A 56622-nucleotide genomic window follows, 5' to 3' on the forward strand; every position below is an offset into this window, starting at 1 on the left:
GTTCTTGTTCCTGGTTCTTGTCGTTCGTTTTTGCAATTCGTTCTTGTTGTTGATTCTCGCAGTTGGTTCTTGCGGCTCGCTTTTTACCATTCGTTCTTGCCTTTTACTCTTGCCATTCGTTCTTGCCGTTTACTCTTAGCGGTCGCTCTTGCCTTCTTCCGGCCCTTCGTTTCTCCCCAGATGCTCATGACGGTACGCCTTTTCATGTGATAACATGAAGCTATACGGGAATCTCTCCCGCTCAAACAACCGAAAGCGAAGTGAACGACTGTGGAACGTGAACAGGGACTCCAGGAACTGGAACGCACCCGTCTTATCGCCATCCTCCGGGGCGTCAAACCGGGACAAATTATCCGTACGGCTGAAGCGATGCTCGAAGGCGGTGTTACCGTCCTCGAAGTCACGCTCAATACGCCGGGAGCGTTGGACATGATCCGGGAGCTGAGAAGCAGGCTCGGCGGCCGCATGTTTATCGGCGCGGGCACTGTGCTGGACTTGGAGGACGCCAGACAGGCCATCGAAGCCGGCGCCTCTTTCCTCGTCACTCCGAACACCGACGAGGCCGTGATCGCGCATTCGGTGTCGCAGGGCATCCCGATTTTTCCGGGCGCAATGACGCCGACCGAGATCGTCCGGGCCTGGAAAGCCGGCGCGCAGGCCGTCAAAGTATTCCCGAGCACCGGACTGGGCCTCACCTACATACGCGAATTGATGGGACCGCTTGACCGTGTGCCTATGATCGCCGTCGGCGGCGTCACGGCCGGCAATATCGGCGAATATTTGCAGGCGGGCTGCTATGCCGCCGGTGCAGGCAGTTCCTTGTGCAAGCTTGCCGATATCGATGCGGGCCGCTTCGATGTGATCACGGCGAACGCACGGCGGTTTACCGGCGCCGTATCCGAGTGGAGGGAAGCCGCATGGACTTCCTGACGTTCCTCGGCACGGGCGACTCGATGGGCGTTCCCCGCGCATACTGCGACTGCGGCGTCTGTACGGAAGCCCGCACGACCGGCGTCAACCGCAGGCTGCGCTCTTCCGCCCTGCTGAACGGCGGCACGGCCGAGGGCAGTCTGCTTCTCGACTGCGGGCCGAACTGGGGCCTGCAAATGGAGCGGGCTGGCCTCAGAGACCTGCGCCATGTGCTTATCACCCATGCGCATTACGACCATATCGGCGGCCTTCCCGAGTACGCCGATCTCTGCCGCTGGCTGGGCATCCGCGGCAAGGTATATGCCGCCGCAGAGGTCGTCGACCGGATCCGCGCCATCTTCCCCTGGATCGACCGCAATCTCGATTATATCGCGGTCGATGAAGGCTTTTCCTTCGATGGCTGGGATATTCGCCTGTGGAAGGTGACGCACGGGGCAAACGGATTTTCCTTCGCCCTGCGGTTCGACCGCAAGGAGAGCTTCAGCTTCGTGTACTGCCCCGATTCCATCGGCCTGAACGAGCAGGAGAAAGCTCCTATGCGAGGTGTCGATCTCCTTGTACTCGGCACGAGCTTCTACAAGGAAGAAGGAGCCGGCCGATCTGTCTATGATGTGACGGAGGCGCTTGAGCTGCTGCGGGAAGTGAGGCCTTCCCGCACTGTTTTAACGCATCTGTCGCACGGAATCGACCTGCTGAAGGACTATGCGCTCCCCGCAGGCACCAGGTTCGCTCAAGCCGGGCTGAGCCTTGCCCTGTCCCGCGATGCCGGCTGACGGGCAGGCTCCCGCGCTCCGTGCGGACAAGAAGCGCGTTGGCGCTCAAGCCGCCGGTTATACAGCCGCTCCGCTTATGCGGGTGCGGCTTTGTATTCTTCGCGGCCTCCGGTGGAGCTCCGCCGCTGTCATCATCCCGGTATATGCTCCACGGCAGGCACCCGGCTAGGAGATGGAATGCCTTACGCATGACACTCCGCCTGGGTCTTTCATCAGCTCTTTCACCAGCTCTATACCGGCAAAAAGAAGAAGCCCGCCCGGACGTCCGCAAGGACAGGGCTGGCTTCTTCTTTTCATTTTAAAGCGGCCGGTTCTGCAGAACAGAAGCTACACGCTCTCCGCCCGGCGGATTTGATACACGCACTTGGTTCCGCCTTTGGCCAAACATTCGGTGCGTTCGACCGGCGTTCCGAGCAGTTCCTGGAACAAGGCAAGTTCACATTGACAGGCCTGCTGGTATTGGTCCGCAACCTGGGAGATGGGGCAGTTATGCTCATTCAGAATATAATCCCCGTTCTCCCCCTGCTCCAGACTTACCATATAGCCGTTGTCGTTCTGAATCCGGGCCAATTCGGCGACCTTCTCCGGGAAAGACTTGCCTTCCATCCGGGAGCCGTAACGCTCCGAAAGCTTGTCTTTGCGCCTTTGGAACAGCCGCGTCAGTTTCCCTTCGCCTTCCTCCGCAACCAGCTCTTCCAGAAGATCCAGAGTCAGCGCGTTGTATTTCTTGGGAAATAAATCATCCGCTTCTTTCGTGAGCGAATACATATGCAAAGGCCTGCCCATTGCCTGGCGTGCCAGCTTTGATTCGATAAAACCATCTCGATCCAGCGTGTTTAAATGGCGTCTGACGGCCATCTCCGTAATCCCAAGCTCCTTGGCAAGTTCCCCTACACTGAGAGGGCCCCGGGTCCTGAGCAGAGATAACACGATTTTGCGGGTCGACAGCTCTGCGTCGCGATACATGAGAATCACCTGCCTGATGCCTAGATAGTCTCATTGTATCGTAACCTTCGGCATAAGTAAATTATGAAACACAAAAGTATAAAAACACCGGGACACGCCTTTCCCCGAGTGTCAGATCATTTCTTTCTCGATAAAAGCTTCTACCGAACGGGTGAAATCCGGGAGAATAACGGGCAGCTCTTTCAGCAGAGGATGAACCCCTTCTCTGGAAAACGTATCGTACTCCTGTACGAGAGGTCTGCGAAGCTTCACCAGCGACAGCAAAGCCGCTGTCGTTTCTTCCGAAAACACTTTTTCCGTGCCCAAAATCTCAATAATGTCCTCATAGCTGCTCGCGTCCCGCATCAGAAAACCGTCAATGAGCAGGCTTCCCACATCCGTGACCGTTTCGATCGCCAGATGAAGAACGCGCTCCTGGGCCAGATACGTGATCAGGCGCTTGTCGCCGTTTGAGAATGACTGTTCCAGCTCGGTGCAGCCTGTGAGCAGTTCGGGTACGAAAGCGAGTTTTTGCTTGATTTGGTCCACATTAACATAATACATGGCGGTTATTTCCGCCTCCTTTTCTTGCTCCATTTCGACCAGGCCAGCATAATGACGAACATAACCACAACGATTATGACCAGAAGTACGCTCTGCATCAAATATTCCATGCTGAGCTTGGACTCCCCGCTATTTCCGGCGGCCGCTGCAATGTACATTAGATCCATCTGTGTTCCAGTACCTTTCTTGTCGGCTTGCGCCGCTTTCTACTCTCAACTAAGTGTAGCCAACCCCCGGCGCCGCCGTCAAGCGGAGCCGGGGGCTTCAGGGCGGCAGCTTGGCCAGCTCCTCGCCGGAGATTACTTGAACCGGGCAAGGATGGCCCAGCGGCGCTGTTTCCGCCTGCTGTATTTGGGCAGAGATTTGTATACCTCGACGGATTCCCGGAAAGCTTCCTTCGCTTTGTCGGTCCGGCCGAGTTTGCCGTAAAGCAGTCCGAGCCGGTAGTAAGCCTCCACCGAAGAAGACTGCTCGTCTCTGAAACGCTCCAGCATGTCCACGGCCTGCCGGGGTTCGGTTTCCGCGAGCGCTTCGCCCATTTGCAGGTAAGGATCGCCGTATTTGACGCGGGGGTTGAGCTCCAGCGCTTTTTTCATGTAAGCAAGGCCTTCCTGCAGCTGATCCATTTTCAGCAGACACAGGCCGATTTCGTAGGAGACATCCGCCGATTCGGACATGACCGGCTCCACTTCGCGTAAATAGACGAGCGCCTCGCGGTATTTCCGTTTGTCGATCAGCAGTCGCGCCAGTTCAAGCTTCGAAGAAGCGTGATGGGGATTCGCGCGGAGCTCCTGCCTCAGCTGCGAGATGCGCCGGTTTCTTTTCAAGGGCCGCAGCAAACTCGGAGAAAGACCGATAAAACGGCGGTCGATGACATACAAAAGAACGAGCAGAATGATCAATGCGAGCAGAGGACTCCGGGTTATGTAGAGCAAGAGCGAGAACAGAAAAAATTTCCCTAGCAAACCTATCTCTCCTTCCGACCTTTTCTTTCGCACTTTATCGTACCATAATTTTCAAAAAACCTCATGAAATTGTTTGTGTGACATTGTTGTGACAGCCGTGTGCATGGCCGGGACATTTTTCCTGGAGGAGGTGTGTGCATGGGGCCTCTTTTTAGTATAATTAGACTCAGCATTCTCACGCAGAAAGGATTTCGGTCTGACTATGAATGAACAACAAGCGCGTAAATGGAGTGTTATGCGGCGCAAGGGTCCCGGCATGTACGTTATGCTCAACTTCGCACTCCCGGTAGGACTCCTGCTGACGGCTCTGGTTTCGCTTCTGGAATACTCGCTGGCGGGCGAGCTGATCGGAATCTGGCTGCCGATCCGGCTGATCGTGTTCTGTTTTATCGGGTTCTTTATCGGAATGTTTCGCTGGCAGACGGTGGACAAGAAGTATCAGCAGGTTGCGCCCAAGTACGGATTGCCCGTTCAATTGGAAAAAAAGTCAAAGTAAACTTCGGCTGGGGCATGCTTTATCCCGCGCGGTGCCGAAATAAAAAGATCGCTTCTTCGTCATCCGGACGGAAAAGCGATCTTTTTTTACAGGGCGGGAATCTGCGGAAAGGCCGGGACCGGGCAGCGTGCGGCATGCCGTATTTGGGCCGCCCCAGACGCACGACGCCAGACCTTATACCGGATGCGCACGTTTGTGCCGCTGCACAGCTCCTGCGGGCTGAAAATGCTCCAGTGGGATCGTGACCGGAATTAGGCTAATGAAGTGGGCTTGTCCACCCTCCGGCCTTAAGTCACCTTAAACGACCCAATCCCGAGGTCAGCACGGCCCGTTTCTTGTCGAGGAGAATCTCGTGACGGTTATGAGAAGCCTTCCTCAAGCTCGCGCTTGACGTCCCCGTGCTCCAGCAGACTTGCTTCCAGCTGGTCTTTTTGCAGCCCGTAAAGATTGGTCGAGCTGTAAAACAGCTCGGCGGTAATGTCCTCGTACGCGTCATGCAGATTGTTGTTGTACCAGTCCAGAGCCAGATCGGCGTCGTTGCGGTAAACCGGACCCAGCTTGAAGGACGCTTCTCCGGCGCTGCCTGAAGACGAAGCCTCGTGAGGCTTTTCGAACTTGGCCAGCAGCGGCTTGTCAAAGCCCTCTACCGCAAATTCGACATCGGCCACTTTGGTGTCTTTGTGGTTTGTAATCCGGGTTACTCTGGCGTGTTTAATGTTCGTCATTCGCTCTCTCTCCTGTCTTTGGCATCCTATCCTTTAGCAGGTAGTATGCCCGGAGGAGCGTATTTTATCGGCCTCGGACGTTCCCGGACCGGATCAGCCGGATGGCCGCGAAAACAGCCATGACCAGCAGCACGCCCGCGCTGTCCATTCCCACGTCAATGGCGTGTCCCGTACGCCCCGGTACGAAGCTCTGATGCCACTCGTCGGATGCCGCATACACCACGGACAGAAAACCGCCGGCCAGCCATGCGGTCCAAAATGGCCTTCTCATCGCCAGCAACGTGCGGATCCAGAGAAAAGCGAGCAGCGCGAATTCCGATACGTGGCCCGCTTTACGAATGATGAATTCGGCGAAATCGTACGGCTTTTTGTACGTGACCAGCCCGCCGTCGTAAGTAAATTCCACCTGGGGAATCCACTGCCGGAGCACATCTTCCTGAACCAGATCACGAAAAAAAGGCCGCATATCCTGTTCCTGGTACGTCTCGGCGGATTTTGCGAAAATAAAAATCATCCAGACCAGCGTCGCGGCCAGCCACCAGCCATACGTGCGTAAACGCGGCTTCATGTCTTTGTGCCAGCCTCCTTACACGAACTGCCTGATATTCTCCCCACTGCGATCAGCCGGACTATCAGGTGTCCCCGTATTCTTCCTCGTAAGTTTTTTTGCGTTTTTTGGCTCCTTCGCCCGATGTCTTTCTTTGGATACTCACCAGAGCAAAAAAGTCGATAATGATGACATTGAAATAGCCCAGCAGAAAAAACGCGTTATGAAACAGCACGCTGTAAGCGTCATCCGTTATACGGGCCCACCAGAGGCAGACCAAAACCGTCATCACCGTATTGAAAAGAGTCGAAGTTCCAAAGGAAAGCCATAGTTTACGGGTGCGCCTCATCATGAAGATCCCCATAATCAGCGTGATTCCGAATATCAGGATCGTAAACACCCAGTAGAGCGTATTATTCGACAATAGGACCACTCCTGCCAAAAATTACGTTCCAGCGGAACGCATACTGACCTAAGGGTAGCATGAAAACGCGGCGGTTTACAATAAAGACGGATCGGTGAATACGTCAAAAAAAGTACTTTTTCAGGGTCCTGAAACTTTCATGCGGCTTATCTTGCTTTGAGCCCGGGATCTATGTATAATACAAATCACGGGTATAATACGGGGCCTTAGCTCAGCTGGGAGAGCGCATCGCTGGCAGCGATGAGGTCAGGGGTTCGATCCCCCTAGGCTCCATATAAGACAAAAAGCACTCTACGGAGTGCTTTTTGTCTTATATGGAGCCAGCGGGGTCGAACCCCGGGGGTTCAGTCCGCGCGCACGGAACGAGTGAATAGGCTTCGAAGCTTTGCTTCCGTGAAGGAGCACGGCGTCCGAATCTTCCACTAGAATGCTGCGCCGAGTTAGCTTCGTCAGCCCTTTAAATCAGAATTCGGACATCCCCCTAGGCTCCATATAAGACAAAAGCACTCTTCGGAGTGCTTCTTTTGTTGTTGGAGCCAGCGGGGCCGAACCCCGGGGGTTCAGTCCGCGCGCACGGAACGAGTGAATTGGCTTCGAAGCTTTCCTTCCGAGGAGGAGCACGGCGTCCGAATCTACCGCTAAAATGCTGCGCCGGGTTAGCTTCGTCAGCCGTTTAATCAAAGATTCGGACATCCCCCTAGGCTCCATAAGTAAAACGCCACTACATCTGTAGTAGCGTTTTTTATGTCCAGCGGGGCCGAACCCGCGCGGAAGAATCTCTAGAGATCGTTGCTCTATTTCCCCCTTTTCAACGAATCCACCTCGGCCTCAGATAGACCGCTGGCTTTAGCGATGACTGAAACCTGAAGCCCCAAGTCAAGCATGTTTTTAGCGATTTCGATGGCCTTCTTTTGCTCGCCTTGAGCCATACCCTTTTCCGTCGCCCATTCGATCATGGATGCTTCATCGTGCAAATACTTTTGCCGTTCTTCATATAATCGGCGGGCTTCCCGGTCCTGGCTCAGAAACTCCAGCGTATCCATGGCTTTTTTCAAAGTCGGTTCATTCATTTTCAGCACCTCCCAATTGGATTTATCCACACCCTTCAAGAACAACAGCCAGTTGATCAGACCGCCTTCAACCGGAGCAGACTTATCATCCAGCTTGGACAGCTCCATAAAATGGACCTCGATATCGTCACACAACTCCAGCCCCGTGTGATCTTCCCTCATATGAAAAACATTATGATACCGATCATTGGAAATAAACGAGTAGTTTAAAATATTAATTGTGACGCACTTCTTCAATTCCTTGTAGGTTTGACCTTCCTGAAGCTGACCGGAGTAACGCTTACTCCAGTAATATAGCGTCCTTTTTTCGATATCATATTTATTAAAAAGCTGCATCTCGATGTTAATTAGTTGACCTTCGGCCGTTTTCGCCCAAATGTCAAAGATGGATTGTTTATCAAGCGGAGCATCTTTTTCCGTATACGGGTTAAGCAGAACAATTTCGGTCAACGGCGGCTCGCCGGACTCCGCAAATGTACGATTCAAAAAAGTCAGCAGGACATCTTTATTTTCTTCACTGCCAAAAATCCGTTTAAAAACAAAATCGTTTCGGGGATCCAATAAATCCGGCATACGGACATTCAACTCCGTTTCTTTCTATTATACCATGCTTGGGTTGCTTTTTTGCATGATTCCGGCAGTTTTCCCACTATTAGCGTGCTTCCATAAAAAATAAAAAAGCACTCTGCCGAGTGCTTTTTTCAGCTGCGGAGCGTTCGAGAACTGCGATCAGCGACCGGAATCGCCCCTCTCCTTTTCCCCGGCGTTCCCCGCCGTCTCCCTCACATTCAACAACCCCTCCGCGTAGTCCGGATCTTCCAAAAGAGGCCGCCCGATCGCGATGACATCCGCCAATCCGTCCTCAAGAATGCGGTCGGCAAGACTCCGGGTATAAATCTTCCCGACGGCAATGACCGGAATCTTGAAATGTTGCCTGATCGCGGCCGCATGAGGCAGCTGATAAGCGGTGTATACGTCGCTGGGCTGCACCGGAATAATCCCGCCCGAAGACACGTGGATCGCGTCCAGCCCCGACTCCAGCGGCTTTAGCATGCGGGCCCATTCTTCCGGGATCAGCCCTCCTTCGCTGTAGTCGGTGGCCGAAATCCGAACGATGACGGGATAGTCTCTGCCCACCTCTTCCCTGACCGCACTGAGGACTTCCTGCAAAAACCTTGCCCTTTTCTCGGAACTTCCTCCGTAGGCATCAGTCCGCTTATTGGACAGAGGCGATAAGAATTGATGAATTAAAAACCCGTGCGCCGCATGAAGCTCTATTCCGTCAAAACCCGCTTCTACACTTCGCCTTGCCGCCATACGGTACTCCTGGATGATGTTATGGATACCCTCTGCCGATAGTTCTTGCGGCATGCCGTATTGATCGTCGAATGCAATGGCACTGGGCGCAACCAAAGTAGTCGTAACTTCCGGCGAAGATTTTCTTCCCCCGTGCGACAGTTGGATAAAGACCGGAGTGTCGTGCGCATGGACGGCATCCGTCACTTTCCGCAGCGTCTCCATGTGCCGGTCCGTATAGATGCCGATATCGTTTGCCCACAGTCTTCCGTTCGGAGAAACGGCCGTGGATTCCAAAATGACGAGACCCACATGCTTCGCCCTCCGCCCGTAATGGTTCCTATGATGTTCAGTGGCAAAGGCTTCGGAAGTTCCTTTATACTGCTGCAGCGGCGCCATGATCAGCCGGTTTCGTAACGTGATCCCGCCGATAGTTACCGGGTCATTTAAGGTTTTTGTCATCTCTCATTCTCCTTCGCGATTGATTAATGACATTTTATATTGGAATGTCTTCACATCACATAGTATTATTAAGAGATATCGCTTCTATGAACTAAGTTATGAAGTTTTATGATCTATTTAACCTTTAAAAATGAGGTGCTCTCCATAATGGACCAAATTGACTCGAAAATTTTATCTTTAATGCATGAAAACGCCCGGATTCCAATTTCCGAGATGAGCCGGATGATCGCCATGTCGCAGCCGGCCGTAACCGAAAGACTGCGTAAATTGGAAGAACAGGGAGTTATTACAGGCTACCGCGCGAAGCTTTCGCCCCCAAAACTCGGCAAGCAGACAACGGCGTTCATTTTGTTCAAAACGACCGATTGCAAAGGCTTCGCCGCTTTCAGCGAAAAATCCCTTGAGATCGTCGATCTATACCGGATCAGCGGCGAGTACAACTTTTTAATGAAAGTGTTAAGCGAAACAACGGAATCGTTGACCGGTTTTCTCGATGAATGCAGCGCCTACGGATTTTCAACGACCTTAATTGTGCTTTCGACCGCTTTTGAAGATAAAAGCCTGATAGGAATCGACCTGTAAGTTAGCGTAAGCGTAAAATCGCTGTGCTTCTTACAGTGCCGAATGGTTCGAGCAGTTGAAAAAGCAAACCGCCGACATCGTTCAAGCCGGATCATCCAGTACACCGCTCTTTGGCGTTTTGTTTGTGTTCAACGGTCGATCCCGGTGATTCGGTTTTGCAGATAAAATTTTTTTATAGCTGATTTCGGCATTGCAACGATACCCGTGTGACTTTATAATGGTCGGGTAAGAGGAGGTCGGTACAAATGGCAAATCACTTTGCCAGTACAAGATACGGCTCATGCGAAGCCTGATTATGGGGCGATACTTTGCATGGGCGGACATTTCACGATAACATAGTCGCCCGAAACAGCTTATATCGTTTCTAATAATGGGCTTTGCACTTATTTTTTTAGCGTAAATAAAAAATAAGGGGCTGAAAGCCATGATACAACCATTTATTAGAAACCATCAATATAATGTCATTAAAAAGCAGAGTCTTCTGCTGCAGAAAACCCACGAGACCGTTTCCGATCCGAAAGTCGTGGCATCCGTAAAAGCCAGCGCTCCGTTCAAACTGCTTGAAGCATTCCCGGACGCGGACGGCGTTCAAAAACAACTGCTGGAAAAGATTTCGGGACTGCGCACCGCAGAAGAATTCAAGCATTATCCGGAGTCGCTGCAACCCTACTTGGCACCGTTTCCGGCACTGACGGCAAAACAGATCGCCAAGCTTTTTCCGAAAAACAAGAAGCTGAAGATTCCCGACTTGTCCGAAATCGATTACCGCTATGTCACTTATTTGGGCTGGACCGATATCGCGACGAACAAACTGTTTCTCGTCTACCCGCTGAACGGGAAACTGGTCGGAATCGAAGGAAGATATACACCGGCGAACAAAGGCGTATGCTTTCTGTGCAACAAGCACGAGGAAGTCGCGCTGTTTACGGCGGTAACAAAATCAAGGCCCGCCAAAGCCTCTTCCGATTACTACAAGGCAATCGGGAACTACCTGTGTGTAGACAGTACCGTCTGCAATCAGAACATCACGAATGTCACCGCCCTCGACAAATTTGTCCGGGAAGTGGTTGGCGAGTCGTAAACGGGTGCCCGTATCCATGTAAAAAGGCGCCGCGGATCAGACATTCCGCAGCTTAATATGTAAGCGCAAAGCTAAGAGCCTGCCGTTACCGGCAGGCTCTTATTGGTTTTCGGAGAAGCCTCCGCCGTACTGACAGGGCGGGATCACACCTGTAAACTATCTGCGCTCCAGATTTTCCACATAATCCTTGGCCTCTTTCAATCCGATCCCTTGTTCGGCTCTCACCAGTTTGATCGCTTTGATTTTATCGCCTCGTGCGAGCAAGTGCTGCACTCTTTCGTCAAGAAGCGAGTTTTGTGCCGAAGCGGGCTGAAGGGGCCGGGGGTCCGCTGCCGGCTTTAACCGGTTCACCACCGTACCTTCCGCCCGCCCCTTCAGCCACTCCAGATCGGATTGGATATCGTTAATCCGGCTTTGAAGGCTGAACACTTTAATGAGCAGAAGCAGAGCGAGAATCAGAGCCCCGACCGCTACCATTTCAATCGTTTCCATGGAATCGCTCCTTTCACCCGGGGCCTGTTTGGCTAACCTGCCCACGTATAGGGAATTATACCATATCCCTTCAAGCACTTTGTCACAGCGGTAAACGGCCTCCTCTTAACCGGTCCGTTCCTTGTTGATGCGGCTTGAATGCTATACAATGGAAACAAAAAAAGACCCAAAGGGGAATCCGACGATGGCCCAAGTGGACATGCCTTCCATCCTGCTGCTCGGTTTGGCCCTTCTCGGGCTGCTCAGCAGCAATTCGACCGTTACGATCGCCATGCTCGTTCTCTTGCTCCTGCGGGTGATGAATGTTCATCAGGCCTTTCCCTTTTTGGAAAAGTACGGGTTAACGATCGGTGTCGTCATTCTCACTATCGGTGTCATGACGCCCATTGCCAGCGGCAAAATGCCCGTCCAGACTATTCTCCAGTCCTTTATGCACTGGAAATCGCTTCTCGCCGTCCTCATCGGAATCACCGTCGCTTACCTGGGCGGCCGGGGCGCCCTCCTTATGACGAACCAGCCGAATGTAGTGGCCGGGCTGCTTATCGGTACCGTGCTGGGCGTCGCCCTGTTCCGCGGCGTTCCCGTCGGACCGCTGATTGCGGCCGGGCTGCTCTCTCTTCTTATCGGCAAGGGCTGAAACGAACCTATACGCGTTCCCTTCATTACGGCCGGTACCAAACACACAAAAAAAACTGCCCTTATAAAGAGGCAGTTTTTTTGTTTATATGAGAACACCGCAAGGGGGAAGCTTATACTCGCGATGGGGTTTTCGCAAACTGGGCGGCTGCTTCGGCCGCTCTCGTTTTGGCACCCTGCACAAGCTCTTGCGCTTTGTCCGGGTAAGCCGCGATACCTTCCACGTAGACATGTTCGTAATCCGTAATTCCGATGAACGCCATAATTCCCCGCAGGTATTTGTCGGTAAATTCAAAGTCCGCGGCCGGGCCTTCGGAATAAATGCCTCCGCGCGCCTGAATGTGAACGACTTTTTTGCCGTTCATCAAGCCTTCTGGACCGTTCGCCGTATAGCGGAACGTTTTACCCGCGATCGCAATGTTGTCGATGTACGCTTTCAGCATGGGCGGGTAACTCAAGTTCCACATCGGAGTGACGAATACGTAGCCGTCAGCGGACAAAAACTGCTCCAATACTTCATTCATCCGGTTGATCCCAGCCGCTTCCGTGTCGTTCAGCGCTTCCCCCGCACGCAGTTTATCCCAGCCGTTCAGGATATCGGCGTCGATTAAGGGGATATGGTCTTCGTACACATCGACGCGCTCCACTGTGAGTTCGGGATTTTCCCGGACAGCCGCCTCCAGAAAATGCTCCCCGACCTGTAGACCGTAAGAACGGTCGACCCCTCTTGGATTGGCAGTGATATATAATAATTTGTTCATTTTGATTTCCTCCTAGTCTGATTTCGAAAAATTTGTTTTCGCTAACTTGTATTCCTTAACTTACTTTATGTAAGTATATTAGCATTATTACTTTCTTTTGTAAAGCAGCTATATTAAAATATTTAACTGTAAGTTTCTGCCCATAAAAAAACCCGCCGGTATCCGGCGGATCTTACGCTCCGATAAAGTTTTACTCCGGCATGACCCAAATAATTTGTGCCGTCCGGATAAAAAATTTCTTACCGTCCTCCTGGACCACGACATGATCCGGTTTTACGTCTGCCAGAACGCCCCGGTTGCTGCCGCGGACCGTTTCCACCACCACGCTCCGGCCCACAATCGTTTTCAGCGTCTGATACACATAGGGATCGATGCTGAAAAAAGGCTGCGGTACCGCTACCGGAGCGCCTCCGGAAGGGACACCCGCTTCAAGGGCGCCGAAGCCGCCCTGCCCAGACGCTCCTCCGGCCGATCCGACGAAGTTTCCTTGAGGAATAGGCGCCGTTCCCCCGCTGCCCGTTTGAAATCCCGGAGAATATCCCGCCTGACCGGACCAGCCGCCGTCTGCTGAACCGAAGCTCTCCGGGTAAGCTCCCTGCGGCGCAAAAGTGCCGGGCAGCCCACCCTGCGGCTGACCCTGATTGCCCTGGGGCTGATTGATCCCGCCGAAGAAGGGGGATCCCTGTTGAAGCGGATAGTCCGGCAGCTGCGCCTGTCCCTGCGTTATCTTCGTGTAATCCGGTACCCCCGGATTTCCCAAGCCCCATGGGACTCCCTGACCGTTTCCTTGCGTAATCGACATGTCGTCGCCTCCTTTGCCTTTTCACCCTGAAACATATGGCCGCTGAGCCGCCGATATGCCTGTTGACCTGCTGCTAATTGGCGAAAACTGGAGGCATATGCCTGTCTTCCGTCCATTTTCCCCGGCCAAACAGCAAAAAAGCTTTCCTCTTATGGAAGAAGAAAGCCATGCGGACATGTCCGAATCTCTAGCCGTCCGGTTTCAATGCATTCAGGTTCGTTTTGCCTAAAATTTGCTCCAGTTCCTTCAGGAACATGTTGATATCTTTAAACTGTCTGTACACCGACGCAAAGCGGATATAGGCCACTTCGTCGACCGGGTAAAGCTGCTCCATCACCAGTTCTCCGATTCTCATGCTGTCCACTTCGGCGTGGGCCATGTTGCGGACCTGCATTTCAACCTCGGAGACGATCTGTTCCAGCCGGTCCACGGAAACCGGGCGTTTCTCGCAGGCTCTGATTAACCCGCGCAAAATCTTGTCGCGGTTAAATTCTTCGCGGCTGCCGTCTTTTTTGATTACGATGAGAGGCGTTTCCTCCACCATCTCGAACGTCGTAAACCGCCGCTGGCACTTCTCGCATTCTCTGCGCCGGCGGATCGACTTGTTATCGTTCGCCGACCGCGAGTCCAGCACTTTCGTTCCGTTGTGCTCGCAAAACGGGCATTTCATCGGGATTTCCTCCTCTCGTCCGTTTTTTATTTTTCTCCCAGATGTTGCTTGTTATCAAGCTTACAAAAACGCACATAATAGTTCTACCAACGACAAGGAGGTGAACAGAAATGGGTGCAGGACAATCTCGCAACAGTAACGTACTGGTTGTTCCACAAGCTAACCAAGCTTTGGATCAGCTGAAATACGAAGTTGCCCAAGAGCTTGGTATTGCGATTCCTCAAGACGGTTACTACGGTAACATGGCTACTCGCGACACGGGTGCAATCGGGGGTCACATTACTCGCAGACTGGTGCAAATCGCCGAACAACAACTGGCCGGTCAAGGCCAATCCCGCTAACTCCTAGCGGAACCCAAGTAAGGCTTGAAGTATCGGATTCGGCGGCTACACCCGCCGGGTCCGGTGCTTCTTTATTTGGTTCCCGCGCTTTGATTCCATTCCTCGCCGTAAAGCTTTTTAAATTTTTGCTGATAATACAGCACCCTTTGTACATAGTGCCGGGTTTCGCCGAACGGGATCTTGTTGATGGTCTCTTCCGTTCCATCCCATATTCCGTTGTTTTTCCACTTGCTTACATTGCCCTGACCCGCGTTATAAGCGGCGATGGAATAGAGCCAGTTTCCCTTGTACTGCTTGTTCAGCCACGCCAGATACCAGGAGCCGAGCTGGATATTGTGCTTCGGATCGCGGAAATCGGCCGATTTCGTATTGGACGTTTCCCGTATCCATTCCGCCGTATCGGGCATGAGCTGCATAACGCCCACGGCTCCTTTTTTGGACTCCCGGTCGTGGTTGAAGTTCGTCTCCACCTTGATAATTGCGGCAATCAGAAAAGGATCTACCTGATACTGGGAAGCATTCTGCCGGATTTCTTCACGATAGTGAATGGGATATATCATCTGCCCGATAAAGAGTCCGTTGCTGAACAGAAAAAATACAAATCCGAGCAGCAGCAGGGCGAATACCCGCTTTTTCCGCAGAAGCTTCATTACAGCCCCCTTTGAAGCCAGAAACGTTCGACAAGCCGCTCCGTCTGCTCCAAGGTCCCCGAATTGTCGATACAAATATCCGCAAGCTCTTTTTTGCGTTCAACGGGCCACTGGGCCGCCAGCCGGGATTCCCCCTGCTCGGAGGTCAGCCCGTCCCGCTCCATCAGTCTCCTCAGCTGAACTTCTCTCGGCACATAAACGACCATAACGGACGAGAACATGCTTTGCAGTCCCGATTCATAGAGCAAGGGCACGTCCACCACGACAAGCTTATCCGGAAATTCATGCTCCGAGGCGGCCATTCTTTCTTTCATAAGCGCGCGGATCGACGGATGCAAAAGATCCTCGAGCGCCTTCCGCGCTTCTTCGTTCCCGAAAACCGTCTCGCCCAGTTTTTTACGGTGAAGCGAGCCGTCGGGCAGCAGCATATCTTGTCCGAAACGCGCGGCGACCTGTGCCAGAACTGGGCTCCCCGGCTCTACCACTTCGCGCGCAATCTGGTCCGCGTCTATAAGAATCGCGCCGCGGCGGACAAGCATGGCCGAGACCGTGCTTTTGCCGCAGGCGATACCTCCCGTGAGTCCTATATTCATTTCACTCGACTCCCACGTCAATCACATTTTTTAAGGATAACAGCTACAACAGCTTGGATATGCCCATCAGGATCAGGACCACTCCCGGCAGCACCGATACTTTACGTATCCAGCCGAGCCCTGAATACTTGTAGCCGATTTTCAGGCCGAAGTAAATAAAAAGTCCGCTCGTTACCACAATTACCGCCGAAGTCAGCAGCGGGGTGTATCCGATCAAAGCGGCACCGATTCCCGCGCCGAAAGCGTCAAGGGACAGCGCGATGCCGAGCAGCGTCGCTTCCGAAGAAGAGATGTTGCCGGACCGGTCCACGTCGGCTGCCGAGGGCGTACGCAAAATCTGGATCACGAGTCCGAGACGCTTGATCTCGATCGAGAACATGCGCGGCTCGCGTTCCGGCTTTTGCTGCCCAGATTGGCGGACTCCAACCGGATTCGATGGAAAAACGGCCTCCAGCCGGGCCTTTCCGGCCGGTACCGCCGCCGTTCCGTTCACCGCCTGTGTACGCTCCTTTCCTTCACCGTCTCCGTCATTGCCCTGCTTCTGCGCCAGAAACTGAACCAGCGCCCAGATTCCGATGCCGATCAGAATGACGGCACCGAGCATCCCGGCATAATGCGGAGACAAGTACCTCGACAGCCATACGCCAAAACTCATCGAAATGCAGATAATGATTCCCGAGCAAAGGGAAATGATCGCGAGGGACGGGAGCGGGATGCGGATTTTACGCAAGCCGTACATCATCCCCACCCCGAAACCGTCCAGACTGACGGCCAGAGCCAGAATCAACAGAGAAAAAAATGGAAGCACGCCTCATTCCTCCTACCTGCGTTCTCTACTCACTTATCATATGGAGGGGTAGGAGGAGTTGTGCTAAAGCCGCTTCTTCGGCGCGCTGCGCGTTCTTTTGAGGGGCTGGCATTTCAGGCAGAAATGCGTGCCCCGCCCGCCGACGACCGTTTTCTCGATGAGGCTGCCACAGTTTACGCAGGGCTTGCCGTTACGGCCGTAAATGTTCAGGGAATGCTGGAAATTTCCCGATTCGCCTTGACCGTTTACATACGATTTGATGGAAGAGCCCCCGGCCTCGACCGAGCTTTTGAGGGTATGGACAATCGCTTCGTGAAGTTTCTGAAGCTCGGTGCGGGTGAGCGAAGCCGCCTCTCTCTCGGGATGAATCCCCGCCAGAAAAAGCGCCTCGTCTACATAAATATTACCGAGTCCGACGATGTATGCTTGATTGAGCAGCAGCGGTTTGATCTTCGTGCTCCGCTTGCCGATGGCCTGACGGAACGCATCGAACGTAAAGGACTCGTCCAGCGGCTCGATCCCCAGCTTATGGAGAGGCTTGCTGTTCAGATCTTCCTCTCCCGCGAAAAGATGCATCGTGCCGAACTGCCGCACATCGCGGTATCTGAGCTCGGTCCCGTCCGTAAAACGGAAAATCACATGCGTGTGAGGCTCCACCTCGTCTGAAGCTTCATAAAGGCCGTAGCGGCCTTCCATACGCAGGTGGGACACTAACACGCCGTCATCAAGCAGGAAGCGCAGAAACTTGCCTCTGCGGCTCATACCCTGAATCGTCTGGCCTTCGAGGAGGTCGGCGAACATTTGGGGCTCTTCGGGTTTTTGAATAATCCGTTTCAGGCGGACTTCCACTTCTTGAATCGTCTTGCCGACGACCAGTCGGCTGAGAGTCCGCCGGACGGTTTCCACCTCCGGCAATTCCGGCATGGCGCTTCACCTCGGTTCATGCTGTGTTTTCACAATCTCACTCTTCTTATTTCGCTTCGTACCAGTTGTACCCGTAATCCACCTCGGCGAGCAGAGGCACGTCCAGCGCAAGCGCGCCTTCCATGACTTCCGGCACGATGCGGCGCATCGTTTCAAGTTCTTCGGGCGGAACTTCGAAAATCAGTTCGTCATGCACTTGAAGAAGCATCCGGCTTTTCAAGCCTTCCGCTTTAAGACGCTCGTCCATTTGCACCATGGCAAGCTTGATAATATCGGCCGCCGTTCCTTGAATCGGCGTATTCATCGCCGTTCTTTCCGCGAAAGAACGGAGGTTAAAGTTGGAAGCGGTAATTTCCGGCAAATACCGGCGCCGCTGAAGCAGTGTCGTAACGTACCCCTGTTCGCGGGCCTGCTGCACAATATCGTCCATATACTTGCGGACACCCTGGAAAACGGCGAAATACTGCTCGATAAACTGGCTCGCTTCCTTACGGGTGATGGCCAGGTTCTGGGAAAGCCCGTAATCGCTAATTCCGTATACGATGCCGAAGTTGACGGCCTTCGCCGAGCGGCGCATATTCGCGTCCACTTCGGATTCGGAGACACCGAATACATCCATGGCCGTTTTCGTGTGAATATCCATATTATTCGTAAAAGCTTCCTTGAGGTTCTCGTCTCCCGAAATGTGCGCGAGCACCCGCAGCTCGATCTGCGAATAGTCCGCCGCCAGAATGGACCAGCCCGGCTCCGAAGGTACGAAAATCTTACGGATTTTGCGGCCTTCCTCCAGCCGGATCGGAATATTCTGCAGGTTCGGATACTGGCTGCTGAGCCGGCCCGTGGCCGCGATCGTCTGCCTGTAGTACGTATGAACCTTGCCGGTTTCCTTGCGCACCTCTTTCAGCAGCCCTTCCACATACGTGGACTGGAGCTTGGCAAGCTGCCGGTAATGGAGAATGCCCTGCACGATTTCATGGTAAGGGGCCAGCTTTTCCAGCACCTCGGCATCCGTGGAGTACCCCGTCTTCGTTTTCTTCTGAACCGGAAGCTGCAATTTCTCAAACAGCACTTCCCCCAGCTGCTTCGGGGAGTTGATATTGAATTCCATCCCGGCGTGGCGGTAAATCTCCGTCATCGTCCGGTCGATCTGCACGGCGAGCTCGTCGCCGAGCTGCTTCAGCCCGGCCGTATCGACCTTGATGCCGCGCAGCTCCATATCCGCGAGCACGCCCGAGAGCGGAAGCTCCAGCTCGTAGTAGAGCTGCTTCATATCCGCCTGCTCCAGCTTCTCGCGAAGCGAGACGTCCAGGCGGGAGATGCGGTCGGCCTTGCGGACGAGATGCTCCGCGATAGCCTCCGGCTCCGGCAGGCGGAATTTCGCGCCTTTGCCGAAGACCGCTTCGTCCGGCGCTACATGAAGCGCGCCGTACTTGTCCGCGATGCCGCTCAGCGTAAGCGACGACTCCGTCGGATCGAGCAGATACGCCGCGAGCATCACGTCGAACGTCACGCCGGCCAGCGTGATGCCGTTCCAGGCGAGCACGAGCTCGGCGCGGTGGCGGTCCCACGTGCTCTTCGGAGCACGCTCGTCCGCCAGCCAGGCGCGCAGCGCTTCTGCTCCGGGAGCGGTCAGCACGGCCGCGGGCACGTAGTAGCCCGCTTCCGGCGTGTGGAACGCCGCCCCGACCAGCTCGGCCGTGTGGGCATTGTCCCCCACGGCCTCCACGTGAAGCGCGCTTACGTCTTTCAGCGCGCTTGTCAGGTCCGTGATGTTGTCCGCGTCTATGAGGCGGACAACCAGTTCTTCCGCGGGGCCGGTCTCCTCCCCTTGGGAAGAGTCCCCTCCTTCGGCGCCGGAGAAGTCCAGCCTCTCAAGCAGCGACTTGAACTCCAGCTTGCGGAACATGGCCGCGAGCTCGGGCGTTTCGAAGCCGGAGAAGGCGAGGCCGCTCCAGTCCGTATCCATGGGCACTTCGCGGTAAATGGTGGCGATTTCTTTGCTCATCCGGGCGGAATCCGCATGGTCGCGGATCTTCTCCTTCATCTTGCCCTTCATCTCGTCCGCATGCTCCAGCACGGATTCGACGGAACCGTACTCGTGCAGCAGCTTCAGAGCCGTTTTCTCCCCTACGCCGGGGATACCCGGAATATTGTCCGAAGAGTCGCCCATCAGACCCTTCAGGTCGATGATCTGGGCCGGAACGAGCCCGTACTTCGCTTTGATCTCCGCCGGATCGTAACGGTCCACTTCACTGATGCCTTTGCGGGTGACGGCAACCGTTACGCGGTCCGATACGAGCTGCAGCATATCCTTGTCGCCGGTAACGACCAGCACGTCCTTGCCTTCCTGCTCCGCCGATTTGGTCAGCGTGCCGATAATATCGTCCGCTTCATAGCCTTCCAGCTCGAACTGGCGGATGCCGAAAGCGTTCATCAGTTCTTTAATAAGAGGAAACTGCTCGGAAAGCTCCGGCGGCGTTTTGGCCCGTCCGCCCTTGTATTCCGTGTAATCTTTATGTCGGAACGTCACTTTGCCCGCGTCGAAAGCCACGAGAAAATGCGTCGGTTTTTCTTCTTCAATGAGTCTGAGGAGCATCGTTGTGAATCCGTAAACGGCGTTCGTATGAAGACCGGCGGAATTGCTCAGCAGAGGCAGCGCGTAAAAGGCGCGGCTCGCGATACTGTTTCCATCAATAACGATCAATTTTTCCATCTTACACCCCGAATTTTGGACATATACGTTCATGATAGCACAGGCTGGACGAATATGAAAAAGTTTCAGCCCGGTAATTTTTGAGCCTATCCTTCCGGGCTTGCGGTGATGTTCTCCGCTCTCCCCACATAGACTGATAGTACGATGCAAAGCCGGCGCGTCCGGTGTTTTCAGCTGGATTTCGTCCGGCGAGGGAAGGAGGACCGAAATGAGTCCCTTTTTTTTTCCGGCTCCCAAGAAAATGATTTTTTTTGATATGAACAATACATTGGTCGACCGCAGGCAGTGCTTCGATTCGGCATTCACGGAGGTACTGGGAGACTACACCGGAAGATGGGAACAGGAAGACGGGGCGGCTTCCCCTGAAAATGCGCTTCAGATTTATAAGCAGGAGTGGCAAAAACTGCGGAAGCTGCGCCCCCGGGGCCACCATCCCAGCGAAGAAATGCGGATATCCTGCCTCGAAAAGGCGCTGGACGCTTTTCCCATATCAGTGAACGAAACGTTTGCCAAAGGCTTTTTCGAGCGGATTGAAGAAACCGAAGGAAACTACGTCCGGCTTTTTCCCGGCGTCGAAGAAACGCTGTCGTCTCTGGGCGAGCGCTACAAGCTCGCGGTCATCAGCAACGGCAGCCGCAAAAGGCTGGAGAGGGACATCGGGCGGCTCCGGCTGTCCTCCTTTTTCCCCGAAGGACTCCTCTTCAGCTCCACGAAAGACGGGCCGCGCAAGCCGCACCCGGGTTTGTACCGGACCGCCTTGAAAGAAACCGGCATAGCTCCCGGCCAGGGCGTCATGGTCGGCAACTCCTGGAAAAACGACATTATCGGCTCTACCCGCTGCGGTCTGGATGCCGTCTGGATTTATCCGCCCCACGTGAAAAAGATTTCCCAGCGGAAAGTCGGCCGCCAGAAGGTCATTATCGTACGTTCCGTCAAGCAGCTGGTGCATGTGCTTTAGCCCCGGCTTATTATGCCCCGCCCCCGACTGCTGACCGGAAAATTTCATAAAAACGCGCAAAGCCGCCCCAAAGGGCGGTTTTTTAATTTGTCTCGCAAGTACGCGCGGAGTTTGCTTATATGTCCGGTTCCGGACAAGGTGGTTTGCTCTTGCTCTTGCTCTTGTTCTTGCTCTTGTTCTTGCTCTTGTTCTTGCTCTTGTTCTTGCTCTTGTTCTTGTTCTTGCTCTTGCTCTTGTTCTTGCTCTTGCTCTTGCTCTTGCTCTTGTTCTTGCTCTTGCTCTTGCTCTCGCTCCAGCCTATCCCTCCCCATGCTTACAAAGAAACAGCCTGCCGGACAAAGTCCCGGCAGGCTGTTTCGATTTTTGCATCTTTGTATCACAGGGCTGACTGCGTCCGTCTCCCCGCGCCGTTCGCCGCCTCGCACATCTGCACGCCAAGCACGGTGCTTCATTGCGCGCGGGCCCGGCAACGGACGGCTTAGCAGCCGTTCTACACGTTCAGGTCTTTTCTTTTGCCCGTGACCATGTAGATCACGCTTTCGCCGATGTTCGTCACATGGTCGGCCACCCGCTCCAAATAATGGGCCACCATGATCAGATGCGTCAGCTGGCGGTTGCGTGTGAAATCCGCATTCATCATTCCGATGACATCGGTCATGATCCGGCTGAAAATTTTGTCTACCTGATCGTCTTTCTCCGCCAGCGAAGCGGCCATATGAACGTTGCGGTTCATATAAGCGACAAGGCTTTCGCGAAGCATCTCTTTAGAGATTTCGGCCATCTGGGGAATATCGATCAATTCCTTGGCGAGCGTCTCCCCCGACAGGCGGATCGTAATCTTCGCGATGTCCACGGCATGGTCGGCGATCCGCTCCAGATCCGTCGCTATGCTGAGCGCCGTGCCGATAATCCGCAGATCGCCCGCCATAGGCTGCTGCAGCGCGATGAGCTTCAGGCACATTTCCTCGATGCGCAGCGTCAGCTCATCCACCGCGTCGTCGTCCTCGACCGTGCGGCGGGCGAGATCCGTATCCAGGCGGGTCAACGCTTCGACAGCCTGATGAATGGAATTTTCAACCATGGAGCCTAAATCGAGCAGTTCGTTCTGCAAATCGTCAATCGAATGTTGAAAATTAAGGCGATTATTCATTGAAGCCCCCTTAGAGTTAACCGAAACGGCCGGTGATGTAATCTTCGGTGCGCTGATCGTTCGGATTAGTGAAAATCTTGTCGGTCTGATCGGTCTCAACGAGAATCCCGTTGAGGAAGAAAGACGTGCGGTCGGAGATACGCGCGGCCTGCTGCATGTTGTGCGTCACGATAATGATCGTGTAACGCTCCTTCAGCGTCTGCGTGAGCTCCTCCACCTTCAAGGTGGAAATCGGATCGAGTGCCGAGGTCGGTTCGTCCATCAGCAGCACTTCGGGCTCGACCGCCAGCAGACGGGCGATGCACAGACGCTGCTGCTGACCGCCGGACAAGCCCAGAGCCGACTTGTTCAGGCGGTCCTTCACTTCGTCCCAGAGGGCGGACTGTCTCAGGCTGCGTTCCACGATTTCGTCGAGAACGGCACGCTTTTTCTGACCGTGAATGCGCGGTCCGTAAGCAATGTTGTCATAGATGCTCATCGGGAACGGGTTCGGGCGCTGGAAAACCATGCCCACACGCTTGCGCAGAGACACGATGTCGCTCTCCGACGAGTAGATATCTTGTCCGTCCACCTTAATGGACCCGTTAATTCTTACGCTGTCGATCAGATCGTTCATCCGGTTGAGCGTGCGCAGAAAAGTGGATTTCCCGCAGCCGGAAGGTCCGATCAGAGCGGACACGGTATTGGGTGCAATGTCCAGATCAATGCTGTGCAGGGCCTGGTTGTCCCCGTAAAAAAGGTCCAGCCCGTTTACTTTTATTTTTGTATCGGTCGCAATAGTCATGGCAGGAGCTGTCAAGGTTATTTCCCTCCCGTAAGTCTTTTTTGGATGATTCGGCTAGGTATGCCGATAAGCAGGTTGAAAATCAGTACGACTACAAGAAGGAGCGCCGCGCTGCCTTCCGCGATTTTTTTCGCATCCGGCACGATGGCTTCCGCCTGGATGTACCACAAATGCGTGGAGAGCGTTTCGCCCATCGTCAGCGGATTGAAATCCGGGAAATGTCGGGATACGGAAAGGCCCGACGTATAAATCAGGATGGCCGATTCACCGAGCGCGCGCCCGGCTACGAGCGTAATGCCCGTGATCAGGCTCGGCAGCGCGGAAGGAATCAGCACTTTCCGGATCGCCTGCCATTTGGTCGAACCGAGTGCCAGACTCGCTTCCCAGTACGATTCGGGAACGGTCCGGATCGATTCCTCCGTAACCCGGACAAGAACCGGCAGATTCAGCAGCGCCAAAGCAAGGGAACCGCTCAGAATCGAAATTTTAAAATTCATCAAGTCCACGAACAACAGAAATCCGAACAAACCGAATACGATGGAAGGCACGGAAGACAGCGTTTCGACGGACATGCGGACAATTTCGGTAAAACGTGATTTCTTGGCGTACACCGCCAGGTAAATCCCCGCTCCAAGGCCCACCGGCAGGGAGAACAGCAGAGAGAGAAACAAAATATAGAACGAGTTGAATAGCTGCGGTCCGACGCCGCCGCCTGCCACGATATCTTCCGGCTTGCCCGTGACGAAATCCCAGGTAAGATGCGGCAGTCCCGCACCGAGAATCCGGATCAGGAACCAGGCCAGGATCAGCAGGATAAAGATGCCGGCTGCCCAGAAGAACAGCGTGGCGATCCGGTCAGTCGTTTTACTGTTCATTTCACTTCACTCCTTCTTGATACGACACGGATGATCAGAATCAGCAGCAGCGAAGTGATCAGCAGAACAAAGGCCATCAAATACAACGCGTTGTTCCAGGTCGATCCGTAGTTCGTGTTCCCCATGTCCTTCACGATTGCCGTCGTCAGAACCGTGGTCGAGTCAATCAGCGACTTGGGCATCTGCGGCGAATTTCCGATGACCATGAATACCGCCATCGTCTCACCGATGGCCCGTCCGATTCCCAGCACCACGCCGGTCAGAATCCCCGGCCGGGCCGCGGGAAGCAGCACGCGCCAAATCGTCTGCCAGCGGGTGGCTCCGAGCGCCAGCGACGCTTCTTCCAGCCGCGGAGGCAGTGCGCGGATCGCGTCCTCCGAGATGGACAGGATGGTCGGCAGAATCATAATCGCGAGGATGATTCCCGCCGGTAAAATCCCGTATCCTGTCCCGTTCACCACTTTTCCGATAAAAGGCACGATGACCGTAAGGCCGATCAGGCCGTATACGACCGACGGAATGCCCACGAACAGGTCCGTTGCCGGCCGCATGATCTCTCTCACCCATTTCGGCGCGATCTTAGCCATGAAGACGGCTCCCGCGACGGCGAGTGGGACCGCAAGTACAATGGCGAGCATCGTTAACAGAAAAGTACTGAACAGGAACGGAAACGCTCCGAATTTGTCCGCGCTAGGCGTCCAGTCTGTCGAAAAAAAGAATTCAATCGGGCTGACGCCCGAGAAGGTGCGCATGCCTTGTACACCGACAAACAAAATAATCGAAAATATGACAATCGAGACGAGTGCCGCACTGCCGACGAACAGCAGCTTCATCACGCTGTCCTGCCGTTTTTGCAGTTTCATCCAGCGTGTGGGTCCTTTCTGGCTTTGACGGTTTTGCCGGCTCTGCTCCTTCGTCTTCGTTGTTTGCTGAGCGTAAGTGTTCACAAACGGGAAGCCCCCTTCAATCGGAATGCGTGCATGATCGGTAAGCACAAAGTACTAAATGATTCTTCTTAATCATAGGCCCTGTTTGTAAATACAAAATTAATCAATTGTAAAGCCCGTGTAAATTTTGCGGCAAATAAAAAAGATGCCCCGAAGTCGATAAGCTTCAGGACATCCCATGAGGTTATACGTCTTATTTTTTCAGAAGGTCAGCCGGAAGGAACTTCAGTTCCTCCACTTTTTTCGTTTGGAACTCAGGGCTCATGATGTAGTCAAGGAAAGCTTTGGTCGCGCCGGTAGGCTCGCCTTTCGTGTACATGCGCTCGGTTCCGAACAGCTTGTAGCTGCCGTCTTTGATCGTTTCTTTGGCGAAAGCGACGTTGTCGAATTTCAGAGCTTTAACGGTGTTGTCCAGGTACGGCGTATCGATGTAACCGATGGAGCCGGACTGGCTGCCTACGGCCGTTTTAACGGCGCCCGTGCTTTCTTGAACGACGCCTTCTTTTGTAAAGTCTTTGCCGTCCAGCACGATTTGCTGAACAAGCTTACGGGAACCGGAGGAATCCGGACGGTGAACGACATTGATCGGAGCGTCCTTGCCGCCTACTTCTTTCCAGTTTTTGATTTTGCCCATGAAAATATCGGCTGCCTGCTGTTTCGTCAAGCCTTCGATATTGACATCAGGATTTACGATAAGCGCGAACGGAGCGATTGCAACCACGTGTTCTTTCAGGTTCTTGTCTTTGTATTCGTCGCCTGCGGCCACGTCGGAGTTCCCGATATTCGAAATGCCGTCCGCTACGTCCTTAAGTCCTTTGCCGGAACCGCCGGCTGTCGGGTTGATCGTAACCTTCGGATTCTTTTCCATGAACAGCTTCGCCGCTTCTTTAACGAGCGGGAGAAGAGCGCTGGAACCGGAAGCCGTAACCGTTCCGGAAATTTCTTGAGCCGCCGTTGTTTCGGCAGGCTTGTTCGATGTTGCGGGACTACCTGCGTTTGTGTCTGTCTTTCCGCAGCCAGCCAAAACCCCCAGAGTAAGTACTGCAGCTAGCGAGATGGATAACCCTTTTTTCGACATGAACTTCAACATGTTGTACATGTCCTCCTTTGACGTTTCTTTCTTTGTTTTATGTTTCCTAGGACATCGTAACAAGCGAATGTAAACTGCAAGTCGTCCAAACGTAAATTTCATGTAAAACTTTTTACGGGCTGCCATTCGCCCCTCAAGTTCCTTCGAAATGAGCCTATTTAACTCCCGTTTTACAAAACCCGTCACGTTCTCTAATACTGAAGACTTATAGTTAAAGCGACTATAGACCTATATAAAGGTTGATTCCCAAACCAAGAGACCTATCGGAGGGTGAACATGAGGAACTTCTTCTATTTAAGTACAATGAAACGCAAATTGATCGCCAGCTTCGGGGTTCTGATGCTGCTGTTTGTGGCGATGGCCTTTTTCCTCGTTCATCAAATCAGTAAAATCAACACGCAGATCGCGCTGCAAAACGAACGGGTCGCCATGAAAACGACCGCGCTGGAGCTGAAAGAAACGGTTCAGGAGCTCAGCATTATCGCTTCCGGACTGGAGCTTTCCAAAGATCCTTCCTATATAGAAAGGTACGAGCAGACGAGAACCGTTTACAACCGTCTTCTTGAGGTGATTAAGGGAACCGTACGGAACGAAGAGGAAAAAGCGTGGCGCGGTGGACTTATCGTCGCTTCCGCGGATTATATCAACAATTTCGACGCGGCCGCCAAGCTCGTTCAGGAAAAGAAAGTCAGCCCCAAAGAGATGGAGCTGAGCATGCTTCATTATTACGGCGAAGGGCAGACGCTGCGCGAAACGATCTTTAAGCTGGTCGACAAGTTTTACGTCGCCTTCTCGGCCGATGCGCAGGCGGCCGTCGACGACTCCCAGAAAGTCATCGCCCAGACCGTGACCGTCGCCGTCGCCGCGGCCGTCCTCGTTCTTCTCGCTTCCGCGGCCGTCGCCGTCCTGCTTATCCGCTCCTTCCTCATTCCGGTGCGCAAGCTCCAGGAAGCGGTCGCGCGCATGGCGTCCGGCGACCTGCGGCATGAAATCGGAAGCCGCGCGGGGGACGAGCTGGGCGAGCTCAGCCGCAGCTTCGACCGGATGACCGCCCAGGTCCGCGGGATGCTCGAACACACGAGCGGCATCGCGACGGCGCTGGCCGGGCAGTCGGTCACCTTCCGCCGGGTGTCCACCGACACGGCGGCGGCCAACGCGGACATCGTCCAAGCGATGTCCGCCATCGCGCACGGCGCTTCCGAGCAGGCTGCGGATTCCGAGCATGCGTCCACCTCCGTCGCCGGGCTCGAAAGCGAGACGCGCGAGATCGCCGAATACGCGGCGGTGATGAGCCAGGCGAGCCGGGAAGCCGCGGAGGTCACCGTGCGGGGCTCCCGCTCCGTGCACTCGCTGGAGGAAGCCAGCGGCGCCACGCGGCGGGTTCTCGGGCAGGTGCAGGAAGCGATGGCGACGCTGGCGGGCGATTCCCGCCGCATCGGCACCATCCTGGACGCGATTACCGAGATCGCGTCCAGGACGCACCTGCTGGCGCTCAACGCCGCCATCGAGGCGGCTGCAGCCGGCTCCAGCGGGCGCGGCTTCGCCGTCATCGCCGCGGAAGTGCGCCAGCTCGCGCAGCAGTCGAGCGACGAAGCCCGCCGCGCCGCGGGTACGATCGCATCCGTGGAGAGCCGGATGCGCGAGATGCAGGCCCGCGTCACGGATGCGAAGCGCCACGCGGACGCCCAGGAGCTGACCGTCCGCGAATCGCTCGGCTCGTTCGGGGCGATCGAACGCGCGATGGAAGTCGTGACGAATCAGATTCAATTCGTCAACGGCCGCATCGAGCGTTCCCTGCACAGCAGCGCGCAGCTTGTCGGCACGATCCGCCATATGGCAGAAATTGCCGAGCAGACGTCCGCGGGCGTGCAGGAGGTGACCTCGGCTTCGACCGAGAACGACGCCTCCATCCGGAGCATCGCCGTGCAGGCCGACGAGATGAACGGACTCGCGGAAAGCCTGTACCGCGAGATCAACAAGTTCAAGATCGGCGAAGCTTCGTAAACGCCGGAAAAATAACCCCGAGAGCACCCCGTCATGGCGGTGCTTTTTTACATGCGGGGGCAAGTTTACGGGGTTCTCCGTTTCTGTTCGGGACCTTAGTATGCCGCCTGTGAATCACGCCGGTTGCTAATTGACCTTCGTTCAGGCCGAAGGCCCGTTTCTTGTAAAAAAAGGGCGGATAATAGAGAAAATTCTCCCTCATCGTCTAATGTTACCCCTTTTGCTTCCCTTCATTTTCCTTGATACTGAAACTAGTTAACCGATTACATCGCGAGAAGAAGAAGCTTGCCTTTCGATTTTTTTGCCCGGTCTGCCGCCTATGTCAAAGTCAGTCCAGGCCGGTCGTTCAACCTTACACTCTTCTTCTCCATTTCGACGGTTATCTCATAAGGAGGTGCATACAGCCAGGAACCGAACCCGTGCGGAACATTCCGGATGTTGTTCAAGTTCTGCGGACCTTTGTTAATGTAAGCGTTATCATATTTTCCTATCCGAAAAGGAGGCTTTACTTAATGAACCAGAAATCCCGGCAATCTGCCAAAGCCCGGCGCCCCAAATCACCGGCCCGGATCGCGCTCGGCATCCTGCTGATCGTTACCCTCATCGTGTCTTTATTCCCGTTCCTGGGTTTAGGCGCGCAGAAAGCGTCGGCGGCGGAGTCTTATAAAGTCGTGGGCTATTACCCTTCATGGGCCGCTTACGGCCGCAATTACAACGTAGCCGACGTTGATGCTTCCAAAGTTACGCACATCAACTACGCTTTCGCCGACATTTGCTGGGACGGCAAACACGGCAATCCGGACCCGACCGGTCCGAACCCGCAAACGTGGGCCTGCCAAGACGCTGCGGGAGCCAACATTAACGTTCCGAACGGCACGATCGTGCTCGGCGATCCTTGGATCGATACCCAGAAGAGCTTTCCAGGGGACACTTGGGATGAGCCTGTCCGCGGTAACCTGAAACAGCTGATCAAGCTGAAACAAGCCAACCCGAACCTCAAGACGATCATTTCCGTTGGCGGCTGGTCCTGGTCCAACCGTTTCTCCGATGTAGCCGCGAGCGCCGCAACGCGTGAAGTGTTCGCGAACTCCGCGGTTGACTTTATCCGCAAATATCAGTTTGACGGCGTCGACCTTGACTGGGAGTATCCGGTTGGCGGCGGTCTTGCGGGCAACTCCGCACGTCCGGAAGATAAGCAGAATTACACGCTGCTGCTTCAGAAAATCCGTGAGAAGCTGGATGCGGCCGGCACGACCGACAACAAGAAGTATCTCCTCACAATCGCTTCCGGCGCAGGTCCGACTTACGCGGCCAACACCGAGCTCGGCAACATGGCCAAGTATCTGGACTGGATCAACATCATGACGTACGACTTTAACGGCGGCTGGCAGACGATCAGCGCTCATAACGCCCCTCTTTATGCCGATCCGGCCGCAATCGCCGCAGGCGTACCGAACGCCGACACGTTCAACGTGGAGAAAGGCGTACAAGGGCATATCAACGCAGGCGTACCGGCCAGCAAAATCGTCCTCGGCCTCGCCTTCTACGGACGCGGCTGGAGCGGCTGCAAGAACACGGCTAACGGCGAATACCAGCAGTGTGCAGGTCTGGCGACTACCGGAACGTGGGAGAAAGGCTCTTTCGATTTCTACGATCTGGAAGCCAACTATATCAACAAAAACGGCTACACCCGCTACTGGAATAACACGGCGAAAGTTCCGTTCCTGTACAACGCTACGAACGGCACGTTTATCTCTTACGACGATGCCGAATCCATCGGGTATAAAACAAGCTTCATCAAGTCCAAAGGTCTTGGCGGCGGCATGCTGTGGGAATTCAGCGGCGACCGCAACAAGACGCTTCTGAAGAAAGTCACGACGGATCTGTCGGGTTCCGCACCGGTCGGCGACACGATTGCGCCTTCCGTACCGGCCAACCTGAAATCGACGGCTAAGACGTCCACAAGCGTTACGCTTTCCTGGAACGCTTCGACCGACAATGTCGGCGTAACGGGCTACACGGTCACATACGGCACCAAGACAGTAGATGTAACAACGACGAACGCAACGATCACGGGTCTGACGCCAAGCACGGCTTACTCCTTCACGGTTAAAGCGAAAGACGCGGCGGGCAACGTATCCGCGGCCAGCACAGCCGTTTCCGTAACTACCGACGCAAGCTCCGGCGGCGGAACCGATACGACGGCACCGACGGCTCCGGCCAATCTGGCCGTAACCGCCAAAACGTCGACCAGCGTAACACTGGGCTGGACGGCTTCCACCGACAACGTGGGCGTAACCGGCTACACCGTAACTTACGGCAGCACGAGCGTGAACGTTACCGGCACGACCGCAACGATCAGCGGCCTGACGGCCGGCACCGCTTATACGTTCAGCGTAAAAGCGAAAGACGCGGCGGGCAACCTTTCCGCAGCGGCAACCGTTTCGGCTACGACGGACAGCGGCTCCGGCGGCTCCGTTTGCCCGGCGGCTTGGGACACAAGCAAGTCGTACACCGGCGGACAACGCGTCTCTTATAACGGCAAAATTTATGAAGCAAAATGGTGGACGCAGGGCGAACGCCCGGATTCTTCCAACCAATACGGCGTATGGAAATATATCAGCGATTGCGGGGCGGGAGCGGGTTCTCCCGCTTCTGTTTCTTCCAGCGGCGCGGCGCTTGCCTCTAATCTGATCGCAGGTGCGGGCGCAGCTATTCCCGCCGTTGCTCCGGGAAGCTCTGCCGCAAGCCCGGCTTCGGCATCCGCTCTGTCTCCGAGCACGAAAGTGCTCGTCGGCTACTGGCACAACTTCGACAACGGTTCCGGCTTCATCCGTCTGCGCGACATTTCCCCCAAATTTGACGTGATCAACGTTTCCTTTGCCGAGCCTGTAGGCGGATCGACGACGGGAACGATCGGATTCACTCCTTTCAACTACACAGATGCCGACTTTAAAGCCGATGTCGCTTATCTGCAAAGCCAAGGCAAGAAAGTCATTATTTCCATCGGCGGCGCGAACGGTCAGGTTCAATTGACAACGGCCGGCGCGCGCAGCAACTTTGTAAGCTCCATGAAGTCCATTATTTCCAAGTACGGCTTTGACGGTCTGGATATCGATTTTGAAGGCCACTCCCTTTATCTGAACCCGGGAGATGCCGATTTTAAAAATCCGACTACTCCGGTTATTACGAACCTGATTTCGGCTATCCGCGAGCTTCATGATTCCTTCGGCGACAAATTCATGCTGACCATGGCTCCGGAAACGTTTTTCGTTCAGCTCGGCTACTCCTTCTACGGAGGCACATGCAGCGGCTGCGATACGCGTGCGGGAGCTTACCTGCCCGTCATTTACGGCGTTCGCGACATTTTGGACTGGCTGCAGGTTCAGCTCTACAATTCCGGACCTATCACGGGACTGGACGATCAGTACCACACAATGGGCGTAGCCGACTTCCACGTCGCTATGACCGATATGCTGCTTACGGGCTTCCCGATCGCCAAAAACCCGAACTCCGTCTTCCCGGCTCTGCGTCCGGATCAAGTCGTGGTCGGACTTCCGGCTAACGGCAACGCGGGCGGCGGCTTCACAAGTGTCTCCGAAGTGCATAAAGCGCTGGACTATCTGATGAAAGGCAAAGCTTTCGGCTCCTATACCCTCCGCGGTTCCGTTCAACCGGGACTGAGAGGCCTGATGACCTGGTCCATCAACTGGGATAAGTTCAACAACTTCGAGTTCTCCAACAGCCACCGCGCTTATCTGGACAGCTTCGGTACGGGAACGCCCGGCGATACGCAGGCGCCTTCCGTTCCGGGTAATCTCCGTTCTTCCAACGTAACGGCTACCGGCGTCACGCTCACGTGGAACGCATCCACGGATAATACCGGCGTAACCGGCTATGAGGTTTATCAAGGCACGGCCAAAATCGCCGATACGACCAGCACGACTTACAACGTCGGCAATCTTACGGCAAACACGGCCTACACGTTTACCGTAAAAGCGAAAGACGCGGCCGGCAACGTATCCGCGGCAAGCACCCCTCTGGCCGTTACTACGGCTAACGGCGGCGGCTCCGGCGACACGACCGCCCCTACCGCGCCGACGGCACTGAAAGTAACGGCAAAATCCGCGAACAGCGTCAGCCTCGGCTGGACCGCTTCCACGGATAATGTAGGCGTAACGGGTTATACCGTTTCGTACGGCACCAGCACCGTGAACGTTACAGGTACGACAGTCGTCATCACGGGACTGACCGCGAACACGGCGTATACGTTCACCGTGAAAGCCAAAGACGCGGCCGGCAATGTGTCCGCAGCCGCTTCCATCCAGGCCACCACGGATCCCACAGCTCCGGGAGGTCCTGCCGCATGGGCGCCCGGCGTCAGCTACAAGGCTAATGACGAAGTCACATACAGCGGCTCGACTTATATTTGCCGGCAGCCGCATACCTCTCTGCAGGGTTGGGAACCTTCCAACGTACCGGCTCTCTGGACTAAAAAGTAATACCGCGGAAGGCGTACCGTCTTCCTGACCGGAACGGCAAAACAGCAGCTCCGCCCCGTATTGACGGGCGGGCTGCTGTTTTTTATTTTTTCTTCATCGTATCCAATAAAATTTGCTTCTCTTTCGCCAGGGATTGTTCGATCTTATCCCTTGCGTCCGCGATAATCTGTTTGGTGTCCAATCTTTTCTCAATGCCGCTTGCGATCTCGCTTTCCCAAATTTCCTGGGCCTTGGCGTCCAGCGGCGTGGAAGGAAATTCCCTTACCCGGGTCATCAAATCCTCATGAAGCGCATAAGTTTTCTGCCCGCCGAGGAACGAATTCGTAGCCGCCAGTTCCTTCGCATTTCCGCGGGCGGGCAAATAGGCCGGAACCGCTCCGCTGAGGCCTTCCTTGCTGTATTCGGTAACGGCGAATTCAATGAATTTCCAGCCCATCTCTTTGTTGGCGCCTTTCGATGGGAGAAGAAAATTGGTGCTGTTCTGCCAGCCGTACAAGCCGAAAGGAAGTCTTGTTTCACGCCATTTCCCGGCCGTCTCGGGCGCCCACGCCTGAATTTGTTCGACTCCCCATGTCCCGAAATACATCATGGCGATCGTTCCGTCCTGAACCGCCTTCCGGCCCATATCGCCCCATACGTCCAGATGGGCCTCCAAACCGAAATCGTTAACTTTTTTAGCGATGTCGACGGCTTTGTGAAACGCTTCATTGTAGCGCATAAAATTCAGCTTGCGGTCGAAAATGCCTTCCGAACGCTCAAAGAGCTGAACCGTCTCGTTCACCCACTGCGTCAAATAAATGTTATGCTCGCGCAGCTTTTTGGCCATATGCAGCCAGTTTGCGGGGTCTTCCATATACTTGGCAAGCTCCTCGGGCTCCGAAGGAAACCCGTACTGCTTCATAATGTCCTCCCGGTAATAGGTGACGGTAGGCGCCGTGGACAGCGGAAGGCCAATCAGCTCGCTTCCGTCCGCCGACATGCCGCTTTCCCAAAGGGACGGGCTGAAATCATTCCGGTATTTCCCCGCCTGATAAGGAGGCTTAAGCAGATCCTCCAGCCCTTCGATCGCCGAAAAATTACCGAAATCGGTGCTGTCGACCATCATAACGTCCGGCGGCTTCCCATCGGCCAGCGCTTGCAGATAAGCTCCCACATATTCGGAGTAAGGAATGATCTTTATGTCAATGCTCAATTCCGGATAGCTTTCTTTAAACTTGTCCGCCATGGGCTCGATTCCGCCGTAATGGGTCCATACCGTCAACCGGTTCGGAACGGCCGCTTTTCCCGTGGAAGGAGCCGGCTTTTCGGCGGGAGCAGATGAAGCGGGATTGAGCGGTTCGGACCGGAAGCAGCCCGTGGTGGTTACTATGAACAAGAGCAGCAGCATGAAAATTTTAGTAAGTTTGACCACAACTCGTTTCCTCCCGTCGTATAGCTAATCTGAATGCACCCCGGCAAAAAGTCCGGCATAATTTCCTTTTTGAAGAAGACTGGAAAACTCCCCGGCCGGCAAAGGTCTGCTGAAATAGTAGCCCTGGAGCTCGTCGCACCGGCACTGGGCAAAGTAGGCCGTTTCCTCGGCCGTTTCGACCCCCTCCGCCACAACGGTCATATTCATGCTGTGAGCCAGCTCGATGATAGCCTTGGCTACGGCGGCCTTTTTGGGTTCCCCGCCGATATCCCGGATAAAAGAACGGTCCAGCTTTACATGTGAAATCGGCAGCCGCTGAAGCTGGTTAAGGGAAGAATATCCGGTTCCGAAATCGTCGATCGAGAGCTGAATGCCGCGCTCCCGGATCCGGTTAATGATTCCGATGACCTGTTCGACATTCTCGATAAATACTCCTTCCGTTATTTCCAGCGTCAGATAAGATTCTTCCAGTCCCGATTGTTCCAGTGCGTTTTGAATCATATCCAGCAGGTTCGTCTGGGAAAAATGCAGAGCCGAAATGTTCACGGCAACCGGCACTTTGGGAAGCCCCTCATCCTGCCACGCCTTGTTTTGACGGCAGGCTTCCTTCAAAACCCATTCGTCGATTTTGTAAATAATCCCCGATCTTTCGGCCAGGGGGATAAATTTATCTGGCGAAATGCGGCCCAGCTCCGGATGCTCCCAGCGCACAAGTGCCTCGATTCCGCTGATCGCGCCGGTAGCCGTATCGACTTTCGGCTGATAGTGCAGCACGAGCTGATTATTCGCAAGCGCTTCCTGAATGCCGTTGTCGATCATCATTTCTTCGGAAAAACGGATTTTCAGTTCTTCTTCATAGAATTGATGACTGTTGCTGCAGCCCATGGATTTGGCGAAATACATCGCCATATCCGCGTTTTTGACGATGGTCTCCATCGTGCCGCCGTCTCGCGGAAACATGCTGATGCCGATGCTGACCGAACTGTACAGGGACGATTCCATCAGCCTGACGGGTTCGTCGAGCGCCTCGAACATGCTGCGCGCCACGGCCGTCGCTTTCGCGTCATCGGCATCTTCAATGACCATGACGAACTCGTCTCCGCCGATCCGGAACAGCTTGCACGATTCGGTAACGCTGCGCGCGAACCGGTCGCCGATCTCTTTGAGCAGCAGATCGCCGATGTCGTGGCCCAGCGTATCGTTAATCTGCTTGAACCGGTTTAAATCGGCGAACATGACCGCCACCTGCTTGGGCGTATGTGCCGCCTCCGAAAGCATGCTTTGCAGGTAGGTTGTGAAATACAACCGGTTGGGAAGCCCCGTGAGGATATCGTAAAAAGCAAGCTGGTGCAGCTTTTCCTCCGAAAGACGAAGCTTGTCCGTCTGCTCCTGCAGGCGCTGGTTCATGTTCTGCGATTGATGAAACATACTCAGCAGGTTAAGGGACATCTGCCGGAAGTTATAGGTGAGCGAGGTAATCTCCGAAATGCGGCTGCTCGGCCATTCGATTTCCTTCATCTGCTTCAATTTTTCCGGCAGGTCCGTTGTGGAGGTCGCCAGTTTGGAAAGCCCCTGAATCAACACACGGCTTAAGTACAAGGCGGTGGCGGCTGCGGCTGCCGCAAATAAGAGCAGATACCAGAGCTGCGACAAGTACTGGGAAAACACGCCGACCTGATAATGGCGGATCGGAATGTCGATGTATACGTGCAGGGGCAGTCTGGCGACCGCATTATCGTAGATATAACTGCCCTCCCGCCACTGATGGGCGGGCAGAGCGGTTTGTTCGCGCCCCGGAAGGACCTGATAAAAGTTATCGTCCAGTCCCACAACATTATTGCCGCTCCTCCAGTCATAAACCTGGTTCAGCATGTAGCTCTGCCGATCGGCCGCCAAAACTTTGTTGGACCGGTCCGTAATGACGATCCTGAACAACTGCTCCGAGGTGTATTTATTCACCAGTTCCTGCAGATACCCCACTTGTATCAGTCCCTTGAGCCTGATGCCCAGAATATCCTCGGCCCCCCACTGGTTCAGCTCCTGGTTAATGCTGTTCGCCGTGTTTATCGCAAGCTGCCTGGAGTTCTGGATCGACAGCTTCTCGGAATACCAGCTGTTCATCACGATATAAAGGAGCGACGGGAGGGCGACGGCCATAATCGACAGGTGGAACAGAACTTTGCTGTAAGAGTAGGTCCTTTCCCGCTCTTTGACAAGGCCGAACCAATGAAAAAGAGGCAGGTATTTCAGCAAAATATCTGCGACAAGCGCGTTGAACAACCCGTTTGACAGCGTTATCAGGAGCATCAGGATCAGCTCGTCCGATACGAATTTGTAGAAGCCGTAATAAATGACGATCATCAGCGGGAGCCCGATCAGGAGCCAGTAAACCGTGTCCCAGGTAAGCAGCTTTCCCGGTTTTTTCCGGTTAAGGAAGCCGACCGCCGCAAGTTCGAGAAGGCCGATCCATTCAAATGTAGGATGGTGTAGTAAGAAAAAGGAGAACAGCTGGGTAACGACGCCGGCCAGGAGGCCCAGACGGACGCCGAACAACGATATGGCGAACAGGAGAAAAATGCTGGAAAACGAGAAGGCGATTCCGTAGATAAGATGAAGCCTGCTTGCTTCAAAAAGCAGCGCTAAAGCGATACAGAGCAGATATCCCAGCGTTAACCGGGCTTTGTTTTGTAAAAGGGACTGAATAGTTTTCACACGCTGTCCTCCATTTCTGCCGAAAAGTACGAATGTGAGCACTGCCCCTTGTCCGAACTTACTTCATGGATTACGGCAAAAATAAAAGACCGCTTACAAAACAGCAGCCTCCACTTCCACTCATCCAACTTCGGTAACCCGGCTGTCTAGCTGCGCTTTAGACCCGTGGCTTTGCGTCCTATGCTTTCGCGATAGTTTGCCTTTATCGAGTTATTTAACTAAAGATTCGTTAGTTAATAATTTCGACGCACTAGGTCCTTCTCCTCTTTTTAACAACAAAAAAATAGGGCAAAAGTCGCATATTTTTTTAAAAATATTTACTATCGACGGATTATACGGTAAATTAACCCTTTTCATGCTGTTATCTGTTTTTACTCTCACTGGTGGGGACGCTGCATTTTCTCCCCAAAGACGCGGCTCTGCCGGATTCCGCCCTGTATCGCCGCCGACAGCGTATGTTTTGCTCATCTTGCTGCTCCTCTCTGCTTGGACACGGAAAGCGCTGGCGGAGATTGTTATTTTGGTATCGCTTACATTTTGTTGGTAAAAACGGTCCTATTCTGAGCGACTGGGCCCTTCCTTTTATTATATAAGGTATTTCCAAAGATTACCCCATTTTTTTCCCGCTGTTTCAAGAAATTAAACTCCACATTCATAGCGAAAAAAACAAGGAAGTATTCTCCTTTCCGATACAAGACTAATTCCTCTCCGGTTCGTACAATTGACGCGGTTTTGGGTTACGGTTTGGGTAGCGGGTACGACCCTAAGTGACCGTATTGTGCATAGTTTCGGCCGTCTCTGAAAATAATGGAAACAGCCTAACAAAGCAGGAGGGACTCAACATGAATGACGAAATCAACAACGGCACGGCCGTCACGGGAGTCGGCGGACCCGCCGATAGAAGGCTCGCCGAAGGCGAGCAGGAAATGACGCTGACCAACCGGCAGGGTCATCCGATTACCGATAATCAGAATATCCGCACGGTCGGAAACCGCGGTCCTTCTACATTAGAAAATTACCATTTTCTCGAAAAGATTTCCCATTTCGACCGCGAGAAAATTCCCGAGCGCGTTGTACATGCCCGCGGCGCCGGCGCGCACGGTTACTTTGAGGCGTACGGCAAGGTCGGCGAAGAACCCGTCGCGAAGTATACCCGCGCCAAGCTTTTTCAGGAAGCCGGTAAGCAAACGCCGGTATTTGTCCGTTTTTCGACCGTCGTTCACGGCGTTCATTCACCCGAAACGCTGCGGGATCCGCGCGGCTTTGCCGTCAAATTTTATACGGAAGACGGAAACTGGGACCTCGTCGGCAACAACCTGAAAATCTTTTTTATCCGTGACCCGCTCAAATTCCCGGACATGGTTCACGCTTTCCGTCCGGACCCGGTTTCCGGTATTCAAAATATGGAGAGAATGTTCGACTTCCTCTCCAACTCCCCGGAAGCGACACATATGGTTACGTTCCTGTTCTCGCCTTGGGGCATTCCCGCCAATTACAGGGAAATGCAGGGCTCCGGCGTCAATACGTACAAATGGGTCAATGCGGACGGCGAAGGTGTGCTGATCAAATACCACTGGGAACCGATCAATAACGGCATCCGCAACCTTACCCAGACTGAAGCGAATGAAATCCAGGGTAAAAACTACAGCCACGCGACCCAGGATCTGTACGAAGCGATCGAACGCGGCGACTATCCCGAATGGGAACTCAGCGTTCAAATTTTGAGCGATGACGAGCATCCCGAGCTGGATTTCGATCCGCTTGATCCGACCAAGCTGTGGGATCACGAGAAGTTCCCGTTCCTCCCGGTCGGTAAAATGGTCTTGAACAAAAACCCCGAGAACTACTTCGCGGAAGTTGAACAAGCCGCCTTCGGTACGGGCGTCCTCGTGGACGGGCTGGATTTCTCCGACGACAAGCTCCTCCAGGGCCGCACCTTCTCCTACTCGGATACGCAGCGCCACCGGGTCGGAACCAACTACCTGCAGCTGCAGGTCAACGCTCCGAAGAAGCATGTCGCAACGAACCAGCGTGACGGTCAGATGACATACTTCGTCGACCGGGCGCCCGGACAAAACCCTCATGTCAACTACGAGCCTTCTTCGCTCGGCGGACTGCAGGAAGCGCCGCCCCGCGGCCGGGAACACGAACCGGCTTACAATGCCAAGCTGGTCCGGGAGAAAATCGACCGGCCGAACGATTTCGGACAGGCCGGAGACACGTACCGGAAGTTCGAGCAGTGGGAAAAAGACGAGCTGATCTCTAATCTCGTCAACAATCTCAAGATCTGTAAACCTGTCATACGCGACAAAATGGTGGAATATTTCACCCAGGCGGATGCGGAATACGGACGCCGCGTAGCGGAGGAGCTGAGCAAGGCTGCTGCTTCGTCCGAGCACATGGGAACTGTCGAAAACCGGGAAGGCGCGGAGAAAGCGGAACAAGCCGGCCGCAAAACGGACGGCTATTAAGATGGACAGACGCGCGTGCTAAATAAAACGGAGAACAGGAAGACTGTTCTCCGTTTTGCGTTTTAGCGCTTGGTGGTTTGGTGTTTTACGCACGGCAAAATATCCTATCACTTTCCACTTCCATTTAGGAAACATACAGGTTTACTAAGTCGGGAATATCTTCTATAATAGATGCATGAATCCTCAAGTTACTCCTCAACAACGGTAGGAAAGGGTGCTCCCTTTTCTACCGTTGTTGATTGAGCGCAGCCTTTTCTTCTAAAACTTCAGATTAGACAGGTGGTATTTGCCATGAACGATACGAAGCAGCCTTATCGCATTTTGCTTTACTATAAATTCGTCCCGATCCCAAATCCCGAGGAATTCGCCGCCGAGCACCGGGAATACTGCAAAAATCTCGGCCTGAAAGGCCGCATTCTGATTGCCGCCGAAGGCATCAACGGGACCGTATCCGGTACGGTCGAGCAGACGGAACAGTATATGGCGGATATGCACGCCAACCCTCTTTTTGCCGATATGGTGTTCAAAACCGATCCGGCCGATGAGCATGCTTTCAGAAAAATGTTCGTCCGCTACAAAAAAGAGCTGGTCACCTTCCGTTACGAGGAAGAGCTGGACCCTAACGTGATCAGCGGAAAAAGATTGTCTCCGGCCGAGTTCCACGAGCAGCTCCAAAACGAAGACGTCATCGTCCTCGACGGCCGCAGCAACTATGAGTACGACTTGGGCCACTTCCGCAACGCGATCCGTCCGGATGTGGAAGCGTTCCGCGAGTTCCCGGAATGGATCCGGGAAAACATGGCCGACCTTAAGGACAAGCAGATCCTTACGTACTGTACGGGCGGAATCCGCTGCGAAAAGCTGACCGGCTTCCTGATCAAGGAAGGCTTCAAGGATGTCGCGCAGCTCGAAGGCGGCATCGTCACGTACGGGCAGGACCCAGAAGTGAAAGGAAGACTTTTCGACGGCAAATGCTACGTCTTCGACGAGCGTATTTCGGTGCCGATCAACCACACCGAAGAAGATATTATCGTCGGCAAATGCCACCACTGCGGCAAGCCTGCCGACACGTTCATCAACTGTGCGAACGACTTCTGCCATCTCCAGCACATCTGCTGCCCGGAATGCGAAGAAGAGCACAGCGGCTGCTGCTCGGACAAATGCGAGGAACTCGTTCTTTCCGCGCGTTAAGCGGCTTCCAGGAAGGCGTATGACAGGCCTGCCTGAAGCGGACCGAAGCGCCGCCAAGAATCCCCGGACCGTCTCCGATAAGGAGATCGGCCCGGGGATTTTCTTTTTTTGGGGAAAGAGCTGCGGAGTTCCGTTATAATGGAAGCAGAACCTACGAGGAGGAGACTTTATGCGCATTGGTATTATCGGGCTCGGCGACATCGCCCGCAAAGCTTATTTACCGGTGATTACCGCAAGAAACGACGTGGAGCTTGTTTTCTGTACGCGGAATACCGCCACCTTGCAGCAGCTTGCTTCCACTTACCGGATAAGCGAAACCGTTACGGAGGTTAGCGAGCTGATCAGCAGGGGCGTACGCGCAGCATTCGTCCATTCGTCCACGGAATCTCATGCGGAAATAACGAAGCAGCTTCTGCTAAGCGGCGTTCACGTCTATGTGGACAAGCCTATTGCCTATACATACGAGGAGTCCCTGGAACTTGCGGAACTTGCCGAAGAAAAGGGCCTTATTCTGATGGTCGGCTTCAACCGGCGCTTCGCCCCCCTCTACGTCTCCGTTAAAGAAAAATCGTCACCGAACCTGATTCTGATGCAAAAAAACCGTCCCCACTCTCCCGATTTTGCGCGCCGGTTTATCCTCGACGATTTTATTCATGTCGTCGATACGCTCCGCTACCTGGTGCCGGGAGAAGTCCGGGAAGTTAACGTCACTTCCCATCAGCAGGACGGCAAGCTGTATCATGTAATGCTCCAGCTCAGCGGCGACGGCTATACGGCCGTCGGCATCATGAACCGGGACAGCGGCGCCAGCGAAGAAACCGTGGAAGTGATCGGCGGCGGCCGCAAATGGTCGGTGAAGGATCTTAATACCGCTGTAGAGCTGGCGGACGGCGGCGAGCGGCATTACAAATTCAACGATTGGGACCCCGTCCTGCACCGCCGTGGTTTCCATGCCGTCATCGATCATTTTATCCGGACGGTAAAAGAGGGCGGAGAGCCCGTACAGTCAACGCGGGATGCGCTCGAAACCCACCGCCTGTGCGAGGAGATCGTCAAAGAGCTCGAAAAGAACGGAGTATCCGCCTGGGGATAAGAGATGCCCGATTCACGGCGGATCAACGGAAGACGGCTTTTAACCGAACGCTATTCCCTGCCCGCCGCTTGAAAAGCCCGCCTATTTCGTTTGAACGGGTCCGTTTTCGCTTAAACTAAGAAAGAGTGCCTCCCTTTCCGTGAGGCGGCGCTCTTTCTTTTTTGCTTGCCGTTCTTCACTTCGTATGGCAGTTGGCCTATCCATTTCAGACCGGAGGTACTTCATGAACATCATCACAACAACACAGTGGGACGAATTGCTTTGGCGGGAAGCGGAACCCCTGTACAACGAAGCTTTCCCCGATCACGGAAGGAAGCCCATTCCGATCATCCGTCAAATGTTCGAAAGAAAGCTCTGCTTCCTTCATCTCGGCATTGCCGGAGATACGGCCGACGTTATGGCGATTACCGGGGAACTCCCGTCGGTCCGGGCGCTTCTGATCGACTACATCGCGGTCCGTCAGGATAGCCGGGGGCAGGGCACCGGACGGCATTTTATTGAAGAGCTTAAAAATTGGACCCGCGGTGAGCGCGGTCTCAGCGGCATGCTGATCGAAGCGGAGGCGGGCGACGGGCCCGATCACCGGAGCCGGCGGCGTTTCTGGGAAGCCTGCGGGTTTCATTTGACGGACTACGTTCACGAATACAGCTGGGTGCCGGAGCGCTATCAGGCGATGTATGTGAATTTAAGTCCCGAGGGGGAGCTCCCCGACGACGGCCGGCTTCTTTTTGAGTCGATCACCGATTTTCATAAAAGGTCTTATCAGCGTAAATAACGGGGCTCCGGCGGTTCGTCTCCGCTACTCCTCCGGGATTCTCGTCCTACTTCTGCCGCATGGACAAATGAACTCCCGTGCGCTATTTTTAAAGAAGCAGGCGACTTTTGGAAAAAAGGAGTACGTATGGACCAACAACGGAAACCGAAAATGTTTATCGGTTCTTCCAGAGAAGCGATTCCTATCGCGGAAGGTGTATTGGAAAACCTCTCCCCCGTTGCGCAGGTAAACCCCTGGTTTGCCGGTGCCTTCAACCCCGGGCGGTACACCATGGAAGATTTGGATAAACAGGTGCAAAGCAACGATTTCGCTCTTTTTATCCTATCGACGGACGACGTCGTTCAAATCCGAGGCAAGCAGTATGCTTCGGCCCGGGACAATACGATTTTCGAGATGGGGCTTTTTATGAGCCGCCTGGGCAGGGAGCGCGTCTTTTTCCTTATGCCGGATCGTATTCCTGAAAGCGTTAACGAAACGGCCGTAGGCGGGCTGCGGACCCCTTCGGATTTGTTCGGGGTCAATGCCCTGACGTTCGAAATCCGTACCGAACCCGATGAGTGGGTTCAAGCAACAGCCGCGGCCTGCAGCACCGTCAAAAGAAAAATGCGCGAATTGGGCTGTCTCTCGGAGCAGCTGACAGTCTCCCAGCTCGCACGCATTCTGCGTCTTTTTCGTACCCTGTTAAAAGGGGTTCCTTTCAAACCGGAGGAAGAAGATTTCCTCCAGACGCTCAGCGAAGGAATCCGGATCTCCTACACGTGTCCGCCCCAGTTTACGGTTAAGGGCGTCACGATTCACATGGCGGAGCAGGACGAGTGGATCAAGCAGGTCGCCGGCACCTCCAACATCGGCATGATAAACCGGACATATCCCCTGACGGCCAATGAAAATCTGGGTCCCGGAGACAGGCGCATCCTTGTGGTGGACGCTCATTTGAACAACAGAGTCACGATGAATCTGCACTCCTCTTCCATTGAAAATGAATATTTGATATGTTATCCTTTAGCTAAGAAGGTTGTGCTGACCGTGCATATGATCGGTCAGGATACATTGAGCTCGGAGCAGTTGAACAAGATAACCGTCCTGAACGGTCAGCTGATCAGTTCGGTAAACGATTTATTGGGAGGGGAATAAGATGAAACCGGTCAGAAACAGATCGAACAGCGGATTAAAGCGGCGTCGTTCCGCCAAATCTGCTGGTAAAGTCTTGGCCCAGCGGAACTCATCGGGTCATATTTATTCCATCGGTCCTTCCGTGGACGGGAAAGAGCAGTCTTTCCAGCTCGTTCTGGAGAAAGAAGCCGTGTACGAAACTCCCGTCTATCTTCAAGGCTGACGCCATAACCGAATGAAAAAACCGCACCTTTCACTGCGAAAGGTGCGGTTTTTTTGCCGTTCGGGCGTACGTGTATTCGTGCACTCGTGCACCCATGTATTCGTCCGTCCCGGTATCCATATTCGTGTATTCGTGCACCCGTGTATTCGTCCATCCAGGTATCCAGGTATCGGGTGTATCCGTGGTATTCGTGCACCCAGTGTCCCAATATCCCGGTATCCCCTTTATCCGATTTAACCGAATTCGGCAATGACCGCCGGGCGTTATGGAAGTGTGAAAGCACCGGGGGACGGTGAACAAAAGGATAAGCATACCGATACATCCATATCCGATATCCGTATCGGAATCTGGTTTAACGGAAACATAGAATCCGGCCGGCTTTCCGTTTTCTCCTCCGTCATCCGCCGCTAACCCGAATGAACCTTCCGGATCCGTTTCAGCTGGTGAATATGCCCCCACTCGTGAACCGCGCTGAACTGCAGCCACTGGCAAGCATTCAGCTCCACCCCTAGAGGATGGCGGGACACCAGACTGTTCGTCTCTCTGGCGGCCAATAGCGGCAAGAGCGCTTTCAGCCTGCCGCGGACCTCCGCAAGCCGCTCCAGCCCGTCCTCATACGCCACTTTTCCGGTAGGAAATGCGGACGGCGGAGAAGTTTTAGGCGTGCCGAGAAGCCCTTTTTGCTCGAACAGCGCCATGACGTCCACCCGCTTCCGGTCCTCAGGCTCGGAAGGACGTACAGCTTCTCCGCTCAGCAGCCGTCCGATTTCGGCGATGACCTGTTCCTCCACGATGCTCAGGTGCTCGATGATCTGGGCCGGGTTCCAGCCGCCTTCATACTCGCTCAGGTGCCGTTCTTCCGGCCCGAAAGCGTCCAGCGCCGCCAGAAGCTCCCGTCTTTTTTTGTCCAGAAAGGGTTCCAGTTCGGAAAAAATCATGCGTCCCGCCTCCTTGTTTACAAGCGTGCTTCTCTCCCCATCATAGCGCGTTCCCGCGTTTTCTTCATCCGCCTTATGAAGGACTTTCATTAATTTACGAAAAAATGCACCTCCAATCGCAGCGGCCGGTATAAACAAGGGGTGCTTTTCCGGTATCCACTACAAGGAGGTGCTTTACAAGCGGCTGTCCGCTACCTTTTCCGATTACATATGAGAAGTGGAATGCGCCAAGCGGGCTATCCGCGTTTTACGTGTTTCAGCCGGAGGCGCCTGAACGTAAAATCATCCGGGGACCGTTAGTCGGCAAACCGCCGGACAGCGGCCTACCTCCGAAGCTACTCTTTCATATTTTGAAGCAGCTGAACCCGGTAAGCTTCGCTTTCCAGCCCCTGAATCTCTTTGTATTCCTCTTCCGTCAGCCTTCTGGGCTCCCCGACCGATTTGGCGATCATATAAATTTTCGCGCTCTCTTCCATCACTTCGGTCCGGTAGTAAGCTTCCCGGAGATTTTTGCCCGTGGTCACCAGACCGTGATTTTTGAGCAGCATAGAGCTGTAACGGTCCGCTTTCTCCGCCACAAGATGAGCGAGTTTGTCCGTCGTCGGCACCACATAAGGGATAAACGCGACATCTCCTACAAGAGCCGCCTGATCAGGAAAAAGCATGGGCAGCTCGTCGTCCACGAGCGTCAAGGCAATGCAGTAGGCGGGGTGCGTATGCACGATAGCCTGGAGCTGAGGGTTCACCCGGTAGCAGAACAGATGCATCAGCACTTCGGATGAAGGCCGGAAAGCGGTATCCCCGATTTCACCGGTAGGAACGTGGACCGGCACCCATTGATGCGGCTCGATATCTTCCAGCGCAAATCCGCTGGGCGACAAGTACATATAATCCCCGTTCCGTGCGCTGATGTTGCCTCCGGGGCCGACCACGAGACCTTTCGCTACACTCTTGACGGCGTACTTCGTTAATTCTTCTCTGATTTTCCGTTCAGTCATTTCCGGTCACGCTCCTCTTGGGATGATGGGCATTAATCTTCCTGTAGTGCGCGTAAGCTTCCTGCCACCGGCCGGTGTCTTCGGGAGAATACACATCCGGCGGGAACGAGGCCAGCACGATCTGCCGCATTTCGTCTCGGGTATGCAGCTCGCCGCGGGCCTTCGCCTGCATGAGCAGGCTGCCGACGGCGGTCGCCTCGACCGGCCCCGCGATGACGCAACGGCCCGTGATGTTCGCCGTCAGCTGGCAGAGCAGCCGGTTCCGGATGCCGCCGCCGACCATATGGACAGCGTCCAGCCTGCGGCCCAGCAGCTCCTCGATTTCGCGCAGAGTCTGGCAGAATTTCATCGCCAGACTCTCCACGATGCAGCGGATCATCTGCGCCTTCGTCTGCGGGACGGGCTGGCCGGTCTGCGCACAGCGGCTGCGGATGCGCTCCGGCATGTTCCCCGGCGCCAGGAAGACGGGGTCTTCCGGATCGACGTAGGCCGCCGCGGCTTCTTCTCCCGCCGCCATCGCCTGCATGTCCGCGAAGGTGAGCGCTTCGCCTTCCAGCTCCCAGAACCGGCGGCATTCCTGGAGAAGCCACAGGCCCATGATGTTCTTCTGCAGCCGGATGCGTCCGTCCGCTCCGCCTTCATTCGTGAAGGCGAGCTTCCGGCTCCGTTCGGTGATAACGGGCCGCTCCGTCTCCACCCCCATCAGCGACCAGGTGCCGCAGCTGATAAACGCATAGCTGCCGCCGGCCTGCGCGGGGACGGACACTACGGCCGAAGCCGTGTCATGGGAAGCTGCCGCCACGACCGGGAAGCTGCGCATCTGCAGCTCCTCGGCCAATGCGGCGCGCAAACTGCCTGCGGCGGTTCCCGGCATCACGACGGGAGGGAACATCGCCCGCGGATGCGGAAGCAGGGCAAGCACTTCTTCATCCCAGCCGCGTTGCTGCGGGTCGAGCAGGCCGGACGTGCTGGCGATGGTGTATTCCGCCGAAATTTCTCCGCACAAATAATAGCGGAACAAATCGGGCATGAACAGCATCCGCACATCCTCTCCGGCCAGGGAGGCCGCCTCCCCTTCCGCTTCCAGCTGAAACAGCGTGTTGATGGACTGGGTCTGGATGCCTGTGCGCCGGTACAGTTCTTCTTCCGGCATCCGGCCCAGCACGCGCTTCATCGCGGACTCGTTCCGTGAGTCCCGGTAGTGGTAAGGATTACCCAGCAGCCTGCCCCTCCCGTCCACAAGTCCGTAATCCACGCCCCACGTGTCTACGGCAAGGGAAGCGGGAGCTTCCGCCGTAAAGGATTTGCAGGCACGGATGCCTTGGAGCATCTCGTGAAACAGCCGCAGAAAATCCCAGTGAAGACCGCCGCCAAGCCTGACGGGATCATTGGGAAAGCGGTGGATTTCCTCAACGGCCAGGCGTGATCCGTTATAAGTGCCGAGAACCGTCCGTCCGCTGCTCGCTCCGAAATCGACAGCCAGCATGTGAAGGCCGTTCTTTTCTACTCCCATGAAAAGTCTCCCTTCCTGCTCCGGCTTCTAGTTATACAGGGGACCGAAGTTTGCGCATGCGCGGAAGTCCGCCGCTTCTTCGTCCCGGGTTCCGAAAGAGCTCCATACGCGCGGCCGGAATATATTTTTCTCATCGACATTATGCATGGAAACGGGAATTCTCAGCATCGACGCCAGCGTAAGAAGGTCGGCTCCGATGTGCCCGTAAGAGATGGAGCCATGATTGGAGCCCCAGTTGTCCATCACCGAATACACGTCGCGGAAAGAGCCTTCCCCTGTCAGGATCGGCGCGAACCACGTCGTCGGCCACGTGGGATCGGTCCGCTTATCCAGCGCGTCGTGCACGTGATCCGGCAGATCGACGGTGTAGCCCTCGGCAAGCTGAAGCACGGGGCCGAGACCCTTCACCAGATTAATCCGGGACATCGTGACGGGCATGCCGCCCTTCGTCAGGAAGTCCGACGAGTAGCCGCCTCCCCGGAAATACTCCACGGCCGCGGGCCGCCAGGACGTTTCGCCGAGGCACTTGTCCACCTCTTCCTCCGTAATCTCCCAATAAGGCTTCATCGCGGGCGCACCGTCCCGGGATTGCTGTCCCGTACCGTCCAGTGCCGCCGGGCCGGAATTGATGAGATGAAGAACCCCTTGCTCCGCGGCGCCTTCCAGCGTATAACCCGTTACCCGCTTCACCGATTCGGGGCTCCAGTAGGTCCGGACGTCCGCAAAAATTTGGGCGGTGTGCGTCAGAAGATATCCCATCAGCATCGCAACGCCGTTCAAACTATCGTTCTCTGTGGCTACGAGATAGGGCGCTCTTCTTCCGTTCCAGTCAAAAGAGCTGTTCAGAATCGCTTCCATGAAATCCCCGTTCGGAAAATGATCCGTCCAGTGGCGCTGCCCCTGGAAACCGGACAAAATCGCGTTATGCCCCATCGCTTCCTCACCGAAGCCGAGTTCAGCCAGCTTTGGGTTCCCGGTCATCAGGTCGCGGACGATCAGGGACATTTTGACAACGGTTTCCCAGTCCTTGTCTTTACGTTCCCGCGACGTTTGAATGGCAGCAGGATTGTTGTCGGGGCCTTCCTTGCAGTTTTCCTTCACCCAGGCGAGAGCGAGCCCGAACTCCTCCTTGTCGTAAATCTCTTCCTCCATCCGGCGGACCAGCTCCGACATATCCACGTATTCATTGCGCATGCCAAGATAATTTTGGAAAAGCTCTTCATTGACGATCGAACCCGCAATTCCCATGGAAACGGAGCCGACGGACAAGTAAGACGTTCCTTTCATAACCGCCACGGCCAGAGCGGCTCTCGCAAAACGGAGCAGCTTCTCCCGCACGTCTTCGGGAATGCCGGCCGTGCCCGCGTCCTGCACATCCTTCCCGTAAATACCGAACGCCGGAATCCCTTTCTGCGCATGGGCCGAAAGCACCGCGGCCAAATAAACGGCGCCCGGACGCTCCGTTCCGTTAAAGCCCCATATTGCGTTCGGGATGGAGGCGTTCATATCCATCGTTTCGGTTCCGTAACACCAGCAAGGAGTTACGGTGACGGATACGCCCACGCCCGACCGGGCGAATTTGTCCGCCGCCGCCGCCGCTTCCGCAACGCCGCCGATACACGTGTCGGCGATGACGCATTCCACCGGCGTTCCGTCGGGATAGCGCAAATGGCCGCTGAGCAGAGCGGCTGCCGCCTTGGCCATGTTCATCGTCTGTTCTTCAAGCGATTCGCGCACCCCTTTGCGGCGTCCGTCGATGGTCGGACGGATACCAATTTTCGGGAAAGGACGGCTCCATCTGTGTTCACGGTTATTCATTTGATCTTCCTCCTCGGTAGGGTTATCGATAAACCATTGTCTATAAAAGGGTCTTTCGCAGACAAATTAAGTAACTACGCCTTTTCTTAAAATAACGTTGGCATATAAAGCGCTTTCACTAGTGGCGGCAATGGCATAAGCTTCCTTAGCCCGTTCGTAGAAAGCGAATCGCTCCAGCTGTCCGATCGTGACGCCAGGCAGATGCTTTCCGATCACTTCGGCATACGTTTCCCAAATCACCGGCTGAACCGGATCGCCCGGAACGACTGCCATAAGCGTAACCGGCTGATTTCCATATGTATCGAGCGGGAACAAAGCAAGAACCGCCTCCAACAGCTCGGGCACGCCGTGACCGTCACAGCGGACGAGACGTCTGGCATGGCTCGCCGCCGGAAAGTTGCCGTCCCCCAGGACGATTTCGTCACCGTGGCCCATTTCCATCAGCACTTTCAGGAGTTCCGGCGAAAGAATGGATGGAATTCCTTTCAGCATCCGTTTGTCTCCTCTCTGCAATTCAATTAGAGTTACCGATAACACAAAATTAACAGCTGCCTCTCTTGCTGTCAACGATTTTCTTTTATACAATTAACTCACTTAAGCATGAAAAGGTGATAACGATTGATTACCATCTATGATATAGCCGAAAAGGCAAATGTCTCCGCTATGACCGTTTCCAGAGTTATCAATAACTCGGGAAGAATCAGCGAGGCGACACGCAAGCGCGTTCGCAAGGTGATGGAGGAGCTGAATTATATCCCCAATTCCATGGCCCGCGGGCTCGTGCTGCAAAAAACGAAGCTGCTGTCGCTGCTGATCACGGATATTACGAATCCTTTCTACACGACGATTGCGCGGGGAGCCGAGGACACGGCGAAGCGGTCCGGCTACAAGCTTCTGTTCGGCAATAGCGACGAGGATTACGGCAAGGAAAAGGACTACGTGGAGATGATCCTCTCGACCCGGGTGGACGGCGTCCTGTTCGCGCCTACCGGAGACGCTTCCCTTGATCAGCTGCGCCAGCTGCAAAAGCACGGGATTCCGTTCGTGATTCTGGACCGTGAAGTTCCCGGGATCGAAACGGATGTCGTCCTGGGCGACAGTAAAGAAGGAGCGAGAAAGCTTGTCGAGCATCTGATCGGCCTCGGGCACCGGCGCATCGCTCTGGTCAACGGTTCCCCTGATGTTTCCACGGCCCGGCTCAGATATACCGGCTACCGGGAAGCTCATCTGCTCGCCGGACTTCCGGTCGACGAAAGCCTGGTCGTGTCGCTGAACTACCGCGAGTTTCAGGACGAAGCCTCGCTGCAGGCGCTGCTCGCGCTCCCTTCCCCGCCGACTGCGATTTTCGCGGCCAACAACCTGCTCGCCGTAGGGATTATTCAAGCGCTCCGCCAGAGAGGCTTGTCCGTGCCGGGAGAGATGTCGGTCGTCTGCTTCGACGATTTCGGCCCGGCCGAGACCGTCAATCCTTTTCTGACCGTAGCTTCCCAGCCCGCCTACCAGTTCGGAGCCCTCGGCATGCAGCTTCTGATCGAACGGATCGAGAACGGCCCCGGTCCGGAGAGCCGCAAAATCATGCTGCCCTCCGAACTTCTCGTCCGTTCCTCGACCCGCGCACGGGACCGGCGGACCCCGGCTGACTTATAACAGCCGGATTCCTTCCCGGATATCCTGCCGCCGGTCCCGGATATACTGTTCGATCACGTCAGGCTCCGAACGGAACAACGACAGGCCGGTTTGGCGGCCGGGGTCCTTGTATACGTCCCGGGCAATGTGCCCGTGCATCTCGTACACAACCGGCATGATCCGTTCCTTCGTAAACACCGTATCCGTGAGCTGTTTCAGAAGAGCTTTATACCGCTGCCGCGCCTCCTTGCTTTCCAGCACTTTTTCGGTCAAATCGTTGTATCCCGTGATCCTGACGAGATTACTGTTCACTCTTTTTCCGTAACAATTGCGTCCCCAGCTGCCCTCATAATCCCAAGGAATCATCCGGTACTTCCCGGTCGGTTTGTGCTCATAGATCGCATAATTATGCTCGAATCCGTCATAATTCCCCGTCATCACGGCTCCGGCCAGCCATCGCAAGTAATTGTCGAGATCCACGTGTTTCCCCAGAAAAGCCTTTAGCCGGTCTCCCTTCAGCGCATGCAGGGACTGGATGAAGGCTTTCATCTTCTCCCGGTCCTGACCCGTTCCGATAATGAGATCGTATCCGGCAAACAAGGTCTTTTTGCGCTTGCGGGTATCCGGATCTTTCAGTGAAAAATTCGCCCGGTCGTTGCTCGCATACATAAGAGACTTCATAAGAATGCCCCGCCGACGGAAAAAAGACCGCTTAACCGCCTCGATCAGCACGTACACGCCTTCGTTTCTGCCGTCGATCGTCAGCACGACGTGGCGGGTATGCGGACTCGGCACGCCGATCATCCGGAAAAACCGGAACGACAGCGCGTTGCGTATCAGCGAAGGATCGTCGTATTCCGCATTGAGATGGTAGGTCCTGCCCTTTATGCGGAGTTCATACGATTTTTTCGCATATTCGCGCGTATGACCGCCCCGGTACCCGATCCGGATAGGTACGCTGCCGCTCCCATCCGACAGAACGGCCGGTACGAATCGGCTGCTCCACACGTTTTGCCGCAGTTTGCGGTCCGCCCCGGAACCGACAGTTAGTTGAAATTGAGGAAGCGACATAAGATTCTTCCGCCTTTCGCTATAAGAAAACAGCCTATCCGTCAGGATAGGCTGTTCTCGTTACGTTACCTTATGCGAAATGCTGGCGCGGCGGCACGGCGGTTGCCTTACTTCTGCCTCATCCGGTGCGGTCGGAATGCTTAGCAGCCTTTCGATTTGCCTCCTGTACGTTTGCCTCCCGTACGACCATGCGTGCGATTACCGCCTGTACGGCCTCCCGTACGACCATGCGTGCGATTACCGCCTGTACGGCCTCCCGTGCGGCCATGCGTATGGTTACCGCCTGTGCGGCCCCCCGTCCGGTTGCCTCCCGTATGACCGTGCGTACGTTTGCCTCCTGTACGGCCCTCCGTACGGTTGCCTCCCGTATGACCGTGCGTACGTTTGCCCCCTGTACGGCCCTCCGTACGGTTGCCTCCCGTATGACCGTGCGTACGTTTGCCCCCTGTACGGCCCTCCGTACGGTTGCCTCCCGTATGACCGTGCGTACGTTTGCCTCCCGTATGGCCATGCGTGCGGTTACCGCCTGTACGGCCTCCCGTACGGTTTCCTTCTGTACGGTTACCGCCTGTGTGGCCATGCGAACGGTGTCCATGCGAGCCGAGGGGTCCTCTCAAGCTTGTAACCGCCTGCGCTTTCTCATCGTTGGCCCACCAGTCTTCGAATAAATCCGGAAATTCTGTCATGTGATGTTCCTCCTTCTATTAAGATAGTACATCTTATGAAGGTGCTTTCCGGTTGGTATGGTTATTGGTACTCGCTTGTTCGAATTGAGAGTTTGTCCTCTATCATTTGTTCTAGCACCACAAGCGGAATCAAAAAAAAATAGATAGACAACCAGTACCGTTTCTTATCCGGCACATATAAATAGATACCAGATAGAGCTAAATGACAAATGAAAGGAGGCGATGACCTCACGGTGCCGGCAAGTATTAAAAAGAAGCGCATGAACAAAGCTTTCAAACCACAAACCAACAACTTGAGAGGGGAACACCAACATGTCCGTTAACGAACTGGGTTACGTTGTGAATCTGATTGGAGAAGAAGTTAAGATCAACCGGGGCGGTCCCGATTCCGTAACGGGAAAACTGATCAATGTTCATACCGATTATTTATCCTTGCAAACCAATGAGGGAGTCATTTACATTAACGCCTCTCATATCAAAAGCGTAACGGAAAGCGCGGGAAAAACCGAATATCCGAGTTACGCGAATGTCGTTTCGGCATATGACTTCCAGGAACTGCTCAAAAAATTCCATCAAAAATTCGTGAGAATCAACCGCGGCGGCCCTGAGAAGATCGAAGGCGTCATCGCTGAAGTCAAACAAGATTACCTCGTATTGGTCGTAAACAACGAAGTCGTCCGGATCGCGCTTTTCCACATTAAAAGCATCGGTATCGCTTCCTCGAACAAAAGCGGCGGCAATCAGAAGAACCAAAGCAAAGGCGGCCAAACCCGTGGCAATCAAACCCGCGGCAATCAAACTCGCGGCAACCAAACTCGCGGCAATCAAACCCGTGGTAACCAGACTCGCGGCAATCAAACCCGCGGCAACCAAACCCGCGGCAACCAGACTCGCGGCAATCAAACTCGTGGCAATCAAACCCGCGGCAACCAATCTCACCGCAATCACACAAAAGGATTCACAGGCAGCGGCAATCCGTTCCGTTTATTCTTCTAAATGCGTGATATATCCCCTCGTTTCAGCTCCTCCGATTCAAAAGCGGCGGCCGCTCACCGGCCGCCTCCACTTCCGTTTTTACAGGTCTGCGGGATGTCAACGTCTGTTCCCTATAGACATGCTGTCCCCGAAATCTTTTGCAGGACTAGGAAAGGAGGAAATGCGATGAAGCTTCTGCACTCTTTCCTGGGTAAACTTGTCGACGTCGGCTTATCCGGAAAAAAACTGCCCCTCCGGGGTTCCCTTATAGATGTGGGCAACGATATTATCGTTCTCCACAACGGAAGCCAGTTCACTTACATTCCCACTCTTCATCTTCAATACATGACCTTGGCGGAAGATCCGACCGCCGTCGATCCCGCGCCCCAGCCTGAACTTCCATTCGATCATTCCGAAATTGCATACCGCAAAATTTTAATGAACGCCAAAGGCATTTTCAGCGAAATTTCCATCAGCGGCTCTCAGTCTTTGCACGGGTATGTCACAAGCATTATGAATGATTTCTTCGTTTTCTTCTCCCCCGTTTACCGCACGGTATACATTTCATTGGAACATGTGAAAAGCATAACCCCGTATATTTCCAACACGACGCCCTATTCTCTCGGTCAGGACCGGTTTCCTCTTCACCCCACGGGTACGACACTGTCAAGAACGTTCGAGCAGCAGCTCAAAAAACTGGTCGGCGAATTAGTCGTCTTTAATCTGGGAGAAGCCCCCAATAAAATCGGCCGCCTTAACGTGGCGGAAAACAACATGCTGGAGCTTGTTACGGCGAACGGCCAGCAGCTCTTCATGCACATGAGCCATGTCAAATCGGTTCATCTGCCTTAATCTTGACCGTCATACAGTCGCGTATAACGCGGCTTTTTTAATGCTCCGTTTTCCCGAAGACCGCGAGATATCGGTTCTTTTCGCCGTACTGCCGGCACCCGCTAAAAAAAGACACGGCACCCCGGATACAGGTCTGCCGCGTCTTATTTTTTCGGATATACGGTTATGGCTCCGTCAGCTAAAAAGCCGGCACAACGGCAACGCCATATTTGTCCTGGATGAATTTTTTTACCTCGGGACCGGTAAGCGCCGCATCAAGCTTTTTGATTTCATCCCGGCTCTCGTCGCCTTTGCGGACAACGATCACATTCGCGTAAGGAGAGTTGGCGTCCTCCCGGAATAAGGCCGACTTGGGGTCAAGCTTGGCTTCAAGAACGAGATTGGTATTGATAACGGCGCCGTCCAAATCGGGCAGCGCCCTCGGAAGCGTAGCGGAGTCCGTTTCGAAAAACTTCAGGTTTTTCGGATTGTCCACGATATCTTTAGGCGTGGCCTCGTAGGTGGTCAGTCCGTCCTTCAGCTTGATAAGCCCCTGCTGCTGCAGCAGAACCAGCGCCCGGTATTCGTTGGACGGGTTGTTCGGAATGCCGATTTTCGCTCCGTCTTTGATCTCATCCTTGGACTTCAGCTTGCTCGAATAAAATCCGATCGGTTCCACATGAACCTTGGCCGTCACCGCAAAATCAAAGCCCTTCTCTTTTTTGACCGAATCCAGGTACGGCACGTGCTGGAAATAATTCGCGTCAATCTGTTTGTCTTTCAAGGCCGGATTCAACTGGCCTTCGTCATCGAACACTTTAATGTCCAGATGGATTCCCTGCTCTTTCAATTTCGGTTTTACGACCTCCAAAATTTCCGCATGCGGCACGGCTGCCGCTCCGACGGTGAGCTTCACCTCTTTGGCGGGTTCCTTGGACGCTCCCGGCGTACTTCCGGTTTTCTCCGAAGCGGCAACCTCTCCTTTGCCTTGGCTGCCGCATCCGGCGGCCGTTAACGTGACAGCCAGCAGAATGGCGGCAATAGCACTAAGTCGTGTAGATGTCATGGAATACGCCTTCTTTCTTCTATGTAATGGATAAAAAAATCATAATGGCCGACTCTTACTCCAGTTTGTAGCGCTTGCGGATGACCGATTTGGCGATAGAGTCGCCGGACCACTGAATAATCTGGACGATCAGAATAATGAGAATAACCGTGGCGATCAGGATATCTTCCCGGAACCGCTGATAGCCGAACCGGATGGCGAGGCTGCCGAGCCCGCCTGCCCCTATGGCGCCCGCTACCGCCGTAAATTCCGTGATCGCGATGACGCCGATCGTGACCGCCCGGATCAAGGCCGGCAGCGCCTCCGGGATCAGTACGCGGAGTATGATGGTCCACGGCGAGGCGCCGACCGATTTGGCCGCTTCGATCTTGCCGGAGCTGACTTCTTTCAGCGAATTTTCGATGATCCGCCCCAGAAACGGAGCGGCACCGATCGAAAGGGACACAATCGCCGCCGTAGGTCCGAGGGTCGTGCCGACAATGAGCCGGGCAAGCGGAAGAAGCAGCACGATCAGAATGATGAACGGCAGTGACCTTACCGCGTTGATGGCGGCGCCGATCACTTTATGCAGCCTCGGCGCCGCAAGAATGCCGCCTTTTTCCGTAACCACTAAAGTAATGCCGAGCGCACTGCCAAGCAGAAAAGCGAACAGGGAAGACCAGACGACCATAAACAGCGTCTCCTGCAACCCTTCGACCAGCAGGTCGACCAAATCGTCTCTCATATGCCTGCCCCCGCTCCTTCCAGGACCGTCCGCTCCCTGCGGTAATGGTCGATAATGCTGACGAATCTTCTTGCGGTATCGCTCTCCGGCTGGAGAAAGAACTTATCCACGGTTCCGGTCTCTACAATTCTACCTTTTTCTATGACCGCCATATTGCGGCAGATATGCTGGAGAACGTCCAGCTCGTGCGTGATCAGCACAATCGTCAAGTTCAGCTGGCGGTTAATATCTTTGAGCAGCTCCAGCGTCGAATACGTCGTTTGCGGGTCGAGCGCCGAGGTCGCCTCATCGCTCAGAAGGACGTCCGGTTCGTTCACCAGCGCCCGGGCAATGCCGACCCGCTGCTTCTGGCCTCCGCTGAGCTGGGACGGGTAGACGTTCTCTTTGTCCCCCAGCTGCACCAGATCCAGAATCTCTCTTACTCTCTCGGCCAGAAGCGGTTTCGGAACGCCCGCCACTTTAAGAGGGAACGCCACGTTCTGGAACACCGTTTTCGAATCAAGCAGATTGAACTGCTGAAAAATCATGCCGATTTTACGGCGGGCCATCCGCAGTTCTTTCTCGTCCAGGTCCGTGATGCGCAGCCCCTCGATTTCCACGGTGCCCGAATCGGGCTCCTCCAGCCGGTTGAGGCAGCGGATTAACGTGGATTTCCCCGCCCCGCTAAATCCGATAATGCCGAAAATATCCCCCTTTTGTATGCGCAGATTGATGTTTTCCAGGGCCGTTACGGGCCCGTCGGCGCTTTTGTACGACTTGGTCAGATTTTCTACGAGAATCATGTGCTACACCTGCCCGGAAATTTTTTCAATAAAAAAAACCAAGCC

56 protein-coding genes, 1 tRNA gene and 1 riboswitch are annotated in these 56622 nt (G+C 54.6%); of the genes, 21 read left to right on the forward strand and 36 right to left on the reverse strand.

The window, feature by feature from the left end; genetic code table 11:
• The 3 genes from C4S74_RS26860 to C4S74_RS21175 form a co-directional block, all read left to right on the forward strand.
• Positions 1-210, forward strand: a 210-nt coding sequence (locus tag C4S74_RS26860) for a hypothetical protein (protein ID WP_219819070.1), incomplete at its 5' end; no start/stop codon positions are given.
• Between the two features lie 60 nt (positions 211-270).
• Positions 271-930, forward strand: a complete 660-nt coding sequence (locus tag C4S74_RS21170; RefSeq protein ID WP_103997333.1) for a bifunctional 4-hydroxy-2-oxoglutarate aldolase/2-dehydro-3-deoxy-phosphogluconate aldolase — start codon at positions 271-273, stop codon at positions 928-930.
• Positions 918-1703, forward strand: coding sequence for an MBL fold metallo-hydrolase (locus C4S74_RS21175; protein WP_103997334.1), 786 nt, complete (start codon positions 918-920; stop codon positions 1701-1703). The genes C4S74_RS21170 and C4S74_RS21175 overlap by 13 nt, the downstream gene beginning before the upstream one ends.
• 327 nt (positions 1704-2030) lie before the next feature.
• On the opposite strand, the gene C4S74_RS21180 is transcribed toward C4S74_RS21175, so the two are convergent.
• From C4S74_RS21180 to C4S74_RS21190, 3 genes are all read right to left on the reverse strand, one after another.
• Entirely contained in the window at positions 2031-2669 is a 639-nt protein-coding gene (locus C4S74_RS21180) for a metalloregulator ArsR/SmtB family transcription factor (protein ID WP_103997335.1), read from the reverse strand.
• Positions 2670-2780: 111 nt separating this feature from the next.
• Positions 2781-3212, reverse strand: a complete 432-nt coding sequence (locus C4S74_RS21185) for a DUF86 domain-containing protein (protein ID WP_103997336.1) — start codon at positions 3210-3212, stop codon at positions 2781-2783.
• 299 nt (positions 3213-3511) lie between these two features.
• Complete coding sequence (locus C4S74_RS21190; protein ID WP_103997337.1) at positions 3512-4177, reverse strand: lipopolysaccharide assembly protein LapB; 666 nt, start codon at positions 4175-4177, stop codon at positions 3512-3514.
• 202 nt (positions 4178-4379) lie between these two features.
• Between C4S74_RS21190 and C4S74_RS21195 the strand changes: the two genes are divergently transcribed.
• Entirely contained in the window at positions 4380-4673 is a 294-nt protein-coding gene (locus C4S74_RS21195) for a hypothetical protein (RefSeq protein WP_103997338.1), read from the forward strand.
• Positions 4674-5032: 359 nt separating this feature from the next.
• Here C4S74_RS21195 and C4S74_RS21200 read toward each other — a convergent pair whose 3' ends face one another.
• The 3 genes from C4S74_RS21200 to C4S74_RS21210 form a co-directional block, all read right to left on the reverse strand.
• A complete protein-coding gene (locus C4S74_RS21200; protein WP_103997339.1) occupies positions 5033-5398 on the reverse strand; it encodes a hypothetical protein in 366 nt (121 codons plus the stop codon).
• Between the two features lie 64 nt (positions 5399-5462).
• Positions 5463-5966, reverse strand: a complete 504-nt coding sequence (locus C4S74_RS21205; RefSeq protein ID WP_103997340.1) for a VanZ family protein — start codon at positions 5964-5966, stop codon at positions 5463-5465.
• Positions 5967-6030: 64 nt separating this feature from the next.
• Positions 6031-6369: a hypothetical protein gene (locus C4S74_RS21210; RefSeq protein ID WP_103997341.1), complete on the reverse strand. Its 339-nt coding sequence runs from the start codon at positions 6367-6369 to the stop codon at positions 6031-6033.
• Between the two features lie 200 nt (positions 6370-6569).
• Between C4S74_RS21210 and C4S74_RS21215 the strand changes: the two genes are divergently transcribed.
• Positions 6570-6642, forward strand: a tRNA-Ala gene (locus C4S74_RS21215).
• Positions 6643-7163: 521 nt separating this feature from the next.
• Here C4S74_RS21215 and C4S74_RS21225 read toward each other — a convergent pair.
• Positions 7164-8012: an Rpn family recombination-promoting nuclease/putative transposase gene (locus C4S74_RS21225; RefSeq protein WP_103997343.1), complete on the reverse strand. Its 849-nt coding sequence runs from the start codon at positions 8010-8012 to the stop codon at positions 7164-7166.
• Positions 8013-8168: 156 nt separating this feature from the next.
• Entirely contained in the window at positions 8169-9197 is a 1029-nt protein-coding gene (locus C4S74_RS21230) for a tRNA-dihydrouridine synthase (RefSeq protein ID WP_103997344.1), read from the reverse strand.
• A gap of 147 nt (positions 9198-9344) precedes the next feature.
• Here C4S74_RS21230 and C4S74_RS21235 point away from each other — a divergent pair, with 147 nt between their 5' ends.
• Positions 9345-9779 (forward strand): Lrp/AsnC family transcriptional regulator, encoded by a 435-nt coding sequence (locus C4S74_RS21235; protein WP_103997398.1) that lies wholly within the window; start codon positions 9345-9347, stop codon positions 9777-9779.
• 424 nt (positions 9780-10203) lie between these two features.
• On the forward strand, positions 10204-10860 hold the full coding sequence (locus C4S74_RS21240; RefSeq protein WP_103997345.1) for a FusB/FusC family EF-G-binding protein: 657 nt from the start codon (positions 10204-10206) through the stop codon (positions 10858-10860).
• 156 nt (positions 10861-11016) lie between these two features.
• Here C4S74_RS21240 and C4S74_RS21245 read toward each other — a convergent pair whose 3' ends face one another.
• The gene (locus C4S74_RS21245; RefSeq protein WP_103997346.1) at positions 11017-11352 is read right to left on the reverse strand and encodes a ribosomal protein L7/L12; all 336 of its coding nucleotides are present in this window, start codon (positions 11350-11352) and stop codon (positions 11017-11019) included.
• A gap of 184 nt (positions 11353-11536) precedes the next feature.
• Here C4S74_RS21245 and C4S74_RS21250 point away from each other — a divergent pair, with 184 nt between their 5' ends.
• Positions 11537-11989, forward strand: coding sequence for a DUF441 domain-containing protein (locus C4S74_RS21250; protein ID WP_103997347.1), 453 nt, complete (start codon positions 11537-11539; stop codon positions 11987-11989).
• A gap of 112 nt (positions 11990-12101) precedes the next feature.
• Here the strand turns inward: C4S74_RS21250 and C4S74_RS21255 are convergent, their stop codons facing one another.
• The 3 genes from C4S74_RS21255 to nrdR all read right to left on the reverse strand — a co-directional run bounded on the left by C4S74_RS21255 (position 12102) and on the right by nrdR (position 14221).
• The gene (locus C4S74_RS21255; protein WP_103997348.1) at positions 12102-12749 is read right to left on the reverse strand and encodes an FMN-dependent NADH-azoreductase; all 648 of its coding nucleotides are present in this window, start codon (positions 12747-12749) and stop codon (positions 12102-12104) included.
• Between the two features lie 190 nt (positions 12750-12939).
• A complete protein-coding gene (locus C4S74_RS27095) occupies positions 12940-13551 on the reverse strand; it encodes a YuzF family protein (RefSeq protein ID WP_103997349.1) in 612 nt (203 codons plus the stop codon).
• Positions 13552-13738: 187 nt separating this feature from the next.
• Entirely contained in the window at positions 13739-14221 is a 483-nt protein-coding gene (gene nrdR, locus C4S74_RS21265) for a transcriptional regulator NrdR (protein ID WP_103997350.1), read from the reverse strand.
• 110 nt (positions 14222-14331) lie between these two features.
• Here nrdR and C4S74_RS21270 point away from each other — a divergent pair, with 110 nt between their 5' ends.
• Complete coding sequence (locus C4S74_RS21270) at positions 14332-14562, forward strand: alpha/beta-type small acid-soluble spore protein (RefSeq protein ID WP_103997351.1); 231 nt, start codon at positions 14332-14334, stop codon at positions 14560-14562.
• A 71-nt stretch (positions 14563-14633) separates the two neighbouring features.
• On the opposite strand, the gene C4S74_RS21275 is transcribed toward C4S74_RS21270, so the two are convergent.
• The 5 genes from C4S74_RS21275 to polA all read right to left on the reverse strand — a co-directional run bounded on the left by C4S74_RS21275 (position 14634) and on the right by polA (position 20250).
• Complete coding sequence (locus C4S74_RS21275) at positions 14634-15212, reverse strand: lytic transglycosylase domain-containing protein (RefSeq protein WP_103997352.1); 579 nt, start codon at positions 15210-15212, stop codon at positions 14634-14636.
• Complete coding sequence (coaE, locus tag C4S74_RS21280; RefSeq protein WP_103997353.1) at positions 15212-15805, reverse strand: dephospho-CoA kinase; 594 nt, start codon at positions 15803-15805, stop codon at positions 15212-15214. Before coaE ends, C4S74_RS21275 begins: the two co-directional genes overlap by 1 nt.
• 43 nt (positions 15806-15848) lie before the next feature.
• Positions 15849-16613 (reverse strand): MntP/YtaF family protein, encoded by a 765-nt coding sequence (locus tag C4S74_RS21285; RefSeq protein WP_103997354.1) that lies wholly within the window; start codon positions 16611-16613, stop codon positions 15849-15851.
• A gap of 63 nt (positions 16614-16676) precedes the next feature.
• Positions 16677-17537 carry a DNA-formamidopyrimidine glycosylase gene (gene mutM, locus C4S74_RS21290; protein ID WP_103997355.1) on the reverse strand — a complete coding sequence of 287 codons (861 nt, stop codon included), beginning with the start codon at positions 17535-17537 and terminating at the stop codon, positions 16677-16679.
• 46 nt (positions 17538-17583) lie between these two features.
• On the reverse strand, positions 17584-20250 hold the full coding sequence (polA, locus tag C4S74_RS21295) for a DNA polymerase I (protein WP_103997356.1): 2667 nt from the start codon (positions 20248-20250) through the stop codon (positions 17584-17586).
• Between the two features lie 208 nt (positions 20251-20458).
• On the opposite strand from polA, the gene C4S74_RS21300 reads away from it, so the two are divergent.
• Positions 20459-21208 carry an HAD family hydrolase gene (locus C4S74_RS21300; RefSeq protein ID WP_103997357.1) on the forward strand — a complete coding sequence of 250 codons (750 nt, stop codon included), beginning with the start codon at positions 20459-20461 and terminating at the stop codon, positions 21206-21208.
• Between the two features lie 44 nt (positions 21209-21252).
• Here C4S74_RS21300 and C4S74_RS26695 read toward each other — a convergent pair whose 3' ends face one another.
• The 6 genes from C4S74_RS26695 to C4S74_RS21330 all read right to left on the reverse strand — a co-directional run bounded on the left by C4S74_RS26695 (position 21253) and on the right by C4S74_RS21330 (position 26054).
• The gene (locus C4S74_RS26695; protein WP_181024492.1) at positions 21253-21588 is read right to left on the reverse strand and encodes a hypothetical protein; all 336 of its coding nucleotides are present in this window, start codon (positions 21586-21588) and stop codon (positions 21253-21255) included.
• A 110-nt stretch (positions 21589-21698) separates the two neighbouring features.
• A complete protein-coding gene (phoU, locus tag C4S74_RS21310; RefSeq protein WP_009671365.1) occupies positions 21699-22358 on the reverse strand; it encodes a phosphate signaling complex protein PhoU in 660 nt (219 codons plus the stop codon).
• A gap of 16 nt (positions 22359-22374) precedes the next feature.
• Positions 22375-23142, reverse strand: coding sequence for a phosphate ABC transporter ATP-binding protein PstB (gene pstB / locus C4S74_RS21315; protein ID WP_103997399.1), 768 nt, complete (start codon positions 23140-23142; stop codon positions 22375-22377).
• Positions 23143-23159: 17 nt separating this feature from the next.
• A complete protein-coding gene (pstA, locus tag C4S74_RS21320; RefSeq protein ID WP_103997359.1) occupies positions 23160-24017 on the reverse strand; it encodes a phosphate ABC transporter permease PstA in 858 nt (285 codons plus the stop codon).
• On the reverse strand, positions 24014-24880 hold the full coding sequence (pstC, locus tag C4S74_RS21325) for a phosphate ABC transporter permease subunit PstC (RefSeq protein WP_317951831.1): 867 nt from the start codon (positions 24878-24880) through the stop codon (positions 24014-24016). Before pstC ends, pstA begins: the two co-directional genes overlap by 4 nt.
• Positions 24881-25157: 277 nt before the next feature.
• Positions 25158-26054, reverse strand: a complete 897-nt coding sequence (locus tag C4S74_RS21330) for a phosphate ABC transporter substrate-binding protein (RefSeq protein WP_103997361.1) — start codon at positions 26052-26054, stop codon at positions 25158-25160.
• 276 nt (positions 26055-26330) lie between these two features.
• Here C4S74_RS21330 and C4S74_RS21335 point away from each other — a divergent pair, with 276 nt between their 5' ends.
• Together C4S74_RS21335 and C4S74_RS21340 are read left to right on the forward strand one after the other, a co-directional pair.
• Positions 26331-28058 carry a methyl-accepting chemotaxis protein gene (locus C4S74_RS21335; RefSeq protein WP_103997362.1) on the forward strand — a complete coding sequence of 576 codons (1728 nt, stop codon included), beginning with the start codon at positions 26331-26333 and terminating at the stop codon, positions 28056-28058.
• Between the two features lie 512 nt (positions 28059-28570).
• The gene (locus C4S74_RS21340) at positions 28571-32560 is read left to right on the forward strand and encodes a glycosyl hydrolase family 18 protein (protein WP_103997363.1); all 3990 of its coding nucleotides are present in this window, start codon (positions 28571-28573) and stop codon (positions 32558-32560) included.
• An 82-nt stretch (positions 32561-32642) separates the two neighbouring features.
• On the opposite strand, the gene C4S74_RS21345 is transcribed toward C4S74_RS21340, so the two are convergent.
• The 3 genes from C4S74_RS21345 to C4S74_RS26285 all read right to left on the reverse strand — a co-directional run bounded on the left by C4S74_RS21345 (position 32643) and on the right by C4S74_RS26285 (position 37151).
• Positions 32643-33971, reverse strand: coding sequence for an ABC transporter substrate-binding protein (locus tag C4S74_RS21345; protein ID WP_103997364.1), 1329 nt, complete (start codon positions 33969-33971; stop codon positions 32643-32645).
• Positions 33972-33995: 24 nt separating this feature from the next.
• Positions 33996-36683, reverse strand: a complete 2688-nt coding sequence (locus C4S74_RS21350; protein ID WP_103997365.1) for an EAL domain-containing protein — start codon at positions 36681-36683, stop codon at positions 33996-33998.
• 129 nt (positions 36684-36812) lie between these two features.
• Positions 36813-36894: riboswitch (cyclic di-GMP riboswitch) on the reverse strand.
• On the reverse strand, positions 36894-37151 hold the full coding sequence (locus C4S74_RS26285; protein ID WP_146065517.1) for a hypothetical protein: 258 nt from the start codon (positions 37149-37151) through the stop codon (positions 36894-36896). Its footprint overlaps the riboswitch before it by 1 nt.
• Before the next feature lie 458 nt (positions 37152-37609).
• On the opposite strand from C4S74_RS26285, the gene C4S74_RS21355 reads away from it, so the two are divergent.
• The 6 genes from C4S74_RS21355 (at position 37610) to C4S74_RS21380 (ending at position 43549) form a co-directional block, all read left to right on the forward strand.
• Positions 37610-39154, forward strand: a complete 1545-nt coding sequence (locus C4S74_RS21355) for a catalase (RefSeq protein WP_181024497.1) — start codon at positions 37610-37612, stop codon at positions 39152-39154.
• Positions 39155-39445: 291 nt separating this feature from the next.
• Positions 39446-40345: a rhodanese-related sulfurtransferase gene (locus C4S74_RS21360; protein ID WP_103997367.1), complete on the forward strand. Its 900-nt coding sequence runs from the start codon at positions 39446-39448 to the stop codon at positions 40343-40345.
• Positions 40346-40514: 169 nt separating this feature from the next.
• Positions 40515-41438 (forward strand): Gfo/Idh/MocA family protein, encoded by a 924-nt coding sequence (locus tag C4S74_RS21365; protein WP_103997368.1) that lies wholly within the window; start codon positions 40515-40517, stop codon positions 41436-41438.
• Between the two features lie 223 nt (positions 41439-41661).
• Positions 41662-42213, forward strand: coding sequence for an N-acetyltransferase (locus C4S74_RS21370; RefSeq protein WP_103997369.1), 552 nt, complete (start codon positions 41662-41664; stop codon positions 42211-42213).
• 126 nt (positions 42214-42339) lie between these two features.
• Positions 42340-43347, forward strand: a complete 1008-nt coding sequence (locus C4S74_RS21375; RefSeq protein WP_103997370.1) for a TIR domain-containing protein — start codon at positions 42340-42342, stop codon at positions 43345-43347.
• Position 43348: 1 nt separating this feature from the next.
• Positions 43349-43549: a hypothetical protein gene (locus C4S74_RS21380; protein ID WP_103997371.1), complete on the forward strand. Its 201-nt coding sequence runs from the start codon at positions 43349-43351 to the stop codon at positions 43547-43549.
• A gap of 407 nt (positions 43550-43956) precedes the next feature.
• On the opposite strand, the gene C4S74_RS21385 is transcribed toward C4S74_RS21380, so the two are convergent.
• The 5 genes from C4S74_RS21385 to fucU all read right to left on the reverse strand — a co-directional run bounded on the left by C4S74_RS21385 (position 43957) and on the right by fucU (position 49308).
• Positions 43957-44487 carry a DinB family protein gene (locus C4S74_RS21385; protein ID WP_103997400.1) on the reverse strand — a complete coding sequence of 177 codons (531 nt, stop codon included), beginning with the start codon at positions 44485-44487 and terminating at the stop codon, positions 43957-43959.
• 335 nt (positions 44488-44822) lie between these two features.
• Complete coding sequence (locus C4S74_RS21390; protein WP_103997372.1) at positions 44823-45485, reverse strand: class II aldolase/adducin family protein; 663 nt, start codon at positions 45483-45485, stop codon at positions 44823-44825.
• Positions 45478-46998 (reverse strand): rhamnulokinase family protein, encoded by a 1521-nt coding sequence (locus tag C4S74_RS21395; protein WP_103997373.1) that lies wholly within the window; start codon positions 46996-46998, stop codon positions 45478-45480. Before C4S74_RS21395 ends, C4S74_RS21390 begins: the two co-directional genes overlap by 8 nt.
• Positions 46999-47025: 27 nt before the next feature.
• The gene (locus C4S74_RS21400; RefSeq protein ID WP_103997374.1) at positions 47026-48816 is read right to left on the reverse strand and encodes an L-fucose isomerase; all 1791 of its coding nucleotides are present in this window, start codon (positions 48814-48816) and stop codon (positions 47026-47028) included.
• Between the two features lie 66 nt (positions 48817-48882).
• Complete coding sequence (gene fucU / locus C4S74_RS21405) at positions 48883-49308, reverse strand: L-fucose mutarotase (RefSeq protein WP_103997375.1); 426 nt, start codon at positions 49306-49308, stop codon at positions 48883-48885.
• Between the two features lie 126 nt (positions 49309-49434).
• Between fucU and C4S74_RS21410 the strand changes: the two genes are divergently transcribed.
• Complete coding sequence (locus tag C4S74_RS21410; RefSeq protein ID WP_103997376.1) at positions 49435-50463, forward strand: LacI family DNA-binding transcriptional regulator; 1029 nt, start codon at positions 49435-49437, stop codon at positions 50461-50463.
• Here the strand turns inward: C4S74_RS21410 and C4S74_RS21415 are convergent.
• Complete coding sequence (locus C4S74_RS21415) at positions 50458-51513, reverse strand: CotH kinase family protein (RefSeq protein WP_103997377.1); 1056 nt, start codon at positions 51511-51513, stop codon at positions 50458-50460. The genes C4S74_RS21410 and C4S74_RS21415 overlap by 6 nt on opposite strands.
• Before the next feature lie 140 nt (positions 51514-51653).
• Positions 51654-52199 carry a PE family protein gene (locus C4S74_RS26700; protein WP_181024493.1) on the reverse strand — a complete coding sequence of 182 codons (546 nt, stop codon included), beginning with the start codon at positions 52197-52199 and terminating at the stop codon, positions 51654-51656.
• A 312-nt stretch (positions 52200-52511) separates the two neighbouring features.
• Here C4S74_RS26700 and C4S74_RS21420 point away from each other — a divergent pair, with 312 nt between their 5' ends.
• Together C4S74_RS21420 and C4S74_RS21425 are read left to right on the forward strand one after the other, a co-directional pair.
• The gene (locus C4S74_RS21420; protein ID WP_103997378.1) at positions 52512-53195 is read left to right on the forward strand and encodes a DUF2642 domain-containing protein; all 684 of its coding nucleotides are present in this window, start codon (positions 52512-52514) and stop codon (positions 53193-53195) included.
• A gap of 165 nt (positions 53196-53360) precedes the next feature.
• On the forward strand, positions 53361-54026 hold the full coding sequence (locus C4S74_RS21425) for a DUF2642 domain-containing protein (protein WP_103997379.1): 666 nt from the start codon (positions 53361-53363) through the stop codon (positions 54024-54026).
• Between the two features lie 178 nt (positions 54027-54204).
• Here C4S74_RS21425 and C4S74_RS21430 read toward each other — a convergent pair whose 3' ends face one another.
• From C4S74_RS21430 to C4S74_RS21440, 3 genes are read right to left on the reverse strand one after another with little or no spacing between them, the layout of a single operon-like run.
• The gene (locus tag C4S74_RS21430; RefSeq protein ID WP_103997380.1) at positions 54205-55071 is read right to left on the reverse strand and encodes a MetQ/NlpA family ABC transporter substrate-binding protein; all 867 of its coding nucleotides are present in this window, start codon (positions 55069-55071) and stop codon (positions 54205-54207) included.
• 55 nt (positions 55072-55126) lie between these two features.
• Entirely contained in the window at positions 55127-55795 is a 669-nt protein-coding gene (locus C4S74_RS21435; protein WP_103997381.1) for a methionine ABC transporter permease, read from the reverse strand.
• Positions 55792-56577: a methionine ABC transporter ATP-binding protein gene (locus C4S74_RS21440; protein ID WP_103997382.1), complete on the reverse strand. Its 786-nt coding sequence runs from the start codon at positions 56575-56577 to the stop codon at positions 55792-55794. The genes C4S74_RS21435 and C4S74_RS21440 overlap by 4 nt, the downstream gene beginning before the upstream one ends.
• Between the last annotated feature and the right edge of the window lie 45 nt (positions 56578-56622).

The organism is Paenibacillus sp. UNC499MF, assembly GCF_900107975.1.
Taxonomy (GTDB): Bacteria; Bacillota; Bacilli; order Paenibacillales; family NBRC-103111; genus Paenibacillus_F.

Bases quoted from the DNA above. Each gene is read 5' to 3' on its own strand.
- C4S74_RS26700 (WP_181024493.1), bottom strand. From the start codon at position 52,199: ATGACAGAATTTCCGGATTTATTCGAAGACTGGTGGGCCAACGATGAG.
- C4S74_RS21400 (WP_103997374.1), bottom strand. From the start codon at position 48,816: ATGAATAACCGTGAACACAGATGGAGCCGTCCTTTCCCGAAAATTGGT.
- C4S74_RS21335 (WP_103997362.1), top strand. From the start codon at position 26,331: ATGAGGAACTTCTTCTATTTAAGTACAATGAAACGCAAATTGATCGCC.
- C4S74_RS21360 (WP_103997367.1), top strand. From the start codon at position 39,446: ATGAACGATACGAAGCAGCCTTATCGCATTTTGCTTTACTATAAATTC.
- C4S74_RS21195 (WP_103997338.1), top strand. From the start codon at position 4,380: ATGAATGAACAACAAGCGCGTAAATGGAGTGTTATGCGGCGCAAGGGT.
- fucU (WP_103997375.1), bottom strand. From the start codon at position 49,308: ATGCTGAAAGGAATTCCATCCATTCTTTCGCCGGAACTCCTGAAAGTG.
- C4S74_RS21205 (WP_103997340.1), bottom strand. From the start codon at position 5,966: ATGAAGCCGCGTTTACGCACGTATGGCTGGTGGCTGGCCGCGACGCTG.
- C4S74_RS21330 (WP_103997361.1), bottom strand. From the start codon at position 26,054: ATGTTGAAGTTCATGTCGAAAAAAGGGTTATCCATCTCGCTAGCTGCA.
- C4S74_RS21250 (WP_103997347.1), top strand. From the start codon at position 11,537: ATGGCCCAAGTGGACATGCCTTCCATCCTGCTGCTCGGTTTGGCCCTT.
- C4S74_RS21270 (WP_103997351.1), top strand. From the start codon at position 14,332: ATGGGTGCAGGACAATCTCGCAACAGTAACGTACTGGTTGTTCCACAA.
- pstB (WP_103997399.1), bottom strand. From the start codon at position 23,142: ATGACTATTGCGACCGATACAAAAATAAAAGTAAACGGGCTGGACCTT.
- C4S74_RS27095 (WP_103997349.1), bottom strand. From the start codon at position 13,551: ATGTCGATTACGCAAGGAAACGGTCAGGGAGTCCCATGGGGCTTGGGA.
- pstA (WP_103997359.1), bottom strand. From the start codon at position 24,017: ATGAACAGTAAAACGACTGACCGGATCGCCACGCTGTTCTTCTGGGCA.
- polA (WP_103997356.1), bottom strand. From the start codon at position 20,250: ATGGAAAAATTGATCGTTATTGATGGAAACAGTATCGCGAGCCGCGCC.
- C4S74_RS21245 (WP_103997346.1), bottom strand. From the start codon at position 11,352: ATGGAAACGATTGAAATGGTAGCGGTCGGGGCTCTGATTCTCGCTCTG.
- coaE (WP_103997353.1), bottom strand. From the start codon at position 15,805: ATGAATATAGGACTCACGGGAGGTATCGCCTGCGGCAAAAGCACGGTC.
- nrdR (WP_103997350.1), bottom strand. From the start codon at position 14,221: ATGAAATGCCCGTTTTGCGAGCACAACGGAACGAAAGTGCTGGACTCG.
- C4S74_RS21430 (WP_103997380.1), bottom strand. From the start codon at position 55,071: ATGACATCTACACGACTTAGTGCTATTGCCGCCATTCTGCTGGCTGTC.
- C4S74_RS21380 (WP_103997371.1), top strand. From the start codon at position 43,349: ATGAAACCGGTCAGAAACAGATCGAACAGCGGATTAAAGCGGCGTCGT.
- C4S74_RS26285 (WP_146065517.1), bottom strand. From the start codon at position 37,151: ATGAGCAAAACATACGCTGTCGGCGGCGATACAGGGCGGAATCCGGCA.
- C4S74_RS21365 (WP_103997368.1), top strand. From the start codon at position 40,515: ATGCGCATTGGTATTATCGGGCTCGGCGACATCGCCCGCAAAGCTTAT.
- C4S74_RS21255 (WP_103997348.1), bottom strand. From the start codon at position 12,749: ATGAACAAATTATTATATATCACTGCCAATCCAAGAGGGGTCGACCGT.
- C4S74_RS21420 (WP_103997378.1), top strand. From the start codon at position 52,512: ATGTCCGTTAACGAACTGGGTTACGTTGTGAATCTGATTGGAGAAGAA.
- pstC (WP_317951831.1), bottom strand. From the start codon at position 24,880: ATGAAACTGCAAAAACGGCAGGACAGCGTGATGAAGCTGCTGTTCGTC.
- C4S74_RS21275 (WP_103997352.1), bottom strand. From the start codon at position 15,212: ATGAAGCTTCTGCGGAAAAAGCGGGTATTCGCCCTGCTGCTGCTCGGA.
- C4S74_RS21355 (WP_181024497.1), top strand. From the start codon at position 37,610: ATGACGCTGACCAACCGGCAGGGTCATCCGATTACCGATAATCAGAAT.
- C4S74_RS21240 (WP_103997345.1), top strand. From the start codon at position 10,204: ATGATACAACCATTTATTAGAAACCATCAATATAATGTCATTAAAAAG.
- C4S74_RS21340 (WP_103997363.1), top strand. From the start codon at position 28,571: ATGAACCAGAAATCCCGGCAATCTGCCAAAGCCCGGCGCCCCAAATCA.
- C4S74_RS21395 (WP_103997373.1), bottom strand. From the start codon at position 46,998: ATGGGAGTAGAAAAGAACGGCCTTCACATGCTGGCTGTCGATTTCGGA.
- C4S74_RS21180 (WP_103997335.1), bottom strand. From the start codon at position 2,669: ATGTATCGCGACGCAGAGCTGTCGACCCGCAAAATCGTGTTATCTCTG.
- C4S74_RS21385 (WP_103997400.1), bottom strand. From the start codon at position 44,487: ATGATTTTTTCCGAACTGGAACCCTTTCTGGACAAAAAAAGACGGGAG.
- C4S74_RS21235 (WP_103997398.1), top strand. From the start codon at position 9,345: ATGGACCAAATTGACTCGAAAATTTTATCTTTAATGCATGAAAACGCC.
- C4S74_RS21415 (WP_103997377.1), bottom strand. From the start codon at position 51,513: ATGTCGCTTCCTCAATTTCAACTAACTGTCGGTTCCGGGGCGGACCGC.
- C4S74_RS21185 (WP_103997336.1), bottom strand. From the start codon at position 3,212: ATGTATTATGTTAATGTGGACCAAATCAAGCAAAAACTCGCTTTCGTA.
- mutM (WP_103997355.1), bottom strand. From the start codon at position 17,537: ATGCCGGAATTGCCGGAGGTGGAAACCGTCCGGCGGACTCTCAGCCGA.
- C4S74_RS21300 (WP_103997357.1), top strand. From the start codon at position 20,459: ATGAGTCCCTTTTTTTTTCCGGCTCCCAAGAAAATGATTTTTTTTGAT.
- C4S74_RS21200 (WP_103997339.1), bottom strand. From the start codon at position 5,398: ATGACGAACATTAAACACGCCAGAGTAACCCGGATTACAAACCACAAA.
- C4S74_RS21175 (WP_103997334.1), top strand. From the start codon at position 918: ATGGACTTCCTGACGTTCCTCGGCACGGGCGACTCGATGGGCGTTCCC.
- C4S74_RS21390 (WP_103997372.1), bottom strand. From the start codon at position 45,485: ATGACTGAACGGAAAATCAGAGAAGAATTAACGAAGTACGCCGTCAAG.
- phoU (WP_009671365.1), bottom strand. From the start codon at position 22,358: ATGAATAATCGCCTTAATTTTCAACATTCGATTGACGATTTGCAGAAC.
- C4S74_RS21370 (WP_103997369.1), top strand. From the start codon at position 41,662: ATGAACATCATCACAACAACACAGTGGGACGAATTGCTTTGGCGGGAA.
- C4S74_RS21230 (WP_103997344.1), bottom strand. From the start codon at position 9,197: ATGACAAAAACCTTAAATGACCCGGTAACTATCGGCGGGATCACGTTA.
- C4S74_RS21440 (WP_103997382.1), bottom strand. From the start codon at position 56,577: ATGATTCTCGTAGAAAATCTGACCAAGTCGTACAAAAGCGCCGACGGG.
- C4S74_RS21425 (WP_103997379.1), top strand. From the start codon at position 53,361: ATGAAGCTTCTGCACTCTTTCCTGGGTAAACTTGTCGACGTCGGCTTA.
- C4S74_RS21435 (WP_103997381.1), bottom strand. From the start codon at position 55,795: ATGAGAGACGATTTGGTCGACCTGCTGGTCGAAGGGTTGCAGGAGACG.
- C4S74_RS21375 (WP_103997370.1), top strand. From the start codon at position 42,340: ATGGACCAACAACGGAAACCGAAAATGTTTATCGGTTCTTCCAGAGAA.
- C4S74_RS21225 (WP_103997343.1), bottom strand. From the start codon at position 8,012: ATGCCGGATTTATTGGATCCCCGAAACGATTTTGTTTTTAAACGGATT.